The sequence below is a fragment of the Planococcus salinarum genome (assembly GCF_007004625.1).
Classification (GTDB): domain Bacteria; phylum Bacillota; class Bacilli; order Bacillales_A; family Planococcaceae; genus Planococcus; species Planococcus salinarum.
This window is the reverse complement of the sequence record NZ_VIFV01000012.1, coordinates 1-57,377: the sequence shown is the minus strand read 5'-3', so window position 1 is coordinate 57,377 and position 57,377 is coordinate 1. Positions and strand designations below refer to the sequence as shown.

Below are 57,377 nucleotides of genomic sequence, written 5' to 3'. Positions count from 1 at the left end.
AGCGCTTCCGTGTCGTGCTTTTGTGCTGCGATGGCCAAACCGTAAGCGGCGGTAATGCCGATGGCGGGTGCGCCGCGGACTTTCAGCGTAATGATGGCGTCATAGACATCTTCGATCGTATTGAGTGCAATGTACTCCGTTTCATATGGCAGTTTCTGCTGGTTCAGGATGATCAACTGGCCGTTGATCCATTGAATCGATAAGGGTATCGCCATTTCTTACAACTCCTCCAACAGCGCTGTGACATCGTTGATCGATGCCAGTTCGCCGCGTTTTATGATTAAAGTCTCTCCGATGTGGAGCGCCTGCTTTTTCGAATGGATGCGCCGTTCCGCGTCTTCGATGCCGTCGAGGTCTTTGACATGCGCCAGGCCGATTGTACGGCGGATCAATTCACAGCCGGCAAAACCGAGTGCATCCCGGAAGATTTTTTCGAGCACCGACTCCCGGTAGCCCTGAACCCCTCTGAAATCTTCAATGCCTTCACTTTTCCATAGTTCGGAAAAACGTGTTTCAAATACGTTCCAGGTATTCTCGACATGCTTCACGATTGTGTCACGGCCTTCTCCATCCCTCGTAATGCCTTGCACCAGCAAGTTCGCAAGGAACAAGCCGACGTCAAAGCCGATCGGTCCGTAAAAAGCGAATTCCGGATCGATGACCTTGGTTTCATTGTCATCGGCGAAAATGCTGCCGGTGTGGAGGTCGCCGTGCAGCAACGCTTCCGCTTCTGTCAGAAAGCTGCGCTTCAATTTTGCCACTTCGAGCTTCAAGGCATCGTTGCGCCAAACCGCTTCGACCGCCTGCCGCAGCTCCGGTTCGAAATCGTTCGTGTCATAATCGAAAAATGGATCCGTGAATACCAGGTCCTCCGTGATCTTGCACAATTCCGGATTGGAAAATTCCGCAGCCAACTTCTTCTTTTCAAATGGATGCAAGGCGAAATCTGATGTATGGAATAAAGTCTGTGCCAGGTATTCACCGATATGCGTTGATAATTTGGGGTAGCTCTTCCCCTGGATCAGGCCTTCCCGGGCAATCGTCAGATGGGACAGGTCCTCCATCACCGTGTAGGCTAATTTCTCATCTGTACCGTACACTTCCGGCACCAGGCCGGTTGCGAATTCACCATGCTTCCGGAGTGCCGCTGCTTCAATCGCCGCACGCTTTAACGTCAGAGGCCAACTCTCGCCAACCACTTTCGCATAAGGCAGCGCCTGCTTGATGATGACGCCTTTGCCGCTTTCCTGGTCGCTCACCCGAAAGACATAATTCAAATTTCCGTCACCGATTTCCCGGCATTCCAGTCTTGCTCCTTCCGGGAAAAGTTCGGCTGCCAATGCGATTGCCTCCGCTTCTGTCAATGCGTGATATGTAGTAATTGCTGTAGTTGCCATAGTTATCTTCCTCTCTAATCCAATATAAAAACGCCTCTTTCCCGAAAGAAAGAGGCGCAGAATTAAGAGGTTCCATGCCTCTTATCTTCCAGAAATAAAATATCTGGTGGAATTAGCACCGTGCCTTGCGGGATGTTCATCCCGGCGCATAAAGCGCCCCTTCTCACGAAGGTATTACGGTCGGTTGCTGGGCGTCATAGGGCCAATTTCCCTCTGCCTGCTCTTGATAAGAGTACTGTATTTCATATGCGGTTGTTGTTATGAGATGAATCCTATCACGATTCAGAATTGACTGTCAACAGGAATTTTTGAATTTTTTGGGTGCCGCAGCCGGCGCTTTCTTCGAAATGTGGGGAACTCTTATGGAAGAAACTTGGCCGCATTTGCTCCCCCTGTTGACTCGAATAAAAATTATGCCCTTAGCGGAAGGTTTTCGCACAGCGAAAATCTTCCAATGTCTGCAAGGAGCCTTCGCTGGCGGCGAAGGCTTTTCATTTCTGGGGTTGGGGTTGGTTTTAGAGGTGGGGTTGGCGGGAGCTGTGGAAGCGGTATCAGGTTTCGGTCGCGATATCGTCTGTTTTTGCGCGAAATCGGTCGTCGATCGATGAGATTGGCAATTTGGGATGGCGAAATCGGGCAAGATTCGCGATTTCTAATGAGATTTGGCTCGTCGGGCTGCTGATTTTTCATTTTCAAGCAAGCTGAATTTCCAAATTAAGGATTTACTGTCCGGAACCACTCAAATACTGTCCGCATTCGCAAAATACTGTCCGCAAAACGAAAATACTGTCCGGAACGCCCTGTTTACTGTCCGGAGCCGATTCCGCCACCCAGACCCAACCCCCGAATGCCTACAGTTTGCTGCGCAAACTGCTGGGTTCGTGAGCGGCCCGCCACTCACGAACCTCCCTTTGCTTCTGACCCAGCTTCACTTTATTAATGGGATGCTCTCCCTCACCAGGTTTCCATCTCCCCAAAACTTTCTCGCAATTCCTAGTTGACAGAATTCTCCGCACGTGGAATAATCAGAATTACTTTGTTGCAACAACCAACCGAATATCCAATTCTTATTTAGAGCAGGTGGAGGGACAAGCCCTTTGAAGCCCGGCAACCGGTCCAGCAATGGACACGGTGCTAATTCTTGCAGCCAGAAACAATGGCTGAGAAATGAGAAGTCGTTAACGCCCTTAACCTCTTCTTATTTGAAGAGGTTTTTTTATTTTCAATAAAGGAGTGTCACATATGAGCAGACTGACAGCAAGCTACCAGGTATACGGCAAAGCCGGGTCATTTGAAAAAAAAGCGGAAGGTATCGCGCTCGGACTCACGATCGGATCATGGACCGACTTGCCGCTTCTTGAGCAGGAGCAATTGAAAAAGCATAGGGGCGAAGTCGTGTCCGTCGAGGAATTTCCACAAAGCCCTCACCCCCTCAAGCCCGGACTAATCAAAGCGCACATCAACGTTTCCTATCCAAGCGCGAATTTCTCGGCGGACCTGCCGGCGATTCTGACCACCGTGTTCGGCAAGCTGTCGCTCGACGGTGAAGTGAGATTATTGGATCTCGATTTTGAAGAAGGACTGCTCCAACAATTTCCCGGACCGCGCTTCGGCATCAACGGCATCCGCGGATTGCTCGATGTCCACGGCCGCCCGCTCGTCATGAGCATCTTCAAAGGCGTCATTGGCCGCGACATCGATTATCTGACGGCGCAACTCAGACAGCAGGCGCTCGGCGGCGTCGACCTCGTGAAAGACGACGAAATTCTGTTCGACAATCCGCTGACGCCGTTCGAACAGCGCATCACCGCGGCGAAGCAGGTATTGCACGAAGTCTACACCGAAACCGGCCACCGCACACTTTACGCGGTGAACCTGTCGGGCCGCACGTCGCAACTGCGCGACAAAGCACGAAAAGCCCGCGAACTCGGCGCCGATGCTTTGCTGTTCAATGTGCATGCCTACGGACTCGATGTGCTGCAGGAACTGGCGGAAGACGAGGACATCGCTCTGCCGCTGATGGCGCATCCGGCGTTCAGCGGCGCGTTCACATCTTCTCCGTTCTACGGCGTCGCTGCACCGCTCGCACTCGGCAAACTGATCCGCTATGCCGGCGCTGATTTCTCGCTGTTCCCCTCCCCTTATGGCAGTGTGGCCATGGAGAAGACAGCGGCACTGGCACTCGGTGAACAATTAACGAATGACAGCCTGTTGAAACCGGCGTTCCCGGTTCCTTCCGCCGGCATCCATCCGGGACTCGTGCCACTTCTTATAAACGATTTCGGAACCGACAGCATCATCAACGCTGGCGGCGGTGTCCACGGACATCCGGACGGCGCAGCTGGCGGCGGAAAAGCGTTCCGCCAGGCAGTCGATGCCGTTCTGCAGAATCAAACCCTGGAAAACGCCAGCGAACAGCAGCCCGAATTAAAAACAGCTTTGGAATTATGGGGGTAACTATGAAACAGCCAATCATCTTTTGTGATTTTGATGGCACAATCACAACCAACGACAATTTAATCGCCATCATGAAGCATTTCGATCCACCGGGCTGGGAACCGATCAAAGAAGACATTCTCGCTCAAACCATCTCCATACGTGAAGGTGTCAAAAAGATGTTTTCTTTATTGCCATCATCGAAACGGGATGAAGTCATCGCTTACGTGCTCGAGCAGGCGGAGATCCGGGAAGGCTTTGCGGACTTCGTCGCCTATACGAGACAGCACAACATCCCGCTCTACATCGTCAGCGGCGGCATCGACTTTTTCGTCTACCCGCTGCTCGAACCGTTCGGACCGTTCGCCGGCATTTATTGCAATGAAGCGGATTTTTCCGGCGACACGATCCGCATCGATTTCCCGCACGGCTGCGACGAACAGTGTGCGAGCCAGGGCTGCGGCTGCTGCAAGCCGTCGATCATCCGGAAGCTGCTGGCGGACGGCGGCACGAGCATCGTCATCGGCGATTCGATCACCGATCTGCAGGCAGCAAAATACGCCGACCTGGTCATCGCCCGCGACTTCCTCATTGAAAAATGCGAAGAACTGGACATCCCTTACGAGTCCTTTGAGAACTTCGGAGACGTTACGGACATCATCGATGCGAAATTGGGTGTGCGCTCATGACGACAGAACAGACGTTGACGAAGCTGCAGGAAAAATGGAACGAGCTGGCGGACGTTAAAGACGTGCTGGCCGGGCGCGACTGGTTCATGGGCACAAGCGGCAATCTCGCCATCAAAGTAAACGATGCACCGCTCCAGTTTCTGGTCACAGCCAGCGGCAAGGATAAATACAAACGGACCGATGAGGATTTCCTCCTCATCGATGCAACAGGTGAGCCGGTCGAAGCCAATCATCTCAAGCCATCCGCCGAAACTTTGCTGCACAGCGCCATCTACACCAAAACCGGGGCCGGCTGCAGTTTGCACGTCCACACCGTAGCCAATAACGTCCTGTCCGAACACTACGGACGTGATGGCAAAATTGATTTCAAAGGGCAGGAACTCATCAAAGCATTCGGCCTGTGGAACGAAGATGCCGTGCTGTCCATCCCGATCATCGCCAACCACGCCGACATTCCGCGGCTTGCAGAAGATTTCGAAGAACACCTGACAGCCGACAAAGGTGCCGTGCTGATCCGCAACCACGGCATCACCGTGTGGGGAAAAGATGCATTTGAGGCAAAGAAATTATTGGAGGCCAGCGAGTTTTTATTCCAATATCAACTGGCCCTTCTTCAACTAAAATAAAACTCAATTCAGAGAGGAAGATTTACAATGGCAATCATCAAAATTCAAGGTACAGACGAAACGATCGAAGCGCAAAACGAAGTCGCAGTATTTTTGGAACAACAGGAAGTCGTTTATGAACATTGGGACATCAACAAGCTGCCGGAAGCGCTCCGCGAAAAATTCGATTTGAGCGATGACGAGAAAGAACAGATTCTGCAGGCGTTCAAAGCGGAAATCGATGATATCTCCGAGCGTCGCGGCTACAAAGCGGCCGACGTCATTTCCCTTTCCGACTCGAACCCGAAGCTGGATGAATTATTGAAAAACTTCCAGCGCAAGCACATCCACACGGACGACGAAGTGCGCTACATTGTCAGCGGCCACGGCGTGTTCATCATCCAGGGCAAGGACGAGCGCTTTTTCGAAGTCCACCTGACGCCGGGCGACCTCATCTCTGTGCCTGAAAACATCACCCATTACTTCACCCTCGCCGACGACCGCAAAGTGGTTGCCGTCCGCATCTTCGTCACGACCGAAGGCTGGGTGCCGGTGTACCAGGAAGAAAGCGTGCAAAGCTGAATAGAATCCCAGACCGCAGCCCCCGCTGCGGTTTTTATTTTTGCATCCACTTTTCAAAACCGCCATTTCCGGGAATGGAGTGAGATAATGGACACGCCGCTTTCCACTTCGGAAGCGGCCGAAGTTTTTATTGACCCAAGGAGAGATTTATATGGCATTGTTAATGACGGAAAACGAAATTACGCTGGCGATTGTCCAGTCCCTGAAAGAGGGGCGCATCCTGGAGTTCCAGGAAGTCATGGATGAATTGCAGCCGTATGATATGGCGCAGCAATATTTGCGCATCCCGGACAAGCACCGGACGAAATTCCTGCTCTATTTAACCGTTGAACAGCTGCCCGAATTGATGGATGAGCTCGACAGCGACGAACAGCTGGAAATTCTACAGAAACTCGGCGTGGAGAAATCGAAGAAGGTCCTTGACCGAATGGACAACGATGACCTCGCCGCCCTGCTCGCTGACGTGGAACCGCATCGCGCCGAGGAGTTGCTGGCGAACATGACGAGCGACGAGTCGTCGATTGTCCAGAATCTGATGAACTATCCGCCGGAAACCGCCGGCCGCATCATGAACGACCGCTACGTCTGGATTCCAAGCCATTACACCATCCGCGAAGCGATTGACAAGATCAAGCATTTTGTTCATTTTGCTGAATTCCTTAACTACCTGTATGTCGTCGATGACAATAAACGCCTCGTCGGGGTTGTGTCCTATAAGGATCTGCTGCTGGGTGAACTGGATGAAGAAATCCAGAATGTCATGTACAGCCGTGTCGTCAAAGCGAATGTGCTGACGGATCAGGAAGAAGTCGCCAATCTCATCAGCCGCTACGATTTCGTCTCCCTGCCGATTGTCGAAGACGACAACCGCCTCGTCGGCGTTGTGACAGTCGATGACGTGATCGATGTCGTCATGCAGGAAGCCAATGAAGACATTGAGAAATTATCCGCTTCCGGTAAATCGATCGATTTCAAAACGAAACCAATCGTTGCCGCATATCGGCGGCTGCCCTGGTTGGTGCTGCTCCTGTTCATCGGACTGGTATCCGGCGGCATCATCAGCCGTTTTGAAGCCACGCTTGAAACGGTGGTCGCCCTGACGTTCTTCATGCCGATGATTGCGGGCATGACCGGCAACACCGGCACACAGTCGCTGGCAGTTGTCGTGCGCGGACTCGTTTCGCAAAAACCCAATTTCCGGCAAAGCATCAATTTGATCATCCGGGAAATGTGGGTCGGCATCATCATTGGCATAACATGCGCCGTGCTGATTCTGGGCATCGCCTATATTTGGCAGGGCAGCCTCGTGCTCGGCTTCGTGGTCGGCAGCTCGCTGCTCCTCACGCTGATCATCGGAACTTTGGCAGGAACCATCATTCCATTGATCTTATTCAAATTAAATATTGATCCTGCCATCGCTTCCGGTCCCCTGATTACGACAATCAACGACATTCTGTCGCTGCTGATTTACTTCGGCATCGCCACTGTGTTCATCTCGCAATTGATGTAAGAAATGCATCGTCAGTTCTATTCCCTTTATTCCTATTAAATTACTTGGTATAATGAGTAAAAGAATAAAGGAGAGCTGTATTTATGACGATTCCAAAACCGCTCGTTCAAATCAATCAAAGCTTTATTGTCTTGTCTGTTATCGCCGGATTGCTGATTTCGCCAGCTATTTTGCTGCTGCCTTTCGCAGTCGGTGTCTATACATTGATCACCAGGAAAAACCCGGTCATCCTGGCCGCGAAGCCGCTGTTGAAAAAACCGGCAAACCAATACACCCAGGAAGACCGCGACCAGCAATTGTTTAACCAGTGGATTGCGACGGTGTGTCTTGGTTTGGCGCTCGTTTTCTTTACAGTCGGATTCAACGGCATCGCATTGTTCTTCAGCATCATGGTGATGGCGGCGGCCGCGCTCGCACTGATGGGCTATTGCATCGGCTGTACAATCCGCTACCGTTTAATGATGATGAAGCATAACCGTGCACGGACGAATTAAAGATGGACACCCCACTTGAGGCAGCTGCTTCAGGTGGGGTGTTTTCAATTTTCCGTTTCACAATTCCGAAATTTCGCTATAATGGGAATAATAGGAGGAGTTGCTGGTGAAACTCGAAAAAGGATTTATCGAAGGATATAAAGGCTATGCGGTTCACTATCTGCTCATTCGGCATCAGGAAGCTTCCGGCAGTCTCGCTGTAATGCTGCCGGGTGCCGGGTATACGACCCAGGCACCGCTGTTCCATTACGCGACGGATATCTATCTGCAAAAAGGCTGCGACGTTTTGAATGTGAACTACCGTTACAACGATGAATTTTACGATGACTTCACAATGGAGGAATTGAGCGAAGCCATCCGCTTTGACGTGGCGAAGATCATCGACCATGTACTTGCCGAATCCTCTTATGAAAATTTTTTCCTGATCGGCAAATCGCTCGGCACCATTGCGCTAGCGTCCGAACTGCAGCGTCCGTTATTCCGGGATGCAACCGCCATCTGGCTGACGCCGCTAATCAAACGGCCGGACGTCTTTGACGCGATGCGCACGCTGCCGAACCGCGCACTCGGGTTTATTGGCAACGCGGATCCGAATTACGACGTGGAGCGCTGGAATCAACTAAAAGCGAATTCACAGATGGATTTGCAGTTGGTGCCTGGCACCGAACACAGTCTGGAGATTCCCGGAAAGACCCTCGCCTCCATCGACATCATGAAAGACATCATGGACAAAATCGAGAAATTCTAAAAGGAGGACAATACCGATGAATATAACCGCTGTCCAGAAAATCAATCAAATCGGTATGCCTGTGAAAGAACTTGCGCGGGCGATCGAATTTTACAAGGAGCAATTGGGCCTGTCCCTTCTCTTCAACACGGATACGATGGCATTCTTCGACTGCGGCGGCTTGCGCCTGATGTTGAGCTTGCCGGAGAAAGAGCAATTTGCCCATGCCAGTTCGGTGCTCTATTTTGAAGTGGCAGATATTGACCGCAGCTATACAAACTTTCAAGCGCGCGGCGTCGAGTTCAGCGGCTCTCCCCATCGCGTCGTCAAAAATGGTGCCGTTGAAACATGGATGGCGTTCTTTGAAGACACCGAAGGAAATACGCATGCTCTGACGAGTGACAGGGTTGTTTCCTAGCATACAAAAAAAGTCCGGACGAGCACTTCCGTCCGGACTTTCTTATGGAATGGAAAAACATTCGCCTCGGCGAATGTTCCGGGGATGGTTTCCGGCGCGCGGAAACCATCCGATGAGTATTTATAGGCAGCAATTTCTCTTGAAAGAGAGGTTGCTTTGCGCGAATTCCCATTTAATTGGATATACTGTCCGTTGGGACGCGAATACTGTCCGTTGCGGGTCAAATACTGTCTGGTAGAGATGGAATACTGTCCGTTGGGCGGAAAATACTGTCCGTTGCATTTTCAGGGATGAAATATGCAGCTTCAAAATGGGAATGGAACCGCCAGTTAAGGCGAATCCCCAATTTTATTTCCCATTATTTGGACTTACTTGCCAAACAGAATGAAATACTTTCTGTTTGAGGCCAAATACTTTCCAAAACGACCAAAATACTTTCCAAATAGCCCCGAATACTTTCCGTTTCCTCATTTCAGGGGAAGAGATTTTTTATTGCATAATATTTCCAACTCAAACCTCCCCCCCACCTCCTATTACGCCTCGGTTTTGACACTTCGAGGTCGATTACGGTTCCTCATAAAAAAACAATCCGATCAGCTTACCCTCTTCACATTATCCAACCGCTTCACAAGAAACAGATAGGCAAGCAGCGCGAGAAGACACATGGTGAAAATGATCAAGCCCAGCGGAACAGCGGTTTCTTCGCCGGCAATGCCGACCAAAGGCGCTGCCACTGCGCCGAGGATGAATGGCAGAAGTCCGAGCAAGGCGGATGCGCTGCCCGCGACGCGACTTTGCTCTTCCATCGCCAGCGTGAAGGATGCGGTGCCGACGACTCCGATTGCCGTGACAAAGAAGAAGATTGGAATGACGACAGCCCACAGCGGTCCATCAACCAACACGACAGCAAGCAGGACGGCGCCTGCAGCCGTTGCCGTATACAGCGCGACTTCAAGGAATTTCTTCTCCGACCACACATGGCTGAAACGGCCGACGGCATAACTGCCGAAAATCAGTCCGATGCCGTTCATCCCGAACAGGATACTGAAGACCTGCGGTGAAACGCCGTAGATGTTCTGGTAGATGAAGGGAGTGCCCGCCACATAGGCAAACACGCCGCCGATCAACAGCCCCTGTGCCAGCGCGTAGCCGGTAAATTTCCGGTTCTTGATGATGATGCGGAAGTTGCTGAAGGTTTCGCCCAGGTTGCCCGGCACCCTCTTTTCAGGTGGCAGGGTTTCTTCCAGGCGGAAAGCGGTGACCAGCAACAGGAACAGTCCCAGCAAGGACAGCGTCAGGAAGATTCCTCTCCAATCGGCAAACAGGAGAACCCCGCTGCCGAACGAAGGTGCGAGCAGCGGCACCAAATTATTGACGACCATGAGCAAAGCAAAGAGCCGGGTCAATTCTGCTCCGCTGCTGACATCCCGCACTATTGCCCGGGAAATAACGAGTCCCGCAGAAGCTGCAAAGCCCTGCACAAAGCGCAATCCGACGAAGACGTAGATGTTCGGCGCAAAGATACAGGCTACAGAGGCAATGGCATAGACAATCAGAAAAATAATCAGCGGCTTTCGGCGGCCAAGTGTATCGCTGAGCGGTCCTGTAACCAATTGGCCGAACGCGAGCCCCAGCAAACAGGCGGTGAGGCTGAGCTGCACAGCCGAAGCGTTTGTCTGATAAACTTCTGCCAGAGTCGGAAATGCCGGCAGGTACATATCGATGGTGAAAGGGATCAAAGCTGTAAGTGCACCTAAAAGTATAACGAAACGTGAACGTTTCATTCCGGCTAAATTTTGCATTCGAGTGGAACCTTCTTTCTGTTGTTCATTTATGTATTTCTTCTCCAACTCCATTTTCAAAAATGAAATGACCGTTTTTTAGCCTACCATAGAATAAGTATGATTTTCTTTATTTAGTCTCGACAATCTGTTTTACGATCCTTCGTTTATTTATAAAAGCAGGTATTTCCATCTAAAATCTTGTTTTATTGCCCAGCGCCAAGCACCTTCACCTAATAATTGAAAAAGCCTTTGCATCCGCAAAGGCTTTCTTAAAAACTTCGCTCCAATTCTCAAAAGACCCGTGTAAAGATGATTTGCGCAAGCAGCAGCACGGTCACAACGCGCAACAGCGGCTTCACGAAAACCGGGTTCAGCTTCTCGGCAATTCTTACCCCGGCCTGGGCACCGGTGACCGAGCCGAGCATAAGTGCCAACGTCAATGGCCAGATGATGTGGCCCGCCAGCGTGTAGGTGATGGCGGCTCCAAGACAGCTGGAAAACGTGGCGAGCCGCACAAATCCCACTGCCCGGATATACGCGATATCCAGCGCGCTGAACAGGAACAGCATCAATGTCCCCTGCCCGGGACCGAAGAAGCCGTCATACATGCCGATGCCGAACAGGCCGCCCGCGCTTTTCGGTTTGAACTTCAGCAGGCTTGCTCCCGTAAAGCCTTTCTTTCCAATAAATGAAGTGAAAAAAGCCAGGACCAATAAAACACTCACTAAAACATACAGCTGTTCTGCCGGAATTGAGGATGCGATCCAACCACCTGCCACACCGCCGAGCAGACTGACAGGAACAATCCAATAGGACTCTTTCAATGATATTTTCTTTTTGCGGATCAGGTAATAAAAACTGGAAAACGAACTGACCGTGTTCGAGACTTTATTGGCACCGATAGCCGAGTGAACCGGTATACCCAGCAACAGCATCGCCGGCAGGCTGATCAGTCCACCGCCTCCGGCAAGAGTGCCCAGGGTGGTAGCAATTATGCCAATAAAAAACATAAGAATGAAATCCATCGCCTTCACCTCTTTTCATCCTTACTATAATCCTTTCCTATACTTAAATAAATTCAATAGTTCTTATGAAAATCAATAAGTAAAACTTATACATTCTGACAAAAAAGCCCCCGAATTGAATAACAATTCGAGGACTAACTGGATCATTAATTTTTCAGCACTTTAAAAGACGTGGCTAATTTTGTTGCAAAATCTTCCGGCTTTTCGACCGACTGAACGTGAAGGTACATGATCGCCGGTTCTGCATAAAGCCAATGGTTATGGAGGGCGCTGATAGTGAGATTATTTTCTCCGAGTGCACGGGTAAAGTCAGGAACTTCTTCCGGCAACAGGACAATTTCCGCATGATTCAGAGCAGTGCCGTCGTCTTCAAGTGCTTCAAAATGGATTTCCATGGATAATTCGCTTTTAAATGGCCGTCCTTGGACAGTTACGTCCAGATCGCGCGGTTTTGGTGCTTCCACCATCCCTTTGTCGGCATCCGCCTCCGCTTCCACACCAAGAATGTCTCCGAAACGCTTTGCTGTTTCTTCAAGTTTACTCATGAACGATCGACTCCCTTTCGTTTTTTTGCTTTTTCGGCAGTTCAGAATATTTACGATTTCAGACGAAACTGCCGTTATGCCGCTGTTTAGACAATCACCAGTTTTTATCTAGATGAATAAGCTTCTACTCCTGTATAAATAGCCTCCCTAATGATTCTTAAACATGCCAATAGCCGGGATGATGCTGAATAGTTGCCTCAAGTTATGCCCCTGGTGCTGGATTCATTTTTCCTGAAGATCAGAAAGTGATCCATCAAACTTTAAAACAGGAATAGAACGCAAAAAAGACTACCCTCGAAAGTCGCTTGCGCAACTTCCAAAGGTAGCCCTCATTCATTATTTTGTTTGTCCAGTGCCCCGGACAATGTATTTCGTTGACGTCAATGCCGGCAAGCCCATCGGACCGCGGGCATGTAGTTTTTGGGTGCTGATGCCGATTTCGGCGCCGAAGCCGAATTCGAAGCCATCCGTGAAACGGGTGGAAGCATTGTGATAAACCGCAGCTGCATCGATTTCATTGAAGAATTGTTCGACGCTTGCGGCATCAGAAGAAATGATGGCTTCCGAATGCTTCGTGCCGTATTGATTGATGTGCTGAACGGCCTGGTCGACTGTTCCAACCACTTTTATGGCCACTTCAAAGCCCAGATATTCCGTAGCCCAGTCTTCTGCCGTCGCAGGAGCAACCGCTGAAGATGTTTGCTGAACGGTTTCATCTCCGTGAATTTTCACGTTCTCTCCTTGCAAAGCCGCCACAAGTTCCGGCAGATGTTCTGCGGCCCAGTCCTGTTGCACAAGAATCGTTTCGCAGGAATTGCAGACGGACGGACGCTGTGTTTTTGCATTGATCGCAATATCCACTGCCATCTTCACTTCCGCTGTTTTATCGATATAGATGTGGCAATTTCCCGCGCCTGTTTCCAGAACCGGTACTGTGGCATTTTGAACGACGGTTTGGATGAGTTTCGCTCCACCGCGCGGAATCAAAACGTCCAGATACTCGTTCAGTTTGAACATTTGAGCCGCTGTTTCCCGGCTGGTATCTTCCAGCAATTGGACCGCTTCAACCGGTAAATGAGTTTTTTCCAGCGCGCGGCGAATCACCTGGACGATCGCTTTATTGGAATTGATTGCTGTTGAACTGCCCCGCAGAACAATGGCGTTTCCTGTTTTCAGGCACAGGCTTGAGGCATCAACTGTTACGTTAGGGCGCGCTTCATAGATCATGCCGACGACTCCGATAGGTACACGGATTTTTGTCATCGCCAGTCCATTGGGCTGCTCCCACTTTTCGAGGGTCTCTCCGATGGGGTCATTTAACTGGGTGAGTTGGATGAGTGCATCTGCCATATCTTTCAATCTGGCGGCATCCAGTTTCAGGCGATCCACCAGCGAATCGTTCATCCCTGCCTGTTGTCCGGCCGTTATGTCTTTTGCGTTCTCACTTAAGATGAAAGTTTGTTCTTCCAGCAATTGGGCTGAGATGATTTGCAAAGCCTCATTTTTTTCTGCTGTCGTTGCTTTCGCCAATTGGAAAGCCGCCTCTTTTGCTTCCTGTGCTTTTAAAACTAATTCGGTTTCTGTAACTCGTTCTTCTTGTAGAAGTTCAGTCATCCTTTGTCTCCTTTCGATTTATGCGTTCACTAATACTTTTGGTTCTTCCAATGTACCGATATAAGTTCCGTCGCCTTTTCCTTCAAAAATCTCAACCAGTTTTTCGCTGCCGTCTCCAGATCCGATAAACACCTGGACTTCCGAAGCCAACGCGGTTTTAGCAGCTTCAACTTTTGATTTCATTCCGCCGGTGCCGACGGTTGAAGAGCCTTCTGAAGTAGCGGCATTTTCCATTTCCTGATGGATTTCAGTGAGGAATGTATATTTTTCTGCATTTGGATCGGTATGCGGGTTGCCGCTGTAGATTCCATTGATATCCGTCATAATCATCAGGAAATCTGCGTCTACCAGTCTGCTGACTAAGGCGGACAACATGTCATTGTCTCCAAATGTCAATGCTTCGACCGATACAGAATCATTTTCATTGATGATCGGCAGAACATCCCGCTCCAGTAAATTGGATATGGTGTCGTTTGCGCTTTTATATTTATCCTTGGTCAACAGCAATTGCGCTGCGACAATCCCGTGTTTTTTGCATTCATCCGCATATGCCTGCAGCAGGAGCCCCTGCCCTACAGCTGCAGCCGATTGTTTATCGACAACTGTATCGGGACGCGATGAATAGCCAATGCTCTTAAAGCCGGCGGCTACTGCTCCCGATGAAACCAAAATGACTTCGTGCCCTTGGTTTTTTAAGCTGGCCAATGCTTCCACATGGCCGCGCAGTTTGCTGATTGATAATTTCCCATTTGCATCTGTCAATGAACTACTGCCTATTTTTACTACTATTCTTTTCTTCTCCACTTACTGTCAACTCCCATTTTAAATAAAAAAGTTCTTCCTTCTTTTCTTAAGACGGAAAAACGTCGTCTCCGTGGCATGGTTTCCAATTAAAGATTGTCTTCAATCCAATGGTCAGACTATACGCTGTTACGAGTTTTTATTTAATTTCATAGACCGAATTAACGCTGTGAAAAAGAGTTTTATAATTTTAAAATAAAATGATGAGCGTATAATCCTGCAAAGATTCCAAAACCGTTATAAAGGTTTTCTCTTTGAATCCAAGCATTTTCCCACCAGCGCTTTGCAACGTTCGGTATTGTTTAAATATTGGTATTGCTGAAATTTAAACAAAACAATTAAGTAGCAATGTTAACATACATTAATTCTATTTCCAAATTCCCTCCAGTTTTCAGCGTATTTTCATGGCTCTGAAAGCCTTGCTGATGTATGCGTCGGGCCTTTTTAAAATAAATATTAAAAAATTTTCGGACCCCTGCCAAATCTATGCCGATGCGTTAGTTTCACTTATGGATTTGAAACATGAAAAAAAAGACCATTCAGCGAATGATCTCCATAAAATGCGTCAATATTTTGGCGGTCAGGCCCCATATCACTTTGTCTTCATACAAATAGAAAAACTCATCGACCTGCCGGGTGCGCCAATTGTAGTTTTCGCCGCCCGCTATGAGGTCATAGGGAAAACTTTCTTCCGGCTGGATGTCGAAATTGACCCGGTAGACTTTCGGATCTTTTTCAAGGAAAAACGACAACGGCACCGTGAACAAACTGTCCACTTCCGGCGGATTCGGGCGAAATTCCACGTCCGCGTCAATGATGCCGGCAAAGCTGTAGACGATCATGCCGAATGGTGACACGATGTAATCGAGCGGAAAAATATCGGAAATCTGTTCGTTCGCAATTCCGAGCTCTTCCACCGTTTCACGGACGGCGGCATCTTCTTCCGATTCATCTTCTTTATCGATTCTTCCGCCCGGGAAGCAGATCTCACCGGGCTGGCTTCTCAGTTGATGGGAACGGACTTCGAAGAGGATATGGATTTCCCCGTCCTTTTCGATCATCGGCAGGAGAATGGCAAACTTCGAAAAGCTCCTGTTGTCCATCACTTCCGGAATGCGGTCTTTCACTTTCTCCACCAGACTTTTCGGATCCATATCATCACCTCCGTTTCCTTTCCTTCTATTTTAGCAAACCATTCTCTTAAAAGCTTTCTTGGCAATTAACTGGAGTTGTGAGTCTGCTTCCCCAGCTTCTTCGCAAAGACTTGCAAGCTGTTTTGCGGAATACCGGCTGGTTAACTCATCAAATCATCAACAATTCCCGAATATCATCCTCCGTCATTGCGGCGAGCGGTTCCTGGCCGGACTGGATGACTTCGTCGATGAGGTCCTTCTTTTTCTCCTGCAGTGCCGTGATTTTTTCTTCGATGGTCCCTTTGGCGACCATGCGGATGACCTGCACGGTATGCTGCTGGCCCATTCGGTGTGCGCGGCTGGCTGCCTGCTGTTCGACCGCCGGATTCCACCACAGATCGTAGAGGATGACGGTATCGGCTCCGGTCAGGTTAAGCCCGGTGCCGCCCGCTTTCAATGAAATGAGGAACAGGTCGCCTTCGCCTTCGTTAAAGCGGCTGCACATTTCGACGCGGTCCTGCGGCGGGGTCTGGCCGTCGAGGTAAAAATACGGACGCCGTTCACGCGTCAGCCGGTTGCCGATCAATTGCAGCATTTGCGTAAACTGGGAAAAGACGAGCACGCGGCGTCCTGCCATCCGGCTGCTTTCGACGATTTCCATCAATTGATCGAATTTCGCCGAGCCGCCTTCGTAATTTTCCACGAACAGGGACGGGTGGCAGCATAGTTGGCGCAACCGTGTTAAGCCCGCCAATATTTTGATGCGGTTTTTCTGCAGGCTGTCCTTATTGAGATGCTTGAGCGCTTCCTGTTTGAGTTCTGCAAGATATGCCGCATAGTACTTTTTCTGTTCCGGATACAGTTCGGAAAACTGAAGGGTTTCGACTTTGTCCGGCAATTCCTTCAGCACGTCCTGTTTGACGCGCCGCAGGATGAACGGGCGGACCCGTTTGGCGATGTTTGTGCGCCGCATTTCGGCAAAACGCATGCGGTTCGGCAACAATTCCGGAAACACGACGTGGAAGATCGACCAAAGTTCATCCAGCGAATTCTCAATCGGCGTGCCGGTCAGGGCGAAGCGGTAATCCGCTTGGATGGCTTTCACCGCTTTTGCGGTTTGGGTGACTGGATTCTTGAAGGCCTGCGCTTCGTCCAGAAACAGTGTATGGAACGTTTTCCCCTTGTATAAAGCGCCGTCCATGCGCAGGGACGGATAGGAAGTGATGATGACATCCGCCGAAGCCCCTTCGGCCAGCCGCTTCTTCCGTTTAATTTTATTGCCGTCCACGATGACCGCTTTGATGTCGGGCGTAAATTTCTCAAATTCACTGAGCCAATTGTAAGTCAGCGACGACGGCGCGACGATCAGCACCGGTGCTTGTCGCCGGCGAATTTCCGTCAGTTCTGACCCTATGAACGCAATGCTCTGCAAAGTCTTGCCGAGGCCCATGTCGTCCGCGAGTATGCCGCCAAAACGGTACTTCGCGAGCGCCTTCAGCCAATTGAATCCGGCTTTCTGGTAACCGCGCAGCACGCCAGTCAGCGGTTCCGGCACTTCGAAGCCGTCTTCCTCCGGGTTGCTGAGGTTCTGCAGCAGCTTCGCAAAATCGGCGCCGGGATCCAGCAGTTCCCCGTCCTCCAGCGTCGCCACCAGCTGCAGCCCCTGAATCAGCGGCAGCCGGATTTCGTCGCCAAACCATTCCTCCTGGTTGCCAAGGTCCAGCATCAGATCGTTCAGCGCAATAAATTCGGGGGTCTCCAGCGACAATAACGTACCGTTAGGGATCCGGTAATATTTGCGTTTTTCCTTCAGCGCCGCGAGTACCAGCCGGATTTCCGCTTCCGGAATTTCACCGGGCTCCAGTTTGAACGCCAGCCAGTCGGTCCGTTCCTTCAGTTCCACTTTCACTTTCGGACCGGTGTAGTTTTTCTGCACGCGCATTTTCACCGCGGTCGTGGCGTAGACCTGCATCAATTCTTCGAGCTGCGGAACGGTGTGGAACAGGAAATCGTATTCCGCTTCTTCGTCCTGCATATAAAAGCCGCCGTCCGTCTGCGTGAATAAGCTGTTCTTCATGAGTTCCATGATTTGCTCTTCTTTGCCTCGCTGGCGGCGGACTCCCGGCAAATGGCGGATTTCGTTTTCCTCCTCTTCACACGGATTGATGACCAGTTGACCGTAATGGAATTCCACACCGGCAAGCAACCGGTTGCGGATGCGGTCGAGAAACAGCTTCGCCGTTAACGGTGTTTCTTCCTGGCGTCCAGTGACAGCGGCCGCCATATAGACTTCTCCCAGCCGCTCGAGGCCGGGAATGACACTGTCCATGAAATGGTCGCTCTGCGCTGCCGTTACTTCGAGCACCGCCGTACCTTCCATCAAGCCCTTCACTTCCTCCAGCCGCCTGCAATCATCCGGCGGCAATTGGACCAAAGCCCCGCCGCTCAACGCAAGCCCGTAGGACGTCATTACCGTGATGTGTTCGAGCCCTTCCGCCTTCAATATGTATCCTGCATTTTCAGCCGCTTCAAAACGGAATACCAAAGGCAATTCCGGTTCAAAACGCAATCCTTTATAGATTCTTCCTTTATGCCCGATATTGACTGACGGAATTTCCGTCAATAATTTCACGAGCGGGTCCCATGCGGAAGCGGGAATGAGGATACGGCCACGGCCCGAAACATTGCCGTTGATCTTCATCATTTCGCGCAACACTCCATCTGTCTCCGGCGTAAAGCTGAAATTTTCCCGTGAATACTGCAAATCGGATGAAATCGGGTAGCTTGCGCCCCGTTCGACCGCCTGCAGGAATGCGCCAGTATCGCGAATCGGCACCGCGCCTTCCATTCCTGCACTCAATTTGGCCGAAAAAATGCGCTCTCCGTCATCCGCTTCTGTCGAATGCAGCAAGAAACTGATTTCCAGCACCGGACGGTCATCAAAGTGAAGTTGCTTGGCACTGGGGCGAATGTTTCGGTCGCCAAATAAATTCATCAGCCTCTGCGCTTTTTGCAGTTCCTGCTGCTGGAGATCGTTGATGGCGAGCAGGGTGGCGGCGATATGCTGGCAGTAGGTACTGACAAAGCCGACAGGCGGACAGCTGCAGGATGCCTGAATGCTGCCGTCCCTTTCTTCCCGGACCGACACTTCGAAGATTCCATTCGTTCGAACCTCCGCTCTGATAACGGACGCATTTTCACTGACCGGCTGCAATTCCACTTTGCCCGCGTCAAAATAAGCCTTCCCTTTTCGATAGGCGGCCATGCCGCATAGTTTTTTGATCCGGAAATCGTTCACTGCTATTTTCATGGAAAATACCCTTCCCCGTGCACGTCTGCTTTTATTCTCCATTATCGCTAATTAAGTTGCTGGGTACAATCAAACCGACGAACTATTTAAGAAAAGCGACAGTGCCCGTTAAGCTCTTGCTTGTTGAGAAAGTAAAAATGAAAACCGATATTCCGCAAAACAGCTTGCTTGTCAAAACCCGTGCTCCTGCATCGCTGCGCTAGCTTCGTCGCAAAGACTCGGCCGAACTCCCTTCGGCCAACTCTTGGCTCGCGCTGAGCTAACTCGGTCTCGTTACACTTCGCCCGAGTGGATCTCAGCCCTTCGCTTGGTCCCCTGGGCGTCTGCGCTGTTTTGCTCCATATCTCAGATTGCTTTCTCTAAAAGCATATACTTTTAAGTCAATTTCAAGAAACAAGCATTCCGATTTTACCTTGAACCCGAGTGAAGCGTCCGTCTAAAACTAAATGATTTGAGAAATGGACAGTTTCTCGAAAGCCTCGAGGTGGACCAAATGTAATTTGGTCCACCTCTTTGCGACGAAGCTAGCGCAGCGGTACAGAGACAGGAGCAATAAGGTTTTTGACAGACCAGCAGAGTGGTGTTCTTAACACGTCAGCTGAGCTGGCTTATGACCCGAAGAGCTGGGCCACTGGAGTCTGGACAATAGAAATGCGACAGAATCGAAGCGATTCGACCGGCTGGACAATAAAAACACCGTTTCGCCAATCGGCCAAACGGTGAGCTTGTTGCTAAACAGAATAATTATAACTGCGGTTGTGCTGGATCTGATTTTTACCATTGCTTTTCGCGTCATATAAATAGGTATCCGCCTTTTTGAAAAACTCACTTTTCGACAGGCCGCCATAATAATTCTGCAACCCTGCACTGATGGTGACAGTTCCACCACCGATTTCGGGATGTCTCAATTCCGCAATCGCCCGGCGCATTTCTTCCAGACACGCTAATGCCTGGTCGAAGTTTTTTTCCGTAAAGACGATTGCAAATTCCTCTCCGCCATACCGCGCCACCACGTCATTGGATGAGGATTTTTCCAAAATGACTTGTGCTACATGCTTCAGCACGGAATCACCAGCGCTGTGTCCGAAATTGTCATTGATGCTTTTGAAATTGTCGATATCCAGCACTGCAAGTTGAAGTTGCATCGCTGATTGGTCCGCCTGCTGAACGAACGTATCCAGGGAATTTTGGAAAGTCTTATGGTTGTAAAGCCCGGTCAGTGCATCCGTCTTCGACAACCGTTCCATGACCCGGTTCTGTATGAGCAGATCTTCTTCCTTTTCTGCTGCTCGCCGCAGAGTTGAAAGCACTTCTGCACCTCTTTCGATGACCGCCAGATAAACGATATAACCGGCAACAATGATAAACAGGTAGGCAAAATATTCATACGGCGTCATGTCAGCCCGGCTGGCTTCGCTCATAATATAAATAATGATAAGACATGTGAAATTAATCAGGAAACTGATGGTCAGCTTCAATTTGCTGAGATAGATCAGTGAAATCGCCATCGGCAAAAGCAGGGTCATCTGCAACCCTGGCAAGCCTGGATTTGCAAGAATCATGGCCACCGCCAGGAGGGAACCCGCGAAAAAAAGGATATAAGGATTGTAAATCTTCATACCTTTGACCATAATCCAGGAAATGAGCATAATCGCTAATATCAGGCTTGTCGGCCAAATCATCCGTAATAATATGTATTCCTCAACATAATAGTAATAATAATAAAATGTAACAATCAGCCCAACCAATTGTCCCCCAATGGCAACAATCGAAAGCAGCCCATAAAAATACAGGATTTTTTTGGCCCAGTATTCGTAATCCAACCCGATCGGATATGACTTTTCCACGAATTCCCCCCTTTCGTTAAAGGTTTATGTTCTTTATTCTCATTTTATCAGGTATCACCAGGAATAATATACTAATATTAAGCGATTATTTTTAATGAATTTCAGATGTATCCATCCCCTGGTACAGAGAAATTTATCATATTTATCTCGATACCGATGCATCCTCGCATTTTTGTGTTATTCACCCTATACTTAAAACAACCAGAAAAATCGACAAAGGTATTTCGTCTCCCATTTCGGCCAGGGATACTTCAGAGCAAAAGGGGGAACATATATGTCCAAAGAGAAGACCATCCAGTCCGAAATCAGTGGATATATCTCAGCATTGCTGAGGAGCCATTTCGGAAAAGGGCCCACGTCCGTTTATGTCACGATAAAAAAACCGTATATCCTCATCCATCTCCGCGGCTTCTTAGCACCGATGGAAACGGTCCTGCTGAAAAAGAAGGAATCGAAGCGAGTGCTGGAAACCAGAGATTTATTGATTGATGAGTTAAAAGGTGAAATCAAGGAAAACCTGCGCAACATCGCGAATCTGGATGTCCAGGAATTTTATGCAGACTGGAATCTTGATTCGGAAACCGGCATGCTTATTGGCATCATGACAGATGATGTTCAACTTGAGGCTTTTGAATGGCCGGAAACTATCGATAAAGAAGCATTCGAATCGAAAGTGGCAAATGCCAGTGAAAAAGCTGAGAAAAAACCGGGATCGATAGAAAGCTATTGGCTGAACGACAGAGCGTTGCTGGTCAAACGCAACCAGATCCTGGTTGGCATAGAGATGGAATTGATAGCTGAAGGCTATGCTGAAATTCTGAAGCTGGCAAAAAGACCACTGGAACGCAGACTGCTTTACGAGGCACACCCGGAAAAAGTATTAGGCTGCCCTATTACCGAAATATTCCTGGACTGGAATTTTTCCAATGACATCGGCTATGTTGTCTTCATGTTGGAACCCGTCAGGAAAATACACAATTAATCTCCTCCCGCCTGCTTTGCAGGTGGTTTTTTATTGCTGTAAAGCTTAATTACTTGATAGAAGGTGGGAAATATTACAAGCACATTACAAAGAGAAGAAAAGTGTTTGAATGATTGAAAACCGGGAAAGACACTTAATGTAATACCCAATAAACTTTAAGGAGGAGTTAGAAATGGCAGACAAAAACAACGATAACAAAATGAGTCGCGAAGAGGCAGGTCGTCTTGGAGGAGAAGCCACATCCAGCAGCCATGGAAAAGAATTCTACGAAGATATTGGGGAAAAAGGTGGAGAGGCCACTTCTCAGAACCACGATAAAGAGTTCTATGAAGATATTGGCCAAAAAGGCGGAGAAAACAGCAATAGTGGCGGCAACAACTCCGGAGGCAATAATTCCGGAGGCAGCAAAATGAGCCGCGAAGAAGCTGGTCGCAAAGGCGGAAAAAACAGCCACAGCGGCGGAAACAATTCGTAAGTGCTTATTATGCAACAGGAAAAGGGAGGGCAGACTGCCCTCCCTTTTCCTATGTTTTTCTATACATTGAAATCCAGCTCTTATATAGTAGAAGCAGGTGATGATATGAAAACAAAATTATATGTCAATTCGGCGAAGCTGACTGCCGGTATTACGATGAAGGACTCGGATGAATTCGAATTCAATAACATGGCGCTGCATGCGTGTGATGAGCCTTCGCTTATCCTGGAAAATCGGCGGAAAATGGCGGATTTACTCAGAATGAGACTGACCGATTTCGTGTGCGCCAATCAGACCCACAGTGCACACTTATATCGTGTCGGCGCGGAAGACAAAGGCCGGGGATCCACCGCAACCGAAAATGCGGTTGATGACACCGACGCCCTCTATACCTATGAACCGAATATTCTGCTGTGCACATTTGCGGCAGATTGTGTGCCGGTCCTGTTTTCTAACGAAAAGAAAGGGCTCATCGGCGTCATCCATTCCGGATGGCAGGGCACCGTCAAGGAGGTCTCTTTGAAACTGTTTGAGCATCTAAAAAATGAGGAAGCCTGCAATCCGGAAGACTTTAATGTGCAGATCGGGGCCGCGCTGAGCCAGGAAAAATTCGAGGTTGATGAAGACGTCTATTTGAAATTCAAAGCGCTCGGCTATGCCGATGAGTTTATGTATCAAAATCCGGATACTGGCAAATACCACATCGATAACCAGCTTGTGGTGAAAAAGCAATGCGAATTGGCAGGCATTCCCACAGGAAACATTTCCATCGACCGCACCTGTACGTATATGAATCCCGAGGGGTTTTCCTATCGTGCGGACAAGAAGAGCGGAAGGCATATGGGCTTTATCGTAAGAAGAGCTTGAGCGTTTAACGCTCAGGCTTTTCTTTTGGTCCAGTTTTGCGGGAACGCCCGTAACGTTTGAACCCAATGCTAAAAAGACCTGTGAACCAACAGTTCACAGGCCTTTCCATACTCTAATCTAAAAATCACTCTTTCGGCGGCTCATCCGGTCCCGCCGCTTCTCCCGGACGGGGTGAATCAGCTGCTCCATACGTATACCCTGTTTCCGGATCGATCAAAATAGCCTGCACATCGCCCAGACGGGTATCGGCCGTCACTTCTTTAAAGCTTCTGTCCAGCTCATAACCGAGTTCCGCCAATTTTTCCATCGCTTCGTCATTAATGCCATCTTCCCATTGGATTTTCAAATCCGGCGTAATGTAAATTCTCGGTTCCTGGATTGCTTCCTTCAAATCCATTTTGTAGTCAACGACATTCAAAAACACCTGAAGAACGGATGCCACAATCGTTGTCGCACCAGGCGAACCGAGCGTAAAGAACGGCTTGCCATCATGGAAAACAATGGTCGGCGCTTTGGAACTGATGGCGTATTTTTTCGCATTCGGTTCATTTTTCGTTCCAGGTTCCGGATTAAAATCGGTCAAATCATTGTTCAATAGAAATCCGTAGCCCGGCACCATAATGCCTGAACCGAAAATCCGTTCAATCGACGAGGTGCAGGCCGCTATATTCCCCCAGCGGTCAACTGCTGTAAAATGCGTCGTTTCCATGCCTTCCTCCGAGTGCACGCCGTGCAACTTATTGGTGGAATCTTTCTCTTCATAACCCCACGGGTTTCCTTCTTTCACTCTTTTTAAGCGTTCATCAAAACGGATCCGGTTTCTGCGTGCTTCTATATATCTCGGATGGAAAAGCCCTTTCATCGGGATGTCAATAAATTCCGGATCCCCCATAAACGCTTCTTTGTCCGCCAAAGTCAGCCGCATAGCTTCCCCTAAAAGATGATATTTTTGCCAGGAATGGGGAGGGTATTTTTCGATTTCAAACGGCTCCAGTATTTTCAGCATTTGGGCAATGGTGAACCCTCCGACATTCGGAGGCGGCGGAAAGGCAAGATCAAGTTCTTTGTACGTACTCCAAAGCGGCTCTCGCACAGCCACTTTATAATTCTGCATATCTTCTTTTGTCATCAGGCCGCCATGGCTTTTAATCGTTTCAAGAATGACATCCGCAATTGTGCCTTCATAAACGGAATCAAAGCCCTGCTCTTTTATGATTTTCAAGGTTTTCGCCAAATCAGGCTGACGAATTCGGTCTCCTTCTTTCAATGGCTTGCCGTTTGGCACGAAGACTTTCTTCGTCTCTTCACCCATCCTGTCTTTGAACTGCTCAATCGTTCTTTCCCACAACGAATTGACCTCGTATTCATTTTCAGCCAGCTCGATGGCGGGGTCCACCAGCCGTTCCAGCGGCATCGTTCCATACCTTCCATGCGCTTCGCCCATCATCTTCATAATACCCGGCACGCCAGCCGCCATGGCACTAGTGGAACGTTCATCGAAAGGAACCGCTTCACCCTCTTCATTGACAAAAAGTTCCGGCGTCACCTCAGCAGGCGCCTGGCTGTGGCCGTCGATGACGACTGTTTTCCTGCTATCATTGTCATAATAAATCAGGAAACCGCCCGCTGCGATACCCGTGTTCATCCCTTCGACTACGGACAGCGCAAATTGGATAGCGATAATGGCATCGATCGCATTGCCGCCATCTTCAAGTACCTGCTCCCCGATTTCCGTCGCTTCTTTTATGGCACTCGCCGCCATGCCGTATTTTGCGGCGGCCGTTTCATCCTGCGAAACCTGCTTATGCGCTTTTTGATTGTGAATGATTTTCTGCAAATCCATCGTTCTCTTCACCTCTTTCGTGATGGTTGGTCTCTCAAATTGGTTTAGCTATAGCACCGAAGCGGTCTATATAAGAGAATTCTTTTATTTACCTTAAAATGTATCCCTTTGCCCTCTATTTACCCGATTCTATCCGTTTTAAATTCACCTTTTCATTACAATAAAAAACCGGCGGGACCTGGGAAGGTCCCGCCGGCTAATCAGTTTATCCATCTCTATCAATACAACAAATCCTTGGCTTTGGTTTTCTCCAATCTGTAAACCAGTACCACACCCAGAATTGCGCCGCTGATACTCGATACAAGAAACGGCGGCATGAAGAATAGCGCTGCGGTTTCGGTGCCCATCAACAGTTTGGCATACGGCACCGCAATGAGTGATGCGAGAATTCCGGTGCCGATGATTTCGCCCACGGCCGCAAAACCGATGCGGCCGGACATTTTATAGAGTACGCCAGCAAGCAATGCGCCGATCATCCCTCCCGGAAATGCCAACAGCGAGCCGGTGCCTGTCAATACCCGCACCACGCCTGTCACAAAGGCGATCGTCACGGCAGGGACCGGCCCGAAAAGCACAGCTGCTATAACATTAATGGCGTGCTGAATTGGATAGGCTCTTGCTACTCCTGCCGGAAACGACACAAATGCCGAACCCGCGACTGCCAGTGCCACAAACATTGACATTACAACAAGCTTTTTTGTTTTCATATCAATACTCCTTTATATGAATTTTTGAAATGAGCGATTTGCATACCGATATCTCCAGCATCCGAAAGTGCTGAGATGACTGCAACACCACAAGCTCCCGCCTCCCAGACAGCTGGGGCATTTTGCGGCGAGATGCCGCCGATGCCGTAGACGGGTATATCCGGAAAATGGCTGGTGACCTCTTTTATGCCAATCGTACCTGCCGGCTGTTTGGCATCCGCTTTCGACCGCGTGCCGTAAACAGGACCCATTCCGAGATAATCTGCTCCCGCATCGATGGCAATCTTTGCTTCTTCGAGTGAATGTACGGAGACGCCCAGCATTTTTTCCTTGCCCATCAACTCCCGCGCCTGCCCGCAATCCATATCTTCCTGGCCGATATGAATACCGTCAGCATCGACTGCTAACGCCAGTTCGACGTCATCATTGATCAGGAATAGAACTTTGTAAATGGCGCATAAATCCCGGCAGCTTTCGGCGAACTCCAACAACTCTTGCCCCCGCAAAGCTCCCGTTCCTTTTTCACGCAGCTGGAAATGGCTTATGCCTCCTTTTAACGCTTCTTCCAATACCGATAAAGGGTCTTTTCCTGAAGCATTCTGCGTTCCCATGATGAAATAAACAGAAGGTTTATTGAACAAATTGCACATCCCCTTCCGCTGCAAATTGGCGGAAAGCGGCGTGGTTTGTCGGGCCGTGCCCTGCACCGATATGCAATTGATGCGTAAGGGCCGCCTGGATAAACCGTTTTGCCGTCACCAACGCTTCCTGGAATGTTTGCCCTTTAGCCAACTCGGCAGTTAAAGCGGCGGAAAATGTACAGCCTGTGCCGTGGGTCTGTGGCGTGTGGATGCGCGCAGAGCGCAGCACGAATGATTCGCCGTTCTGCTGGAGACAATAATCTTCTGCGGTGTGCGGATCATTTGCATGTCCCCCTTTGATGACGACGGCTTTCGCACCAAAAGCGAGAATCTGTTCCGCCGCTCCTTTCCTGTCTGCTGCATCATGGATTTTCATGCCGCTCAGCATTTCCGCTTCCGGTATATTCGGCGTGATGACTGCCGCCAACGGCAATAACAATGCCCGCATTGCCTCGAGTGCATCTTCCTGCAGCAACGTTGCGCCGCCTTTTGCGATCATCACCGGATCCACGACGAGATTACGCCAGCCGTGCCGTTCGATTCCCGCTGCCGTTTCAGCGATGATGTCAGCGTCGAAGAGCATCCCCGTTTTCACAGCGGCAATTTTAAAATCCGCTCCGATTGCATCGATCTGTGCTCTCACCGCGCCGGCAGGCATGGGATAGACCCCGTGCACGCCGCATGTATTCTGCGCGGTTATTGCTGTGATGGCCGATGTCCCGAAAACGCCGAGCTCCTGGAAAGTTTTGATATCCGCCTGTATGCCCGCTCCGCCGCCGGAATCCGAACCTGCAATCGTCAATACCTGCTTGATCGCTGCCACAGTACATCCACTCCTTCCTCTTTTTCAAAACCGAAGCTGTTTTCTTCAATCTTCCGGCCGTATAGCATATCCAAAAACTTCTCACGGAAACTGCCAGGTCCATTCGAACTTGCAGCAGCCTTTTCACCGGCCGCACCGTAAAATTTTAGAGCTTCAATTGCCGCAGCTGTTGGATCGGCAGGACTTACTGCTGTAAAAGCGGCAGTCACAGCACTGAGCAGGCAGCCCATGCCGGTTACCGAGCCCATCATCCGGTCGCCGCCTGTAATCTTCTCCACCCGCGAGCCGTCGGCCACGATATCGGTCTCGCCTGTCACGGCCACCACCAGGTTGTATTCTTTTGCCACCCGGGTTGCCAGTGTCTCCAGGTCGATATTGCCTTCACCGGCATCGACTCCTTTGGACGCCCATTCCACACCGCCGATTGCAGCCAGTTCACCGGCGTTGCAGCGCAGCACACTGATATCGATTTCCGTTAAAATTCTCTGGATGGCTTCTTTCCGAAAAGCGGTCGCTCCTGCTCCCACCGGATCCAGAATCACCGGGATCCTTTGTTTATTCGCGCTTTTCCCGGCGAGCATCATGCTGTCGAGCGTGTCTTTATTCAAGGTTCCAATATTCAATGACAGGGCGCGCGAAATAGCGGCCAGTTCTTCCACTTCCTCTTTCGCCTCGCCCATGATTGGTGAAGCCCCGATTGCCAAGAGGCCGTTCGCCTGAAAATTCGATACGACGTGATTGGTGATGCAATGGATGATTGGATTTTCGTTTCTGATTTTATTGATCACATCAGACACCTGCCTTTACTTGCGCCGGCAATTCCCACGTTTCCATCGTCCAGGCCTGCTGCCAGAAATTCCATTCGTAATAACTGCTGCGGCGGAAACGGTCCTTCAATTCCTGCCGCCGCTCCGCCGACAGCCCTTCCGCCAACCGGTCCATCCGCCCGATCTGCTCCTGCACCAATTCGCCAAACCATTCCGAACCGTAAGTCTCAATCCACCGGTCATAAATCGGATGTCCCGGCTCGGCATCTTTCAAGTTCTCTCCAATTTCATAATAAAGCCAGTAGCAAGGCAGAATTGTCGCCAGCACATCCGCCAGATCCCCTTCCATCGCGCGGTACATATGCGACACGTAGGCATAGGCACTCGGCGACGGTTCGAATTGCTTCCAATCTTCATCCGTCACCCCGAGCATGCCCATAAATGATTCATGAAGCGCCATCTCCGCTGCGCACGTCTGTTCCGAGTGATGGGCAAAGCTTTTCGTCGTGGCAAGATCCGGCGCTTTGAGTGCACCGATCGCCTGCATCTTCGCAAAATTCGTCAGATAATAAGCATCCTGCATAACGTAATAGCGGAATACCTCCACCGGCAAACTGCCGTCCGCAATCCCTTTCACAAACGGATGATCAAAACTCGCCTGCCACAATCCATCGCATTCCAACCGCACTTCCTGTGTAAATTTCATCTTCTCCAGCCCCTTTCAGGCAAAATAAAAAGCCGCTTTCCAGTAAAGGAAAGCGGCAATAATATGCAAAAAGATGGAGAAATCCGGCATACGCTCGCCCACTTCCCTCCGCTGGTATGATCCAGATCAGGTTCTAAGGGTCCGAGCAATGCTCGTCTCAGCCGGTAACCGGCTCCCCCAGTGGTGCATGTATTCAGTTGTACCCCCAAAGATTATCACAGTGTCTGAAAAATCACAAATTTTCTTTTGAATGCTGCGCACACCACCTTCAAAGAAGGCTGTTGATAAAAATCAACTCGCTCTTGTTTATCAGCCCAAAGTAAATTTAAAAACCACTCAAATAGCCGGCATGGAATCGCTGTTAAGATGGAACCGCAGTTCCTGGAATTATAAATTACAGAAAGTATTATGCAGAATATTAGAGAGAGCACAGACATTTTAATGCAGATAAAAGAATTGGGCGTGAAGACTTCCCTTGACAATTTTGGGACCGGTTATTCTTCCTTGCATATTCTTTCGAAATTGCCGATTGACACGATTAAAATAGATAAGTCGTTTGTCGATGAATTGGGACAGGTGAACCAATCACCGATGATCAAGACCATCTTAGAGCTGGGTTTGAACTTAAACCTCAGTATAGTTGCAGAAAGCATAGAGACGGAGAGCCAACTAAGATTCCTGCGTGAAAACGGCTGTGTGATTGGCCAAGGGTATCTTTTTTCAAAGCCGGTCAAAGCAGAGGAATTCGAGCAGTTAATCAAAACAAATGATGTCCGTGGCTTCAAAACGCATCCACTCTCTTTGAGCTGAAAGATGTTCGCATCAGGGATTTCACAAAATAGAAATTCAATAAAGGCGGACAAAGTGTAAAACTTTGTCCGCCTTTTAATTATTCTTTTTATCCCTCCTGCATGTTTGGAGGTTACACAAAAAACAAAAAAGAACTATTTACGAAATTCCTTTTTCCAACAAAAAATGGAAAAGAAAAATAATTACAAACTGCTCACCGAAGAAGCTGGACATCCGGACGGAGAAAGACGCAACGATGGTAATTCATAACCCTGGTTTATATTTGCAAAAATTAGTAAGACACTTTTCAATTTACCAACATATAAAGAAAAGCAATTACAACTGCGCCGCCTAGAAATGCCAGATAGGTTTTCAAGTTGCCTTCCTTCAATTCATCTTTGAAGACATTCAAGAGAATCCCCCCTGCCAAAACAGAGACAGCGATGCCAACAATCACTTCATGAACTTTGAAGATAACACCAATCAGCCAGCCGGTAAATATAGCAGCCACTAAAAACCATCTGCCATATTTGTCATAATCTTTTTTATGGATTTCTTTCAATGTATGGTCGGTTGCAGCAAAATGGGCTGCCAATGCCAAAAAGTAAAGAGCCATGCTCCACTGGCTGGAGAAATCCTCCCTAATTAACAAGTAGCCAATAATCAGATTGTATAAAAAGAAAGAAGAAATGTGGACAAGAAACACAGAAGTCGAACGTGACCCTGACCCTTTGCCTTCCGACTTTTTCTTTTCCTTTGCCCAGGAATCCAAACCGAAGTAAGCAAGCAATCCGACTAATGCCAGTAAATACGTATATTCGCCGAAGAAACTTAACCAGCTGTCACCCACCGCATTCTTTATCACTTCAAGATACTTATGCAGTTCAGGCATGAGGTACAGGAAGACATAAGCAATGGTCGCACCACCAAAAGCTGATAACCAAGGGCTTCTGGGATTTTCTGTAGAGAGTTTCCAATATTTAGCACTGAAATGTACCACAATAAATCCGATTATGAATAACAAACTCAACCAGTTGACGCCAGACATAAAATCACTCCTTTTCTTATTACTTACCATTGTCATTTTGAGTTGATTAAATTTTATAAAACTTTAAATTACAGCACGAAATTTAAGTTACTGCATCAGGGATTACTATAGTTGCATTCGTTCTTTTAGAAGACCTATGCACTTTACTACCGTGGTATCATCCTACTCCAATTCTTTTTTTGGAATAGGCGCAATGAGACATCCCCTCCGTTGCTTCGCCCGTTCATACAGCGAGTGATTTTCAAAGTATTCTGCTGTCAGTTCATTTGAAAGCTCCAGATGACGGTAGAAAATGCCGGTTATTTCTACTTTTGGACCTTGCTTTGCCTTCTTCACTAGTAATCCTAATAAGCGATTAGCATCAGATTACCGAGAGTACTCACCATTCAAAAGAAATACCAATTACTTCCTCCAAAGCAGATTTATCTTATCTTTACCCATCTGAATTCAAAATATTCTTTTTTCAATTCGATCCTGTCAATTTAATACGATAAGATTTATGAGTGCTGGGAAATGTACGAGAGTATCAAGAATTATGTTTAGAAAAAACAGGAACGTTCCAAGTAGATAATCAGCTCTAAAAACTGTTTGCTAAAGCATACTTTTACAGATTAAAAGCAGGAGGAGATACAAATCTTTTCTAAGCAGACAGTTGCCTTCAATTTTATTTATACCGGCCGTAAGGCTACATACATTTTTGAGGATTTGTTCAGTCTTTTTGTTATACTCGAAGCAGACCGCTTTTGGTAAATGAAAGTATATGATCATATTTTCAAATTCTCTTAGTTGCGCTAAAACTAGATTGACAACCAAGGAGACAGGACATTTTTTCACAAAAGAAGTGAAGTGTGTTCATAGTTAAATTGGATAACTAAGTGATATGAACTCAAGTGTACGAAACAGCACAGATATCTATACTGTGTATATGATTTAGAAGTTCGAAAATGATTTTCATAGAGGAGGGAGAACTTTGCTGGATACTTTGCTGTTCGATGGGTGGACAAGCCCTGTTCGGATTGTTGTAATGTCGATACTTATATACGGATATCTTATTTTTATAATGAGGCTTGCCGGCAAGCGGAACTTGTTACAGTATAATATGTTTGATGTAATCATTTCAGTAGCTTACGGGTCGACAATTGCAACAATTCTACTTACCGAGAAGATTTCGTTTATCGAGGGAGCATTCTCACTTGGTATGCTGACACTTCTGCAGTTATTCATTGCGGTAATGGAAATGAAGTCAAGAAAATTTAGCGCAATCATCAATCCAACTCCAACTTTCCTTTACTATGAAGAAGAGTTTTGTGAAGAAGTTCTAGAAAAAGAACGGGTTCTGAAGAGTGAAATAAGAAATGCTCTGAGACAACAGGGCATTGGTTCCATGGAGAAAGTGGAAGCGATTGTATTAGAGGGGAATGGGAAGATATCCATTATTACTAAAAGCGAAGCAGGATCCATGGACACGCTTGTAGATGTTAAGGATTTTAAGCAGTAAGAACTGAAAACAGGGGACTGGCAGAGAGAAGGTAGTTGCTTTTTTAATGGCAAAGCAAGTTGCGAATAAGCAGCAACCTGTTTCTTACAGTAAAAAATGTGAGGAGTAAGAAAATTTTTTCTTGATTACCTTTATCAACTTCTGCTTTCTTTATTCACTTTTTACAATCAGCAGATTTCTAATGTAATTTTCGTTTTGTAATATATAGAAGCCATAAATAAAAAAAACACCCCGCCAAAAGGCAGGGTGCATCGATATTTGCGGCGTCCAAGCCACGCTCCACAACGTGTTCCCCGAAAGGAATGCTTGTGCGTCTTACGCAAATGAGCTCATCGCGTCTCTAACAATAAGCCCTGAGCGGCAATAAGTCAATGCATTTCGCTCATTGCGGCGCATACTCGGCCGCAGTAATCTTATAAAGCACATGCCTTCTCAGCGGACTATCTTCTTCCAGTTTCGGGTGGTCGAATTCGACTGCTTTTTTCATGCCGATCCGCTGCATGACCGTTTCCGAGGGGTGATTGATTGTGGCAGTAAATGAACAGATTTCGACCAGTCCCAAGACCCCGAAGGCGTAATCTAAACAGGCTTTCGCGCCTTCTGTGGCATAACCCCGTTTCCAGAATTTATTGTCCAGCCGCCAGCCGATTTCGACAGCGCCCTGGAAACCGGCATCAAAGTCGACTTTCAATAGACCGATGTAGCCGATGAACGCGCTGTCTTCCTTGCGCTCCACCGCCCAAATTCCATAGCCTTTTTCCGCGGCATGCTGTTCGAACCGCCCAATCAGCTCATCCGATTCAGTTTGAGTCAGCGTGCTTGGAAAATACTCCATCACCTGCGGGTCCGCATTCATCCGGGCAAACACTTCCCTATCGTAAGCCTTCCATCTCCGGAAACCGAGTCGATCTGATTCGAATATATATCGCCCTTCCATCATGTTGCCGCTGCCGCCGCTTCGTCCGCCTTCACACAATCGATCGCCACCACGAGCGCAATGATGAGGTGCTCCATGCTTTCGTCCAGAATCTGCATTTCGTAGCTGTCGCCCCAGGTAAACCATTGCTTGCTCACGGAACCGACGACATTGCCGTGCTGCAATACTTCAAAATTCATGTCCCACCAATTGCCTCGCACCTCCACTCCTGCAGAGTCAATCGTGTAGCGAGCTTTGAAAAAGGAAAACTTCTTCTTGATTGTCAGCTCTTCACGGCCATCCACTTCCACGAAGAATTTCGGCAAAAAGCTGAACGTTTTTTTCGTAATCAGTGCGATTTCCCTGCGTGCCGGATCCATGATCGTAAATGTCTTCGGGATTTGCAGAAAACTGCCTTCAATATAATAGGCATCTGTCTGCTCTTCATCCATCACTGTAAACTTACCGCTCAGGCTGAAGACCTTCTGCTTCATGTAAAGCTTCTTCATCTTTGCTCCTCCTCTGTTCCGCATCTGCCTTTTCACTCCGGCCCCTCAACTGGAAATTTGGTAAAAAAGATCGTGCCTTTCGCTCCGGTTTCAATTTCGATTCTGGCGTTGTGACGGGCGGCCACTGCGTAGCAGATGCCCAGACCCAGGCCGGTTCCTTCGTCTTTTGTGGTATAGAAAGGGGTGCCGATTTTCTCGATGATTGCAGCATCGATGCCGCCGCCCTCGTCCTGGATTGCCAGCACGACATGGCTGCCGTTTTCCAGGTATGTGCCGATGGTCAGCGTATGACCTTCTTCCATCGCCTCAAGCCCGTTGCGGTACAAATTGATGATCAATTGCCGAATTTCATTATGATTCAACAGAAGATCGGGAACTTCCTGCGTATAAATCCGAATCTGTTTATTTTGGTTGAAGGTATCAATTTTGATGATGGGCGAAATGTCATTGATGATCGTGTTCAAATTCATCATTTTCATATCCGAAGTCCTCGTATTGCCCACCGACAGAAATTCGGTGATGATGCCATTGGCCCGATCCAATTCATCAATCATCAGGTTGAAATGTCCGGCATGCCGCACCAGTTGTTCATCCGTCTTCAATAATTGAAGAAAGCCCCTCACCGTCGTCATCGGATTGCGGATTTCATGGCTGATCCCCGCTGCCATCTGTCCGATCAGATCCAGATTGGCCAGCCTTTTCAGCTCTTTTTCGTATTTCTTCTTTTCTTTGATATTCTTCAGCATGCAGCAGATGCCGTCGTCAAACGGGTATGCGGTAATTTCATACCAGTAATCTTCTTCCTCAGATTGTGCCTCAAAACGAACGGTGACCCGCTCTTTCATCGCCCGGTGGAATTCTGTATAAATAATCGTACCGACAGTTTCCGGAAACACATCCCAAATGTTCTTGCCCAGTACCTCGTTAGCCTTTTTTTTCTGTGGAAGAAATTGATGCTTATTCAAAAAGACATATTCCCATTCTTTGTTCAGCGCAAAAAATCCGTCCGTAATGCTTTCGATGACACTGCTGGCCCGCTTGTTTGCAGCGTAGAGCTCACTCGTCCGCTCTTCAACCATCACTTCCAATTGTTCCATGTACAATAAATTCGAAAACACCGGAGCGATCGCATCGACAATCGATTGCGCCAAAGGGATCTGCGACTCTTCAAACGCTGTTGCGGGTTCTCCACTGCAGATTGCTGAAATGACGCCCTGCACTTTCCCCATAGCCACCAATGGAAACAGCAATAATTCCTGCCGGCCTTCCATTTTCAGACGTATGAGATGGCGCTGTGCCACCGCCTCCACCAGCCCTGTCGAATAACTTTCCCCCAAACCGCTTCCTGCGAGATGGCTCTTCCATTCCGTTTCCGTCGTCTCATCATTTGCATGAAATTTCATGGGATTGTCCTGCTGCGCATTCGATGGTTTCACGATATGCGCCGCAAAATCGGCAGCGCCAAACGCCCGTTTCAAATAACCAAAACAGGTGTCCAGACTTTCGCGGATAGTTGTACACGAAGACAATTCACAGGTCAGGTCCAATAACAATTGTTTCTCAGTCAGCAACTTTTCTTTCTGGGCGCCGGCTTGGGCATTTTGAATCGCCACGGCCGCCATGTTCACATAAGCTTCGACACTTTCGATTTCTGAGGGTTCCAGGTTCATCGGCCGGCCGTAATCGGACAGGAACACCATGCCGAACAATTCTGCTTCATACGAAATCGGCAACGCCAATAAGGACTTGATTTGAAACACTTCCACTGCGCGCCGATCCCCCCGGCTGTCTTTTGAAGTATCCGCTATGTAAACGGTTTTTCGGGTTTCCACTATCTCCGCTGCAAGAGGATCCGTTTCCGGATCGATAATTTGCGACTGCAGTGTCAGTCCACTCATACTCTCCGGTTTTCCCACATAGCCGCGGAAAGTCCCATCGCCCTGTGGCAAATAAATCCCGACAGTATCGCATTGGACGATTTCCTCGGATATCGCAGTCGTCACCTGCTGCAGAACTTCACGCAAGTCCTGCTTCGCATTGATGATCTGCGTTATATGTGCAAGTCTTGAATATCGCGATTGTTCTTTCGTCATACATCCATTCTCCAATCTCTCTGCAGTCAGTTAAAACGAATCCCTCTTTTATGATGGACGTTCATTACTGATTCCACTGGCTGTCATATCCTCCATTCTATCAAAAAGACCGCTTTGATACGCGCGCCAAAGGGTCCACTTAAACTGACCTCTAAGAATTAACACGAATTGGCACTTTTCACTGGGTCAATGATTTGCTATTGTTAGCGGGAATGCAATAGTACCAAAGGGCGGACAATCCCCGTTTTATTCGATTATCCGTTCTCCCAAAATTGAATTGAAAAAGGAAGGTAAACCATAATGCAAAAAGCCAGCACTGCCAGCACTTCCAGCTCTGTTAACAGCAGAAGCACATTCAACCTGGTCCTCACTTCCATGGCCATCGCCCTGGTTTTTGTCGCCACCCTCTTATTGAATATCAGATTGCCGATCGCGGCAAACGGCGGACTTGTCCACCTCGGCACAGCGATGCTGTTCATCATCGCCATGCTGTTCGGACCGAAAAAAGCAGCCATTGCCGGCGCTGTCGGAATGGGCCTGTTCGACCTGGTTTCCGGCTGGACGCTATGGGCGCCGATTACGATCGTTGCCCGCGGCCTGCAAGGATATATCGTCGGCCAAATCGCCTGGTCCGCCGGCCGCATGGGGAACAGCAAATCGTTCAATATCCTTGCAGCCATCGCCTCGGTACCAGTAATGCTGGTCGTCTATTATATCGGTGAAGCCATCATCTTCGGCAGCTTTATCATTCCGGCCGCCTCGATTCCCGGCAACCTTGTCCAGAACGCAGTCGGCCTGATCGTCGCCATTCCGGTAGTGATTGCGCTGAAGAAAGTTCCGTTCTTTAAGAGAGATTTTAGAAATTAAGATGAATAAAGGAGAAAGCTTCTGATAGTGAAGCTTTCTCCTTTTTATGTATAAAAAAATTCCAACTAATACTATCCAGTGTAATGACGAATTATTTGATAAAATGCAATGCCGAGCCCTAAGACAGCGGCTTTCATTTTAGCGCGATGATACCTTTCACTGCGGAATAAATAAAAGAAAACGACGACAAACCCTATAGGGATCATGAGCTGAAACTCACCATCTTTTTCTGAATAGCGGGAGAAAATCGGCATGATATAAGCGCTGATCAAAAAATAAAAGTAAACCGTGAACTGGCGCATCTCTAATTCCTTGCTCCACTTCATCAATAGATAAATAATAATTGCGGCCATAATGATGACATGCAGAGAAGGCAGCGTAAGCGTCCCGCTTCCCAGTTTGAATTCCATCCAGTCTCGCCCTTCTTTTCTATTAAGCATTCTGGTTTTAAAAAAATTTTAATATACCAATTTATCCTATTTCTACGTATTTTACGTAAATTCCTTTATTGCTGAATTAAGATCTTTAAGATGAAAAGCTTTCGCGAACGCGAAAGCTCCCTTTTCCGACTGCGTAAGTTTACTAAATTCAACACATAATTGGTATTGCGCACACAAATCTCGTTTTCCGCACATAAATTCCGCTCACCGCTCACAAATCACCCTCACCGCACATAAATCCTTCTCACCGCACACAAATCACCCTCACCGCACATAAAACGCAAAAAAGAAGAAAGCCTCATCACCCGAGGCTTTCTCCTTTAGCTGTTTACGCTTTTTCTTTTACTGATTTCGCTTCCGCTCCAACTGTCGCAGTCGTAGCGAGTTCAGTTTCGTTCAAACCAAGTGCTTTGTCGGTCATATCGTGGATTTCCTTGAACAATTCAGGGTTGTCCACGAGGGAAACGCCGTATGACGGTACCATTTCTCGGATTTTCGGTTCCCACGCTTCTTTGTGTTCCGGGAAGCATTTGTTGAAAATCTCGAGCATGGCATGCACTGCTGTGGAAGCACCCGGCGATGCGCCAAGAAGCGCGGCAATCGAACCGTCTTCCGCTGTGACAATTTCGGTACCGAATTGCAGTGTACCTTTGCCTTTTGCCTCTGTGTCTTTGATGACCTGGACGCGCTGGCCGGCTACGACGACATCCCAGTCCTCCAATTTTGCTGTCGGAATAAAATCACGCAATTCTTCCACACGCTTTTCATCGGACAGCATGACCTGCTGGATAAGGTACTTCGTCAAGCCCATTTCTTTTGCGCCCGCTGCGAGCATCGTGAACACGTTGTTCGGTTTCACGGAGCCGATCAGGTCCATATTCGAACCGGTTTTCAGGAACTTCGGCGAGAAGCCTGCGAACGGTCCGAACAGCAACGATTTTTTATTGTCGATATAGCGCGTGTCCAAATGCGGCACGGACATCGGCGGTGCGCCGACTTTCGCTTTGCCGTAGACTTTGCCGTGGTGCTGGTTGACAAGCTCGGGCTTGTTGCAGACCAGGAACATGCCGCTTACCGGGAATCCACCGATTTGTTTGGATTCCGGAATCCCTGTTTTTTGCAGTAACGGCAAGCTTCCGCCGCCGCCGCCGATAAAGAGGAATTTTGCGGTATGGTACTCGATTTTATCGTTTTTCATATCGTGGACTTTGACTTCCCACGAGCCGTCGTCCAAACGTTTGATGTTTTTGACGGTATGCTCGTAGTTCACTTCGACCTTTTCCTGTTGAAGATGCTCAAAAAGCATTTCCGTCAATGCGCCGAAATTGACGTCCGTTCCTGAGTCGATTTTCGTTGCCGCCATCGGTTCAGTCGAGGTGCGGCCTTCCATCATCAAGGGCATCCATTCCTTCAGCTTTTCAGCAGAATCCGTATATTCCATTCCCTGGAACAACGGCACTTGCGTCAATGCTTCAAAACGGTTTTTCAGAAACTTTACATTGTCTTCGCCCTGCACCATGCTCAAGTGAGGAATCGGCATGATGAAATCCTGTGGATTGCTGATGCGTTTTTTATTCACCAGGAACGACCAGAATTGTCGTGACAGGTGGAATTGTTCGTTGATCTTGATCGCTTTGTCAATTTCAACCGAACCGTCCGCTTTCTCCGGCGTGTAGTTCAACTCACATAATGCCGCGTGTCCCGTCCCTGCATTATTCCACTCGTTGGAGCTTTCCGATCCCGCTTTTTCGAGTTTCTCAAATACTTTGATTTCCCAGTCCGGTGCCACTTCTTTCAACATGGAACCCAATGTCGCGCTCATCACGCCGGCGCCGATTAAGATAACGTCTGTTTTCTTTGGTACGCTGCTCATTATACCCGTCCTTATCCCATATATTTGCAAAAAAATGCCGTCCGTCCTGCCCGTTCAAAATTAAGCAGGACTTCCGGAACTCATCTCTTTGCCTCAGTTTTTCGTAAAATCTATTGGCACTTGCTGTAAAGTAAATAGTTCTACTTCTAAATGATAATTATATACCATTTCCATGCTGCAATAAAGAAAACCTGCCTATTTTATAGGGTTTAAGAGTTATGCTGGTTCACCGGGTCAATTAATTACTCCGTTTCTGATAAAGATCATGCCGAAAACCTGCTTACGAAAAAGCAGTCGGGGAAAATCATTTGGTTTCGGCTTTAATTTTCAGGGTCTCATCCAGACGCAGACGGGCAATCAGGCCGGCGATAAACGGCAGCAACGCCACCAACCCTATCGCCCATGTAACGCTGATCAAGTCCGCGATTATTCCTGCAAACAGGGCGCCGAACGCATAGCCGCTGTCCCGCCAGAAACGGTAGACACCCATGGAAGACGCGCGCCAGGTCGGCGACACCACATCGCCGATTGCCGCCTGCAATGTCGGGTAAACCATCGCGGTGCCAAGGCCCAAAATAATCGCCCCTGTAATCCACATGGAAAAACTGTCGACCATCAAAATAAACCACAATGCCGCAGCCTGGGTCCACATTCCGTAAACAATCAGCTTTTTCCTGCCGATTTTGTCACTGAGCACACCCGTGAACAGCTGAAAAAAGCCCCATGCTGCCGGATACAGCGCCACAACGATTCCTGTCTGGCCGACACTCAAGCCGACCGTCATGAAGTAAATCGGAAATAGTCCCCACGCCATGCCGTCTTTCAGGTTGGTGGACAATCCCGCGATACTGATGGCGGAAAGGTTCTTGTCTTTCCACGTCGTCAGTTTGAAGATTTCTTTTGCCGAGATTGTTTCTTTGGGCTTGGCGGCATCGGCGACGTTACTGATCTGGACCTTCAAATGCTGATCCGTATCTTTTACCAGCAGCGTCAAAACGATGCCGACAATGACAATGCCGATGCCGATATAAAACGGTTCGGGCCGAAGTGAATAAGAGGTCGCCACATAGCCGGAAACCGCAGCGAGTATCGCCACCCCGGAATACCCGGCAAATTCATTCAAGCCGACGGCCGTGCCCCGCTGGTTGGCGCGGGACAGATCGATTTTCATGTTGACGGTCATGGACCACGTCAAGCCCTGGTTGATCCCGAGCAGAATGTTGGCCACAACGATCACCCACCATTCGTGGGCGAAAATGATCAATATGGGCACAAACAAACCGATGATCCAACCGCTCAACAGGACCCGCTTCCGGCCAAATTTATCAGCCACCTGCCCGGCGAAATAATTCACGATCGCTTTGGAAAAACCAAAACTGATGATGAAGGACAGCGCCGCACTTGTGGAAGCCAATCCGAATTGCTCTTCCCCCAGGATCGGCAGAACCGTCCGCTCTATCCCGACCATCGCCCCGACAAACAAGTTGGTCACGACCAGCAAAATGAATTGAAGCCGGTTTTCCCTGATGCCTATCTCGGTCTGCTTCATCCTTTCACCTCCGTTTAAAATTTATGGGAATAAAACCGGTACCCGCCGTTATCCCTCCATCTGTTTCCATTCATTTACACCAGCTTCCAGCAGCGAAGCCCTGTAGCCTCTGGCGCGCAAAAGTTCCACCGCTTCCGTGGCATAGACACAATACGGGCCACGGCAATAGGCCACGACTTCTTTGTCCTTCGGCAATGAATCCAACCGTGTTTCGATTTCTGAAAGCGGCATGGATACAGCGCTCGGAAGATGATCGGCCGCATACTCATCAATGGGCCGCACATCAAGTAACGTGAGGGAGCCCTCTTTTATCTTTTCTGCCAGATCCTTCAGCCGGATACTGTCAAAATCATTATTTTTTAAGATGAAATCATTCCTGACAATATTAATATCGGCAATCCGTTCTTCTGCAGTCCTGCGCAACGCCAGCACCAGCTGCATCACTTCGTCACCGGCCAGTTCATAAATCACATAATTCTTCTCTTTGGAGAATGACACCAATTCCGCATCCAGCAATGCCTGCAGGTGTTTTGAAGTGTTCGCTGTCCCCATCTTTGTTTCCAACGCAAGCAACTCCACCGATTTCGGCCCCTGCGTCAGCAGATCCAACAATTCAATCCGTTTCGGACTGGATAAAGTTTTGCCGATGCGGGCAAACTCTCCGTAAACAAAGTCTTTGAATTCCCGTGAGTCCATTTCCACACACCCCTTCTATTCAACTATATAGTTGAATACTACCATAATCCTATTGAAATGCACACAAAAAAAACCGCAAGCACTGAGAGTGCTTGCGGCAAATGGATCCTGGTCAGGATCTCTTATTTATTTTTTCAAATCAAAACGGTCGGCGTTCATCACTTTGTTCCATGCTTTGATGAAGTCGCGAGCGAATTTTTCTTTGCTGTCGTCCTGTGCATATACTTCAGCGATTGCACGAAGAATGGAGTTAGAGCCGAATACAAGGTCAAAGCGTGTTGCCGTGCGGACTGTTTCGCCAGTCGTACGGTTTTTGCCCTCGTATTTGTTGAACTCAACCGGTGTCCATTCGATGTTCATATCCAACAAGTTAACGAAGAAGTCATTTGTCATCACGCCGACTGTGTCGGTGAAGACGCCTTCTGTCGCGCCTGCATAGTTTGCGCCAAGTGCGCGCATACCGCCGACCAGCGCTGTCATTTCAGGTGCTGTCAGGCCAAGCAATGACGCTTTATCAAGCAGCATTTCTTCCGGGCTTGTTGCATATTCTTTTTTCTGGAAGTTTCTGAAGCCGTCTGAAAGAGGCTCCAACACTTCAAAGCTGGCTGCATCCGTTTGTTCTTCGAGTGCATCTCCGCGGCCTTGAGTGAATGGAACTTCAAGATCCAAACCAGCGGCTTTGACTGCTTGTTCGATTGCTGCATTCCCGCCAAGAACGATCAAGTCAGCGATGCTGATTTTATCGCCCGAATCGGCTTTCAGATGCTCATAGAAATAAAGCACTTTTTCCAATTCTTCCGGTTCGTTTGCTTCCCATCCGCGTTGTGGAGCGAATCGGATGCGCGCACCGTTTGCACCGCCGCGCTTGTCTGAATCACGGTATGTGCTGGCTGCAGCCCAGGCTGTTTTCACTAATTGCTGCGGGTTTAATCCGCTTTCAAGGATTTTCACTTTCAGCTCATCCAATTCTTTGTCTTTCAAAGTACCTGGTGCTGCTGGTACCGGATCTTGCCAGATCAATTCTTCTTCCGGAACTTCTGGTCCCCAATAACGCTCGATTGGTCCCATGTCACGGTGAAGAAGTTTGAACCATGCACGCGCAAACGCATCCTGGAACTCTTCCATATCTTCGTAATAACGGCGTGAAATTTTTTCGTACGCCGGATCTGTGCGAAGCGCCATGTCTGCAGTTGTCATCATCGTTTTCACTTTAATGGAAGAATCTTCTGCATCAGGTGCCATCTGCTCTTCCGACAAATCTTTTGCCGTCCATTGGTATGCGCCGGCAGGAGATTTCGTCAATTCCCACTCGTAGCCAAGCAATTGCTCGAAGAAGCCGTTATCCCATTGTGTCGGGTTGGCAGTCCATGCACCTTCAATACCACTTGAAATCGTATCGCGGCCTTTTCCTGAACCGTGCGAGCTCTTCCAGCCAAGTCCCTGGTTTTCCACAACGGCTGCTTCCGGATCGTCCCCTACGTTGGAAGGATCTCCAGCGCCGTGAGCTTTACCGAATGTGTGGCCGCCTGCGATCAACGCAACGGTTTCTTCATCATTCATCCCCATGCGGGAGAATGTCTCACGGATATCAAATGCACTTGCAAGCGGATCCGGTTTACCGTTTGGTCCTTCCGGATTCACATAGATCAAGCCCATTTCCACGGCAGCAAGCGGGTTTTCCAATTCGCGGTCCCCTGAATAACGGTTATCCGACAACCACTCTTTTTCGTTGCCCCAGTAGACATCTTCTTCCGGTGCCCAAATGTCTTCACGGCCTGCGCCGAATCCGAAGGTTTTGAAGCCCATTGATTCAAGTGCCACGTTGCCTGTCAGGACGAGCAAATCAGCCCACGAAATTTTGTTGCCGTATTTCTTCTTGATTGGCCACAGCAAACGGCGGGCCTTATCCAAGTTGACGTTATCCGGCCAGCTGTTCAATGGAGCGAAACGCTGGTTGCCGGTAGCCCCGCCTCCGCGGCCGTCCGTCGTGCGGTACGTACCTGCGGCATGCCATGACATACGGATGAACAATCCGCCGTAATGCCCGTAATCCGCCGGCCACCATTCCTGGCTGTTCGTCATCAAGTCGCGCAGATCCTGTTTCAAAGCCTCATAATCCAGCTTCTCGAATTCTGCTTTATAATCAAACTCTTCACCAAGAGGATTCGATTTTTTGTCATGCTGATGCAGAATGCCCACATTCAGCATATTCGGCCACCAGTCTTTATTTTGTGTTTTCCCCGGTTTGTTTGATGTTGTGATCGCGCTATCTGTATGCCCGCCTGTTTGGCTGCTTGTCTGACCGCCTCCGCCCGTTACCGGACATTGCGCATCTGATGCAGCTGTATGACGTTTTTGATCGTTGTTCTCATGTTCATTGTTTCCCATTCTTTAAAACCTCCTATTTGATAATGAAAATAGTAAACTATTATCTGAAACTATTGTTGCCATTCATAGCTGATGGCATATAATAATTCTTACATTAGAATTATACTAAACTAGAGATGCACTGAACAGTAATAAGGTTGGGATTGAAGACAAATCTTTTTAATTGGCGCCCGAATACAGAACGGGATTGTAAAGGAGCGCATTCCAGCAGCCAACTGCGGGAACACGCTCCTTCAGAGGTTCGGCACACAGGCTGGCTTCCTAATTGAACTGGCCAAAGAACGAGGCGAACAGGACAAAGATGATAATAACAACAAAGATCGTGATAATGACGCCGGGTATAAGAACGATGAAAAATCCTTTCCAGGACGAGACTCCGTGCGCTTCGCCCACCGCTTTGCAGACGATGACGAATGTCCAAATGGAAACGACCGCCATCACAAGAGACATGATGACTACAATCGGATTACCCGCCACATCCATGCGGTCTGCAAAAAAAGTGGCCGGTGAGGCAAACGCCCAGATGATAAGCAGCGGCAGGAGCCAAATTTGCGGAATCTGTGCAGTGACAAGCGCCTTGAACATTTCAGGATAGGTCGCCGTGCCCTTGAAAAGCCGACCGACCAGCACCAATATGGCTGCGCCAATGAAATAACCGAAAGCACTGCCGATCGGGCCCGTAATCAGTGCCTGCAGAACAGCTGCCCACGGTTCCCTGTCGGCGCTTCGGGTGTTCATGAGACCGACAAGGCCGGATGCAAAGCCCGTCAAGACAATAAGCAAAATGATGTATTTGGTGGATTTGCGCTCAATGACGAAGCGGACGGTTTCACGCGTGCGCAGCCAAATATCCGTAAACGGATTCACCTCACGCTCTTTGCGTAATCGTTCTTCTCTTACCATGGTTTCTTCCTCCTTTCTTTCGGTATCGCGTTATCCGTCAGCGGCATCTTCCATTTATTCTAATATTTCTCATTCCCTTTCTCTCTTGTAAGTTATCAGAATTATCAAATAAATTAAAGTATATTCTCTCTCGGTTAACAGCCGCCGATTCACAATTGAAAAGATTTATGAAAGGATTACAATCCGGAAATTTTCACTAAAAGCCTGGATAAGTTCATCAGCAACACGCATGAGAATAAGATGTACGGCAAGTGGGATGATGATGGGCGGGTGAGTGGTTCAATTTAAAAAAGCATGAAAAAAGCCGGAATGCGCAAGTTTGCGATTCCGGCTTGTTCTTATTCTTAAAACTACTCCAGCTCTTCTTCCGCAATCAGCTTGAACCCTTCAATCATCGTGTCTTCTTCCACTTCGATCAGCAGGCAGCGTTTGCCGTTGTAATTGACCTCTTTGACGTAACGTAAGTCTTGCGGGCTGATCTTGATGTCCGCCACTTTCGTGCTGATTTTGATCGATTTGGACGCATAACTCGGAATGATGTGGCTGGCTTTCATCTCATAATTGGTGTCTTCCACCACTTGCTGAAATGCCCGCTCCACTTTGTCCGCCGTCACATCTTTGACGCCGCTCGCTTTCAGCACGCGTTCGACTTCCTTCTTATCCAAAACGGGCGTACCTTCTTCTTCTTCGTCGTATTCTTCATCCACCACGAGCATGCTGTTGATCTCGTCGTACATGCCGGCGAGCGTTTTCGAATTGACTTCTTCCCCGATCAGCACTTTGACAATTTCCTCAAACACTGCCTTGTCTTCTTCGGCGGTGACGATTTCATCACCGTTCAGCACATTCTCGATAAACTGGAAATCCGGTTTATTCGCTTTGCTTGCCGAATACAGGAGGTGATGGATGTCCGCCGCGTTGTCCGTGAAGCTCGGGAACAGGAAGCCGCCGATCGGCGACGTCAGTTTAATGACGGGGTCGGTCACCAGGTTCGACTTATACTCTTTCTCCACAAAATCAAACACCAGCGAACTTTTCGGCAATTCGGTCGTGTTCATGCTGCACAGGATGAACGGCGTCGTGTACACTTCATCGCGCATATCGATTTCCGTTTCACCCGGCTCACGCTTCGTCGTTTTAAAATAAGTCCCGCGAATAAAAGTGACGACCATGTCTTTCTCGTACTGTTTTTCCTGCACCATTTTCAAGGCGATGCCTTGCATGTGTTCATTCCATTCGGCTTTATCTTCTGTCTGAAGTCCTTCGTACAGGAGATGCTGCGTATGGTCCGCCTGCCCCTCTTCCTGCGGCTGGAACTTCACTTCAAACAATTTTTGGTCGAGCTTTCCGCCCAACACCTTTTTGAAATTGGCGAGAAACAGCTCCTGCTGTTCCCGGTCCAAAAGTGAAAACGCGCGGCTCTCTTCATGGAAGATCTCACTGCTTTCCTTTTGGATGTATACGTTATAAATGTCTGCGATTTTGAGTAAATCCGTTTCCATCTTAAATTGTTTGCGAATCTCTGCTATATCTTTTTTGTTCATTTCTGATTCCAACTCCCTGGCTGTTTAAATCCGTGCTGTCTGCAAAAAAAGAGCATCCAAAGCCAAATCAGCTTTCGGTGCTCTTTTAGTATAACAACTATTTGGGGTGGATGACTGAAGTGATATGAGTTGAATTAATAATTTATAATAATCGATATTTCGCAAAACAGCTGCGCTTTCCTGAAACCTCTGCTCCTGCATCGCTGCGCTAGCTTCGTCGCAAAGCGCCGGCCGAAAGATCTTCGGCCACGCTTGGCTCGCGCCGAGCTAACTGCGGACTTCGTCCGAGTGGATCTCGGCACTTCGCTTGGTCCCCATGGAGTCTTCGCTGTTTTGCTCCATATCTTTAGAAATATCTCTCAACGTGAGCGCATTCTAGTACCGTGCGAAGCAGTAAGAAAAGTGCTCATATCGTGGTACAGTGCACTCCAAGTTCATTATTTATTATTTCGTTGCATGCAACCGCCGGTGGAGCTGATGGACCCGCTCCGCGAGTTCCGGAACAGGGCCATCCACTTGGGCATCCACGATGACATCTCCAATGGCCAAATTGCGGACTCGCGCGGGCGGCGCACCCAATTCACTCATCCACCCGGACAATTGCTCCGATGAACTGGCGTAGACGATCCGCCCCAAGCCGACCCAGCCGTGAGCCGCCGCACACATCGGACAATGTTCGCCAGATGTATAAACCGTCGCCTTGCTTCTTTCTTCCGGTGTCAGGTTGTTTGCCGCCCAGCGTGCTATCGCAAACTCGGGATGCTGCGTATGGTCGCCGCCCGCCACGTGGTTATGGTCTTCAAACAGCATATCTCCGGCGGCTGACACAAGGATAGATCCAAACGGCTCATCGCCCTTCTCCAAAGCCGTTTCCGCCAATTCCACACATCGCCGTAAATACTGCAGGTCCGTTTCGCTGATCATTTTTGGTCCTCCTCTACCGTTTCATAGGAAATCGATCAGTCTCCTGTTGTTCAATATAGTCCTTTAATTTCACCAAATGATCTTTGTCTTCTTTTTTCAGGATCCGTTCGAACAACGGTTTAATAAGAGCGTTTTTCAACCCTTTGGACTGGATGGAGCCGGTAAAATCGATGGTCGTGCCGCCTTCTTTTGCGGCGAACTCGTACCGGTATACAACGGTCATGCCGGCACTGTCACTCTTCACCGTATAGGTTTGATGCGGAACGTATTCAGCGACAACCAGCACGGTTTCGATTTCTCTTCCTCTGACGTTTCGCACTTCCTTAACCTCGGTCCCCGCCTGCATCGGCCCTTCCGTTAACTTTTCCGTTTTAACGACAGTCTCCATGATCAATGGAGACTGTTCAAAATCCGTGGTGATATCGAATACGGTTTCAACGGGTGCATCAATATAAACGCTTTCTTTAAAAGCCATGTTCACTCACTCCCTCGCCTGTATGGTACCTTATGAACTGTGATGCAATAAAAAAATCAATTCGCCGTTCTCTTCATCCACCTGTGCAAACCCCAATTTCTCCAGCAACCGAACCGATGCAACATTTTCCGGTACAGCGCCGGCCATAATTTTAAATTCGCCTTGCTGCTGTATCCACTGGATCATTGCCCGCGTTATTTCATAGGCATAACCCTGTCTTTTAAAGGACGGGCTGACGGTATAGCCGATCCAGAAAGTATCATGTTCTTTTTTAATGAAGACATCACCAAGGAGGCTCTGGTCCGCCTTCCTGATAATCGCAAATTGCGCTCCGCTTTCCACGGTCGCTTCCTTCAATAGGATCTCTTCATATTCTTCCCGCGATAGCTCTTTAAAAAATTGGTATTTCATCCATTCCTCATTGTTGCGGTATTCGACAAAAGCATTCAGATCGCTTTCGGCAAAACGTCTTGTGTAGCATCTTTCGGAGTCGAAGATTACTTGGATGTCATTGTTCATTTTGGACTCTTCCGCCATCATTGATCTCTCCTTGCGAAGTTTGGAATGCCAGGACTATACTTATGGAATTTCGGATTTAGACTCAATTAAATGGTAAGAATAACTTTCTTCTGATATAAAAGGTTGGGAAGTAACCGTTAAACGAACTAAACATGAACGGCTCACACCTAATGATGGGAGAAGCGGGGGTCGAATCCTCCATATAAGATAACGTCCATGTCCCCTTAAGTGGTGAGTACCCAGATTTCCTACAGTGATACGAATGTTATATACTAATTATACATACTTTATGACTTTACTATTATGTTCGGAGGGGATCTCATGATATTCGAAAACAAAGTAGTGATTGTTAATGGTGGAACGGATGGAATTGGTAAGGAAGTGGTTCGTTTCTTTTGTAAAGAAGGGGCTACCGTTCATTTTACTGGAAGAGACCGTAAAAAAGGCTCTCAGGTAGAGAGTGAATGCAATGGGAAGGCAAATTTTTACCAGGTCCATAACGAAAATGCGGAAGAAATCGAAAGCTTTTTTAAAGCACTTGAAAATGATGGGCATAATGTTGATATTCTATTCAACAATGCTGGTATTCTGTCTACAGGAATGGGGCCATTGTCTCGAGTAAAGCTGGATGACTGGAATCAGTTAATTGCCGTCAATCAAACAGCGATCTTTCTCTACATGAAATATTCTTTAGCCGTGATGAGTAAGCAAAAAAATGGAGTCATCATTAATAATGCAGCCATTCTTGGAAACGATAAAGTCAATCCGATGCTGCCAGCTTATAGCGGGACCAAAGCAGCAGTTGTCGCGATGACTCAAAGCACGGCACTTCGCTTTGCTAACCAAGGAATCCGAGTAAATTGCATATCCCCTGGCCCTACAGAAACCGACCTGGCCATTAACGCATATGGCGGAAAAGAGAATTATGAAAAACAATCACAGGGACATCCTAGAGGAAGTTACGGAAAACCAAGTGAGATTGCAGAAGTCGTTCTATTCTTAGCTTCAGACAAAGCATCCTATATAAACGGTGCAGAAATAGTCGTAGATGGCGGCTACTCATTAAAATAAGTGGATTTAGGGGCCAGGGGCGTTGTCTTAAGACGAAGCCCCTGTCCCCTTTTTATGTTTTTATGATTGGTTTTGACTTTAGGGTAGCGCTCGGACAGCAGCTATTTGTGATACGGCTCACCGTATAAGCTCTAAATGAGGTTTTATTCTACTTTAAGACAAAAGAGCTCAGTCAGATGACTAAGCTCTTTTGCGAGATTGCGTTACTAAATAAGTCTACTAGCTCTTCACAGAACTAATCTGTCCTTGCTTAATTCGATTTTAAGCCGAACAAGGACACCGCAAGTTCACAATAATCATAACTTACTATTAGATAACTCGCAATTCTTTAATTTAAACATTATTGGTATATCGCTTTACTCCTAGTCCTCTTTAAATTGCAACCTCTTCGTCAGTTGATAGAGTTTCTTGCTCATTTACAATCCATTTTAATTCTGACAAGTTTCCTTTTATTTTATTTAGTTCTGCTAATTTATCAATGAAAAACTGTTCAATAGCTTCGATATGATCTTTTTCGGCAAGGAAATGAATGAGTGATTTACTTGTATAAAGCATGAACCAGTCATTTTGATCTTCTGGACGTTGGAAAACCCAACCGTCATTTATTTTTTCAAATTCTTCAAAAGCACTCATCAGAACAGCTGTATGTTTACTATTTGCATGAATTTCGATAAAAACCGCTACTTCCGGATAATCACTATCTTCAAACGTGAAACCACAGCCGACAAATTTCCAATCACTTTGATCATTTTTCATTACATATCGGTTGTTATCGCGAAGTTCAATTGTCCGGTTTCCCCATTGTTTTGGTTTGCCGAAAAAGTTTATAAAAGTATAACTTGTTTTTCCATTCAAGCATTGGTCTAACATTGATATTGTCTTTCCTAGGTTCTGAACAGAGTAAACGTCTTGCGGTAAAAATGTTCTTGATTTATTCAATTCTATCTCCTCCATATACTTTAAAATTTGTTTGCAGTATAGATCAGCTTTATAGTTTTCTTGAAGCCAAGTAAATACTTGAAACCACTCCAGTTGACAGAACGGAGTAGAGGATTTTTCTATCTGCTTAGGGTCGAAATATTTTGTAATGTAAAAAAGGTGTGTAGAGAAGCCCGCTTTTTCGCTTTGCTGAAGGTGTTCTTGGTAACGTTGCAATTGTAAATGTCCTTCTCCACTACTAAGCTTGTTTTCAACAAAAACAAGCTTACGGATTTCACCTTGCCTAAAGGTGATGACTAAATCAGGTCTGCTGTCTGTAGAATGTGTGATTAACTTCGTGTATGTTTTTTGAGTGTGTGCTTTAATGTCATGGATATCAATCAGATCGATACTTGCAAATTCTTTGAAGAAACTAATCAATATATTTTTCTGCTCAAAAAGCGGTGCAATAATTTCAGTTAGGTAGTCCTCATATGGATTAGCTTCTGAACTTCGCAATAAATTATAAATTTTTGTATATGAAGAAGACATTTTAATCCCCATTCTTGTATAATTTTATGGTCACGAATGTTATGGCCTAATTTATACTTTTAAAAATATTTTTATACAATCGTAGTGAGTTGAAGAAAGGTTATTTAAAATGCTCATTGCTTATCTTTATTCTTTACTGCAACGTATTTTGAAAGATTGACACCTTTATTCACTTCAGCAGCATAAGAAATATTAAGCCCTGAAGCCTGAACAATGTCCTTAGGTTTATAGCCATGATTAAGAATATATTCTCCATACATGATTCCGAACAAGTGAATATTTACTGCCTTCTCCCCTTCCTTAGCATTTGTATACATTTCCTTTAAACGTCTAGCTAATTCATCTCTGGTCATTTTCAATACCTCCACTAGTTATTTTAATAAATTTTTTATTGCCTTATATCAAAAAAGGTAGGACAGAATACCCTACCTTTTTAAATTTATACAATGAAATTTTAGAAATTCAAGTTTTCTCTAATTAAGCTGGGTCAGCGCTCTTGCTTTTAACATAGGTAAAGACTACAAAGCCAATAATACCAATTGCAATAAACCACCAAATATACGTAAAAAAGATTGCTACTAAAACTGCAGCAAGTAGTAAACAACCCCCAATAACTGAAGCTATGCCTGCGAATCCAAAGTAATATACTCTGAAGATTGTATGGTAAAGCATAAATAACCCAATGGCCACAATCACTATCAAAATCAGTTGAATGGTTTCCATTTCAATTCCTCCTCTTAATTTTGCGTTTCTTTATTGTCATTTATCCAATCCAAAAGCATTAATGCTGTTTCATTAGTAGAGTTGAGGTCTAGCGCTTTCTGAGCACTAGTGCCTGCCTTTTCAAATTCATTGAGTAGATACCATAGAATTCCTTGCTTCGCTATAGACCGATCATTTGAAGGATTATTAACAATAGAGTGATTGAGATCGATGAAAGCACTCTCTCTGTCGTCGTATTCTTTAAAATTGAGGTCTGCTCGAAATTCATAAAAATTTGAGACATCCTTAGCGCTGTAACAGTTGATTTCAATTAGCTTTGAATAGGCACGGATTGCTTTAGCAATATCCCCTTTATCTTGCGCCACATCTGCTTCTTTGAGCCATTTCATTTTCATGAATTCGTTAAATAAATCTTGGAAGTACCCCATGTCTCATCCCCCTGATTTCATTGCCGTAAATCTCTTCATTCCCCCTTAATTAAAGGACTATATTACTAGGCACATATTACTAAATAAATATTATCACAAAAATCTAAAAACAAATATACTTTTTTGTAAATTTTTAGCAGGAACTTATTACCCTTCCTCATCGATTACTCCTTCACAATTCAATAAGAACAGAAAAGGGCCGGGAGAACTCTGTAATAGTAGAGTTCTCCCGGCCCTTAGTAGTGAAGTGTTTGACGACTTCTCTATTAAGTATTATTTGGATGGTATCGATCTTTCGCGTTTCTGAAATGGTGATTTTGTCAATCAACAGATGTAGCAGCTGCTTTCGTTGCTCATAGGTAAGTGATTTTTTATAAGATGTCACAAATTGGCTCATCACCCCCTTTACCATTTGGAAGCTTAGTCCACTTGTAAACGTTAAACTAGATTATAGAGATTTCAACAAATAAGTTTGATGATTTTTACTCAAAAAAATTGCTCTCCTGTAAACTGAAATAGCACCTACAGGAGAGCGAGGAAGATGGAGTGAAAAGACGAATGACTTATTATCAAATTCATCATTTGAAAGAACAAGGTTTTAAAAAGGCGGCGATTGTGAGAAAGCTATCACTGTCCTGGAACACGGTAAAAACAATGTACGATAAAACACCAGAAGAATTGGAAGAGTTCTTAAGGTCACTTGAATCGCGCCAAAAGAAACTGGCTCCCTACCGCGATCATATTCTTAGTTGGCTGAAAGAACATCCGGATCTCTCAGGGGCACAAATCCTGGATTGGTTGGAGGAGCGTTGCAATTACAAAGAGGCGAGTGAAGGTACAGTCAGGAATTACGTCAATGATCTGCGGGAAGTTCACCATATTCCAAAAGAAGTGAATCAGCGGATTTATGAAACGGTACCAGAGTTGCCGATGGGCGTACAAGGACAGGTCGACTTTGGTCAAGATACACCGATGACGCCTACCGGAGAAAGAAAACGGCTGTACTGCATCGCCTTCGTTCTGTCCCATTCGCGTTTCAAATACGTGGAGTGGTTGGATCGTCCGTTCCGTACAGAAGATGTGGTTCGTTGTCATGAAAATGCTTTTCAATTTTTCGGTGGGATGCCACAGGAGATGGTCTACGACCAGGACGCGCTTATTTCCGTCAGTGAAAATGCAGGCGATCTTCTCTTCACTGCAGAATTCGAAAAGTACCGGAAGCTTCGGAAGTTCCAAATTTACCTTTGCCGGAAAAGCGATCCTGAATCCAAAGGGAAAATAGAACAAGTCGTCAAATATGTCAAAGGGAATTTCAGTAAGAACCGTACATACGATAATCTGGTACTGTGGAATGAACTGACCATAAAATGGCTGGCACGCACTGGAAATTACAAAGTGCATCACAATACAAAAAAGAGACCCGTTGAAGTGCACGCCCTCGAAAAGCAACACTTAAAACCAGTCTCTTCCTTATTCTCTTTCGAGAATTCACTTACTAAAAGTATAACAAGAACCATTCATAAGGACAATGTAATTCGCTACGGGGGAAATCGATATACGGTACCAGCCGGTACCTATCATCCGAACTCAGCGAACAAAGCGCACGTAAGCCAAAACGAAAAAGGGCAGCTTCTGATTCGCTTGAAACCGGATGGCATCATTTTAGCGAAACACCTGATTTCCGAGGAAAAAGGGAAAGTGATTCGAGATCCTGCTCATAAGAAAGAGCAGGGATCGAAGTCAACTCTTCTGATGCATCAAATCAAAGAATTCTTTCAAGACCAAGAGCTCATCACTTGGTATATTGATGAATTGAAACAGAAGTATCCTCGCCACTTAGTCGATCAACTCAAAGTGATGAAAAGGACAATCGAAACCCATCCAGAACAGGTAGAACGCGGCCTGAAGCAAGCAAAGCTGTTGAATTTAATCAGTGCGAATGATTTCTGGGACATGGTTTATTCTCTTGTGGAACAGGCAGCGAAAACGAGTGTTGTAACAGTACAAGAAAATACGAAGTTCGGTCATTTGAAAGCAGTGGAAAGACCCATTGATTTTTATGTTCACATGATGGGAGGACAGCAACCATGACAGCACCCGTTATAGCACTGCAAGAGAAATTCCGCGCCCTTCGGCTGGCTGAAACTGCAAAAGAGCTCCCAGCTCTTCTGCGGAAGGCGGAAAATGAAAGTTGGACCTACCACGAATTCGTCCATGAACTGGTCAGTTACGAATTGACATGTCGGGAAGAGAAAACGAAGGAACGATTCATGAAGTGGGCCGACTTCCCGTTCTTAAAGACATTGGATGAATATAATTTAGACGAACAGGACGCATTGGGTGAACGCAGTTTCAAGCAGCTCAGGGAACTGAATTGGATCGAAGAGTGTTATACGCTTATTTTGATGGGACCTCCTGGTGTTGGAAAAACCCACCTATCGGTGGGTCTCGGGATTGAAGCCGTTCAGCGTGGTTATCAGGTAGCGTTCATTTCCATGGCCGAACTGGTTTATGTATTAAAAACACGCGAATATACAAATAAGTCGAAAACCCGCTATAAACGCATGATGTCATCAGACCTGATAATCATTGATGATGTGATGTATTTGACGATTGATTCGGCGGAGGCGAACTTGTTTTTCCAGTTCATCTATCAGCTTTATGATCATGCGGCATTCATCTTAACTTCCAACAAAGGCCCAAATGAATGGGGCAAATTCTTGGGCGATGACACGCTTACTACAGCTATTTTGGACCGGCTATTGCACCGCAGCCAGATCATCTCTTATACCGATACGGACAGTCTCCGTATGAAACATCGAAAGACGTTATTTCCAGAAATAAATCATCAAACTTAATTGTCGGAAATTCATCATTTCTACTTGACGGTTACAAGAGGACGATCTCGAAGAAAACGATGATCTGGACCTTGAGGAAGACGATCTTGAAGAAAGCGATGATCTGGACCTTGAGGAAGACGATCTTGAAGAAAGCGATGATCTGGATCTCGAGGAGGACGAGCTCGAAGAAAAGGATGATCTGGATCTCGAGGAAGACGAGCTCGAAGAAAACGATGATCTGGACCTCGAGGAGGATGAGCTCGAAGAAAGCGATGATCTGGACCTCGAGGAGGACGAGCTCGAAGAAAGCGAAGAGCTGGAGCTTGAGGACGATGAGCTTGAAGAAAGTGAAGACTTGGAGCTCGAGGATGATGAACTTGAAGAAAACGACGAACCTGGCCCAGAAGAAGATGATGAGATAAGCAAAGGAAAATGGAAGCCACAAACTAGAAAAAAAAGAGCTAAGAAAACTCCTGAAATTCAGTCGGCATCCCCAAGCGTCGGATTGTCCATTAGCTTACAATCAGAAAAAGAGTTGGATAAGCAACTTCAAGAATTTCTTGAGACCGATGTGAAAGCATTCAATGTTAAGGGCAGTGGGGGTGCTTACCTAAGTATGGTCAAAGCAGGTTCAGGTACGTCTATTCGATTATCTAAAGAAGCTACGAAAAAATTAAAAAATCCGACGCAGCTTTCAATCGGATTTAAAGATGCTTATCTTGTCATTTGTAATGCGTCAGGACTGGACGTCGATGCTTACAAAGGAAATTTTAAAGATGGTCAGACCAAGATTTACAATACAAATTTAGTCGATGCGGTGATAAAGGAATTTAACTTAGACTTTTCCGGTAAGACCAGCATCTCATTTGGTACCGGCTATTATAAGCAGCAAGGTCGCACGGTACTTTACGTCAAGTTGGCGTAAGGTATATACCTATGACAGTCATTGTAGAAACAAAAAACTTTCAATGCAGAGCCTCTGGATTGTATCAATTGGTATTTGATGAGAAATCGAAAAAAGCTATATGGCGATGGGTAAGTAGCGCAATCTACTTATCCAAGTCTTACCGGAAAATTGATACGGGTGAAATTCAGTGGGAACTCCGATTTTACTGTAGTGACGGATGGCAGACAGACATTATTAGCAGGGAAGATGTCACCGAAAAAAATTTCACATCCCTAATGCGAAAAGGGGCCGATGTAACAACCTGGAGAACCAAGGTGGTTATCGAGTTTTTAATTGAACAAGAGAAACAAATAGTCATAGAAAAAATGCATGAACAGGTGGGGTGGTCACTTCAAGGTCAAGAAATGGTTTATATACACCATCAATTGCTATCCCAGCAAAATAGTATCTCAGAATACATCGGAGAATTTAATATAGCCAAAAGAGGCTCATTTTCTAAATGGCTAGAAACAGTTAAAGAACACATTGTCGGTAACCCTTCATTGGAGTTAGCACTATGCATAGGTTTCTCAGCCGTGTTAGTTGGTTATATCAATAAGTTTTTAAATATCCATGCCGATTCATTAATCATTCATATATGCGGCAACAGTACCACAGGAAAAACTACTGCAGCAATGGTAGCAGTTTCAGGATTTGGTGATCCTAAGGAAGGTCCTCGCTCATTAATACAGAGTTTCAATGGAACAGATAATGCCCTGACTAAGATCATTGCTAACAATAATGGAATGCCGATAGTGTGCGATGAAACCTCATTAACGACAATGGGAACACAAAAATTAGTCAATGTCTTATACACATGGGCGAAAAATTTAGAAAAGGCTCGCTTAAATAAAAATAGTGAGAAACGGAATCGGGCTTCTTGGGGAACAACCATCATAACTACGGGAGAAGGTTCTTTAATTGATCAAGCTAATCAAAACGAGGGAATCCGCGTCAGGGTATTTGAATTTCAAAACCTTCAATGGACAAATGATGCATTCCATGCAAAGTCCATTAATCATAGCTTGTCTAATAACTATGGCCATGCTGTAGAAGTATTCGTGAAAACAATTCTGGGATATTCAAAAGAATTTGTCCAGAAATCCTGGGAAGATGAGACACAAAAAGTGGCACTAAAGTTGCCTAAATCCAAGTTTAACGATCGAATAAGTAAGAAGTTTGCCTTGATTATTATGGCTGCCAAATTACTAAATCAATCCTTCAACTTACATCTAAACCTAGAAGCTATCGAAAAACTTTTAATTGAACAAGAAAAAGAGTCGCTGGACGAACGGTTAATTGGTCCGAAAGCGTATGACACTATAAGGGAATGGCTCTTGAAGAATCAAAAGCATTTTTACATTAATAAAGTTGGTAACCCCGAGCAACAAACCATCTGGGGCAGAATTGATATTGATAAGAACAAAAATAAAACACAGGCATTTATATTGGCTGAAGAGTTTAAAACGATGATACAGTATGCTGGTTTCACTGATATGAAAGTAGTTTTAAGGGAACTAGATGCCATGGGACTGTTAATTAAAGAAAAGGATTCTAAACAGAATAAGTACCATACTCGAAGAGTAATTAGCGGTCAAGAAAATAGTAAAAATGGTATGCAAGTATACGGTATCTATCTTGATGGACAGTTTATTAATCAAGTCTATTCAGCAACCGAACTAGCCGAACGAAAGCGTTCGAAAAAGAAAATTACAGGCGTAAACCAATAAAGAAATGAATTAGCTGTAGAAGCAATCAGCAAAGGAGGAATCATCAATGGATGAGTATTTTACTGACCAAAATCACCACTATGAAACACTTATAGATATTTTAGCGGAAATGGTTGTATTTCGCAACTGAAAATTGAGCCACAACGCAATTTAATTTTGAGCCACTTCTGAATGGCTACTTTCGAGCCATTTTTTCGTTTCTCTCATCCGGTAAGAGGGTCCGATCATATTCACCACGTGCGATTTATGCGTCAGGCGATCCGTCAATGCTGCAGTCAAAATAGGATCATGAAATACTTCTTCCCATTTCGCAAACGACAGGTTGCTGGTGATAATGGTCGAGGATCGACCAGCGCGCAATGATAAATGAGTAAACAGTAACTCAGCTCCTTCTTTATCGAAAGAAATGT

57 protein-coding genes, 2 pseudogenes and 3 riboswitches (1 of these 62 running past the window's edge) are annotated in these 57,377 nt (G+C 47.0%); of the genes and pseudogenes, 23 read left to right on the top strand and 36 right to left on the bottom strand.

Translation table 11 applies throughout. The features are described from left to right. Together mtnA and mtnK are read right to left on the bottom strand one after the other, a co-directional pair. Window positions 1-215, bottom strand: partial view of an S-methyl-5-thioribose-1-phosphate isomerase gene (gene mtnA / locus DIJ65_RS08855; protein ID WP_071151997.1) — the beginning only. 847 nt of this gene lie to the left of the window's left edge; the window shows 215 of its 1,062 coding nt (coding positions 1-215); the start codon lies at window positions 213-215; its stop codon lies off the left edge, out of view. Between the two features lie 3 nt (window positions 216-218). Beyond that, entirely contained in the window at window positions 219-1,397 is a 1,179-nt protein-coding gene (mtnK, locus tag DIJ65_RS08850) for an S-methyl-5-thioribose kinase (RefSeq protein ID WP_071151996.1), read from the bottom strand. 78 nt (window positions 1,398-1,475) lie between these two features. Then, window positions 1,476-1,630: riboswitch (SAM riboswitch) on the bottom strand. 129 nt (window positions 1,631-1,759) lie between these two features. Between mtnK and DIJ65_RS08845 the strand changes: the two genes are divergently transcribed. The 9 genes from DIJ65_RS08845 (at window position 1,760) to DIJ65_RS08805 (ending at window position 8,858) form a co-directional block, all read left to right on the top strand. Then, the gene (locus tag DIJ65_RS08845; protein ID WP_142836493.1) at window positions 1,760-2,005 is read left to right on the top strand and encodes a hypothetical protein; all 246 of its coding nucleotides are present in this window, start codon (window positions 1,760-1,762) and stop codon (window positions 2,003-2,005) included. Between the two features lie 456 nt (window positions 2,006-2,461). After that, window positions 2,462-2,571: riboswitch (SAM riboswitch) on the top strand. Between the two features lie 68 nt (window positions 2,572-2,639). Then, complete coding sequence (gene mtnW / locus DIJ65_RS08840) at window positions 2,640-3,854, top strand: 2,3-diketo-5-methylthiopentyl-1-phosphate enolase (RefSeq protein WP_117301042.1); 1,215 nt, start codon at window positions 2,640-2,642, stop codon at window positions 3,852-3,854. Between the two features lie 2 nt (window positions 3,855-3,856). Next, window positions 3,857-4,522 (top strand): 2-hydroxy-3-keto-5-methylthiopentenyl-1-phosphate phosphatase, encoded by a 666-nt coding sequence (locus tag DIJ65_RS08835; protein WP_117301043.1) that lies wholly within the window; start codon window positions 3,857-3,859, stop codon window positions 4,520-4,522. Then, window positions 4,519-5,148: a methylthioribulose 1-phosphate dehydratase gene (locus DIJ65_RS08830; RefSeq protein ID WP_391527600.1), complete on the top strand. Its 630-nt coding sequence runs from the start codon at window positions 4,519-4,521 to the stop codon at window positions 5,146-5,148. The genes DIJ65_RS08835 and DIJ65_RS08830 overlap by 4 nt, the downstream gene beginning before the upstream one ends. A gap of 27 nt (window positions 5,149-5,175) precedes the next feature. After that, window positions 5,176-5,709: a 1,2-dihydroxy-3-keto-5-methylthiopentene dioxygenase gene (locus DIJ65_RS08825; protein ID WP_117301045.1), complete on the top strand. Its 534-nt coding sequence runs from the start codon at window positions 5,176-5,178 to the stop codon at window positions 5,707-5,709. Window positions 5,710-5,860: 151 nt separating this feature from the next. After that, window positions 5,861-7,219, top strand: coding sequence for a magnesium transporter (gene mgtE / locus DIJ65_RS08820; protein WP_117301047.1), 1,359 nt, complete (start codon window positions 5,861-5,863; stop codon window positions 7,217-7,219). Window positions 7,220-7,302: 83 nt separating this feature from the next. Beyond that, window positions 7,303-7,713, top strand: a complete 411-nt coding sequence (locus tag DIJ65_RS08815) for a DUF4395 domain-containing protein (protein ID WP_117301049.1) — start codon at window positions 7,303-7,305, stop codon at window positions 7,711-7,713. Between the two features lie 106 nt (window positions 7,714-7,819). After that, window positions 7,820-8,461, top strand: coding sequence for an alpha/beta hydrolase (locus tag DIJ65_RS08810; protein WP_117301051.1), 642 nt, complete (start codon window positions 7,820-7,822; stop codon window positions 8,459-8,461). Window positions 8,462-8,477: 16 nt separating this feature from the next. Next, window positions 8,478-8,858: a VOC family protein gene (locus DIJ65_RS08805; RefSeq protein ID WP_117301053.1), complete on the top strand. Its 381-nt coding sequence runs from the start codon at window positions 8,478-8,480 to the stop codon at window positions 8,856-8,858. A gap of 593 nt (window positions 8,859-9,451) precedes the next feature. Here DIJ65_RS08805 and DIJ65_RS08800 read toward each other — a convergent pair. The 7 genes from DIJ65_RS08800 to DIJ65_RS08770 all read right to left on the bottom strand — a co-directional run bounded on the left by DIJ65_RS08800 (window position 9,452) and on the right by DIJ65_RS08770 (window position 19,070). Then, the gene (locus DIJ65_RS08800; RefSeq protein WP_117301057.1) at window positions 9,452-10,660 is read right to left on the bottom strand and encodes a multidrug effflux MFS transporter; all 1,209 of its coding nucleotides are present in this window, start codon (window positions 10,658-10,660) and stop codon (window positions 9,452-9,454) included. Window positions 10,661-10,932: 272 nt separating this feature from the next. Continuing rightward, on the bottom strand, window positions 10,933-11,667 hold the full coding sequence (locus tag DIJ65_RS08795; RefSeq protein WP_117301059.1) for a sulfite exporter TauE/SafE family protein: 735 nt from the start codon (window positions 11,665-11,667) through the stop codon (window positions 10,933-10,935). Between the two features lie 146 nt (window positions 11,668-11,813). Further along, a complete protein-coding gene (locus DIJ65_RS08790; RefSeq protein WP_117301061.1) occupies window positions 11,814-12,212 on the bottom strand; it encodes a DUF1259 domain-containing protein in 399 nt (132 codons plus the stop codon). 336 nt (window positions 12,213-12,548) lie between these two features. Then, complete coding sequence (locus tag DIJ65_RS08785; RefSeq protein WP_117301063.1) at window positions 12,549-13,826, bottom strand: glutamate-5-semialdehyde dehydrogenase; 1,278 nt, start codon at window positions 13,824-13,826, stop codon at window positions 12,549-12,551. A gap of 18 nt (window positions 13,827-13,844) precedes the next feature. Next, complete coding sequence (gene proB, locus DIJ65_RS08780; protein WP_117301065.1) at window positions 13,845-14,630, bottom strand: glutamate 5-kinase; 786 nt, start codon at window positions 14,628-14,630, stop codon at window positions 13,845-13,847. A 536-nt stretch (window positions 14,631-15,166) separates the two neighbouring features. Then, window positions 15,167-15,781: an NUDIX hydrolase gene (locus DIJ65_RS08775; protein WP_117301067.1), complete on the bottom strand. Its 615-nt coding sequence runs from the start codon at window positions 15,779-15,781 to the stop codon at window positions 15,167-15,169. Between the two features lie 148 nt (window positions 15,782-15,929). Next, window positions 15,930-19,070: a DEAD/DEAH box helicase gene (locus DIJ65_RS08770; protein WP_117301069.1), complete on the bottom strand. Its 3,141-nt coding sequence runs from the start codon at window positions 19,068-19,070 to the stop codon at window positions 15,930-15,932. Between the two features lie 561 nt (window positions 19,071-19,631). On the opposite strand from DIJ65_RS08770, the gene DIJ65_RS16315 reads away from it, so the two are divergent. Continuing rightward, window positions 19,632-19,793 (top strand): hypothetical protein, encoded by a 162-nt coding sequence (locus DIJ65_RS16315; RefSeq protein WP_154718719.1) that lies wholly within the window; start codon window positions 19,632-19,634, stop codon window positions 19,791-19,793. A gap of 8 nt (window positions 19,794-19,801) precedes the next feature. Here the strand turns inward: DIJ65_RS16315 and DIJ65_RS08765 are convergent, their stop codons facing one another. Further along, window positions 19,802-20,917 carry a GGDEF domain-containing protein gene (locus DIJ65_RS08765; protein ID WP_117301071.1) on the bottom strand — a complete coding sequence of 372 codons (1,116 nt, stop codon included), beginning with the start codon at window positions 20,915-20,917 and terminating at the stop codon, window positions 19,802-19,804. Between the two features lie 274 nt (window positions 20,918-21,191). Here DIJ65_RS08765 and DIJ65_RS08760 point away from each other — a divergent pair, with 274 nt between their 5' ends. The 3 genes from DIJ65_RS08760 (at window position 21,192) to pgeF (ending at window position 23,241) form a co-directional block, all read left to right on the top strand. Then, window positions 21,192-21,899: a Na-translocating system protein MpsC family protein gene (locus tag DIJ65_RS08760; protein ID WP_117301073.1), complete on the top strand. Its 708-nt coding sequence runs from the start codon at window positions 21,192-21,194 to the stop codon at window positions 21,897-21,899. Between the two features lie 172 nt (window positions 21,900-22,071). Continuing rightward, a complete protein-coding gene (locus tag DIJ65_RS08755; RefSeq protein ID WP_117301075.1) occupies window positions 22,072-22,374 on the top strand; it encodes a KGG domain-containing protein in 303 nt (100 codons plus the stop codon). Window positions 22,375-22,479: 105 nt separating this feature from the next. After that, window positions 22,480-23,241: a peptidoglycan editing factor PgeF gene (gene pgeF, locus DIJ65_RS08750; protein ID WP_117301136.1), complete on the top strand. Its 762-nt coding sequence runs from the start codon at window positions 22,480-22,482 to the stop codon at window positions 23,239-23,241. A 124-nt stretch (window positions 23,242-23,365) separates the two neighbouring features. On the opposite strand, the gene ggt is transcribed toward pgeF, so the two are convergent. The 6 genes from ggt to tenA form a co-directional block, all read right to left on the bottom strand. Continuing rightward, window positions 23,366-25,084, bottom strand: a complete 1,719-nt coding sequence (ggt, locus tag DIJ65_RS08745; RefSeq protein WP_117301077.1) for a gamma-glutamyltransferase — start codon at window positions 25,082-25,084, stop codon at window positions 23,366-23,368. A 218-nt stretch (window positions 25,085-25,302) separates the two neighbouring features. Then, entirely contained in the window at window positions 25,303-25,791 is a 489-nt protein-coding gene (thiW, locus tag DIJ65_RS08740; protein ID WP_071151826.1) for an energy coupling factor transporter S component ThiW, read from the bottom strand. Then, window positions 25,788-26,432: a thiamine phosphate synthase gene (thiE, locus tag DIJ65_RS08735; protein WP_260678694.1), complete on the bottom strand. Its 645-nt coding sequence runs from the start codon at window positions 26,430-26,432 to the stop codon at window positions 25,788-25,790. Before thiE ends, thiW begins: the two co-directional genes overlap by 4 nt. Beyond that, entirely contained in the window at window positions 26,422-27,255 is an 834-nt protein-coding gene (gene thiD / locus DIJ65_RS08730; RefSeq protein ID WP_117301081.1) for a bifunctional hydroxymethylpyrimidine kinase/phosphomethylpyrimidine kinase, read from the bottom strand. Before thiD ends, thiE begins: the two co-directional genes overlap by 11 nt. Beyond that, entirely contained in the window at window positions 27,231-28,043 is an 813-nt protein-coding gene (thiM, locus tag DIJ65_RS08725) for a hydroxyethylthiazole kinase (protein WP_117301083.1), read from the bottom strand. The genes thiD and thiM overlap by 25 nt, the downstream gene beginning before the upstream one ends. Before the next feature lies 1 nt (window position 28,044). Next, window positions 28,045-28,728, bottom strand: coding sequence for a thiaminase II (gene tenA, locus DIJ65_RS08720; protein ID WP_117301085.1), 684 nt, complete (start codon window positions 28,726-28,728; stop codon window positions 28,045-28,047). Window positions 28,729-28,814: 86 nt separating this feature from the next. After that, a riboswitch (TPP riboswitch) is annotated at window positions 28,815-28,917 on the bottom strand. Between the two features lie 61 nt (window positions 28,918-28,978). On the opposite strand from tenA, the gene DIJ65_RS16555 reads away from it, so the two are divergent. Next, entirely contained in the window at window positions 28,979-29,170 is a 192-nt protein-coding gene (locus tag DIJ65_RS16555) for an EAL domain-containing protein (RefSeq protein ID WP_230321336.1), read from the top strand. Next, complete coding sequence (locus tag DIJ65_RS08715) at window positions 29,137-29,538, top strand: EAL domain-containing protein (protein ID WP_230321338.1); 402 nt, start codon at window positions 29,137-29,139, stop codon at window positions 29,536-29,538. Before DIJ65_RS16555 ends, DIJ65_RS08715 begins: the two co-directional genes overlap by 34 nt. A gap of 286 nt (window positions 29,539-29,824) precedes the next feature. On the opposite strand, the gene DIJ65_RS08710 is transcribed toward DIJ65_RS08715, so the two are convergent. Beyond that, complete coding sequence (locus DIJ65_RS08710; RefSeq protein ID WP_117301087.1) at window positions 29,825-30,565, bottom strand: hypothetical protein; 741 nt, start codon at window positions 30,563-30,565, stop codon at window positions 29,825-29,827. A gap of 970 nt (window positions 30,566-31,535) precedes the next feature. On the opposite strand from DIJ65_RS08710, the gene DIJ65_RS08705 reads away from it, so the two are divergent. Beyond that, entirely contained in the window at window positions 31,536-32,063 is a 528-nt protein-coding gene (locus DIJ65_RS08705; RefSeq protein WP_117301089.1) for a DUF421 domain-containing protein, read from the top strand. A gap of 382 nt (window positions 32,064-32,445) precedes the next feature. On the opposite strand, the gene DIJ65_RS08700 is transcribed toward DIJ65_RS08705, so the two are convergent. Genes DIJ65_RS08700 through DIJ65_RS08690 form a run of 3 tightly spaced genes read right to left on the bottom strand, consistent with a single transcriptional unit; the run spans window position 32,446 to window position 35,581 of the window. Further along, window positions 32,446-33,039 (bottom strand): GNAT family N-acetyltransferase, encoded by a 594-nt coding sequence (locus tag DIJ65_RS08700; protein ID WP_230321340.1) that lies wholly within the window; start codon window positions 33,037-33,039, stop codon window positions 32,446-32,448. After that, window positions 33,000-33,488 (bottom strand): LURP-one-related/scramblase family protein, encoded by a 489-nt coding sequence (locus DIJ65_RS08695; protein ID WP_117301091.1) that lies wholly within the window; start codon window positions 33,486-33,488, stop codon window positions 33,000-33,002. Before DIJ65_RS08695 ends, DIJ65_RS08700 begins: the two co-directional genes overlap by 40 nt. A 32-nt stretch (window positions 33,489-33,520) precedes the next feature. After that, on the bottom strand, window positions 33,521-35,581 hold the full coding sequence (locus DIJ65_RS08690) for a GAF domain-containing sensor histidine kinase (protein ID WP_117301093.1): 2,061 nt from the start codon (window positions 35,579-35,581) through the stop codon (window positions 33,521-33,523). A gap of 300 nt (window positions 35,582-35,881) precedes the next feature. On the opposite strand from DIJ65_RS08690, the gene DIJ65_RS08685 reads away from it, so the two are divergent. Beyond that, window positions 35,882-36,448, top strand: a complete 567-nt coding sequence (locus tag DIJ65_RS08685) for an ECF transporter S component (protein ID WP_117301095.1) — start codon at window positions 35,882-35,884, stop codon at window positions 36,446-36,448. Between the two features lie 71 nt (window positions 36,449-36,519). Here the strand turns inward: DIJ65_RS08685 and DIJ65_RS08680 are convergent, their stop codons facing one another. From DIJ65_RS08680 to DIJ65_RS08655, 6 genes are all read right to left on the bottom strand, one after another. Beyond that, a complete protein-coding gene (locus tag DIJ65_RS08680) occupies window positions 36,520-36,858 on the bottom strand; it encodes a hypothetical protein (protein ID WP_071151804.1) in 339 nt (112 codons plus the stop codon). Between the two features lie 358 nt (window positions 36,859-37,216). Beyond that, window positions 37,217-38,761 carry a malate dehydrogenase (quinone) gene (gene mqo / locus DIJ65_RS08675; RefSeq protein WP_071151805.1) on the bottom strand — a complete coding sequence of 515 codons (1,545 nt, stop codon included), beginning with the start codon at window positions 38,759-38,761 and terminating at the stop codon, window positions 37,217-37,219. 304 nt (window positions 38,762-39,065) lie between these two features. After that, window positions 39,066-40,310 carry an MFS transporter gene (locus DIJ65_RS08670; protein WP_071151806.1) on the bottom strand — a complete coding sequence of 415 codons (1,245 nt, stop codon included), beginning with the start codon at window positions 40,308-40,310 and terminating at the stop codon, window positions 39,066-39,068. A 48-nt stretch (window positions 40,311-40,358) separates the two neighbouring features. Further along, window positions 40,359-41,006 (bottom strand): ArsR/SmtB family transcription factor, encoded by a 648-nt coding sequence (locus tag DIJ65_RS08665; protein ID WP_071151807.1) that lies wholly within the window; start codon window positions 41,004-41,006, stop codon window positions 40,359-40,361. Between the two features lie 126 nt (window positions 41,007-41,132). Beyond that, on the bottom strand, window positions 41,133-43,394 hold the full coding sequence (gene katG, locus DIJ65_RS08660; protein WP_117301097.1) for a catalase/peroxidase HPI: 2,262 nt from the start codon (window positions 43,392-43,394) through the stop codon (window positions 41,133-41,135). A gap of 261 nt (window positions 43,395-43,655) precedes the next feature. Next, window positions 43,656-44,297 (bottom strand): Yip1 family protein, encoded by a 642-nt coding sequence (locus tag DIJ65_RS08655; protein WP_117301099.1) that lies wholly within the window; start codon window positions 44,295-44,297, stop codon window positions 43,656-43,658. A 183-nt stretch (window positions 44,298-44,480) separates the two neighbouring features. Between DIJ65_RS08655 and DIJ65_RS16550 the strand changes: the two are divergent. Next, a pseudogene (locus tag DIJ65_RS16550) lies at window positions 44,481-44,585 on the top strand (YdeI/OmpD-associated family protein); the annotation flags it as partial. A gap of 62 nt (window positions 44,586-44,647) precedes the next feature. On the opposite strand, the gene DIJ65_RS08645 reads toward DIJ65_RS16550, so the two are convergent. The 4 genes from DIJ65_RS08645 to DIJ65_RS08630 form a co-directional block, all read right to left on the bottom strand. Then, window positions 44,648-45,841 carry a DUF4317 domain-containing protein gene (locus DIJ65_RS08645; protein WP_117301101.1) on the bottom strand — a complete coding sequence of 398 codons (1,194 nt, stop codon included), beginning with the start codon at window positions 45,839-45,841 and terminating at the stop codon, window positions 44,648-44,650. A 444-nt stretch (window positions 45,842-46,285) separates the two neighbouring features. Then, window positions 46,286-46,765, bottom strand: a complete 480-nt coding sequence (locus DIJ65_RS08640) for a nucleoside deaminase (protein ID WP_117301102.1) — start codon at window positions 46,763-46,765, stop codon at window positions 46,286-46,288. A 13-nt stretch (window positions 46,766-46,778) separates the two neighbouring features. Continuing rightward, window positions 46,779-47,240, bottom strand: a complete 462-nt coding sequence (locus tag DIJ65_RS08635) for an SRPBCC family protein (protein WP_117301104.1) — start codon at window positions 47,238-47,240, stop codon at window positions 46,779-46,781. Between the two features lie 30 nt (window positions 47,241-47,270). After that, a complete protein-coding gene (locus tag DIJ65_RS08630; protein WP_185959531.1) occupies window positions 47,271-47,777 on the bottom strand; it encodes a GNAT family N-acetyltransferase in 507 nt (168 codons plus the stop codon). 303 nt (window positions 47,778-48,080) lie between these two features. On the opposite strand from DIJ65_RS08630, the gene DIJ65_RS08625 reads away from it, so the two are divergent. Continuing rightward, on the top strand, window positions 48,081-48,830 hold the full coding sequence (locus tag DIJ65_RS08625) for an SDR family NAD(P)-dependent oxidoreductase (protein WP_117301107.1): 750 nt from the start codon (window positions 48,081-48,083) through the stop codon (window positions 48,828-48,830). Between the two features lie 372 nt (window positions 48,831-49,202). Here the strand turns inward: DIJ65_RS08625 and DIJ65_RS08620 are convergent, their stop codons facing one another. From DIJ65_RS08620 to DIJ65_RS08605, 4 genes are all read right to left on the bottom strand, one after another. Beyond that, a complete protein-coding gene (locus DIJ65_RS08620; protein WP_185959530.1) occupies window positions 49,203-50,300 on the bottom strand; it encodes a PD-(D/E)XK nuclease family protein in 1,098 nt (365 codons plus the stop codon). A gap of 113 nt (window positions 50,301-50,413) precedes the next feature. Further along, window positions 50,414-50,653: an HTH-like domain-containing protein gene (locus DIJ65_RS08615; RefSeq protein WP_117301110.1), complete on the bottom strand. Its 240-nt coding sequence runs from the start codon at window positions 50,651-50,653 to the stop codon at window positions 50,414-50,416. Between the two features lie 124 nt (window positions 50,654-50,777). Further along, a complete protein-coding gene (locus DIJ65_RS08610; RefSeq protein ID WP_117301112.1) occupies window positions 50,778-51,023 on the bottom strand; it encodes a hypothetical protein in 246 nt (81 codons plus the stop codon). A 14-nt stretch (window positions 51,024-51,037) separates the two neighbouring features. Further along, a complete protein-coding gene (locus DIJ65_RS08605) occupies window positions 51,038-51,451 on the bottom strand; it encodes a tetratricopeptide repeat protein (RefSeq protein ID WP_117301114.1) in 414 nt (137 codons plus the stop codon). Between the two features lie 558 nt (window positions 51,452-52,009). On the opposite strand from DIJ65_RS08605, the gene istA reads away from it, so the two are divergent. After that, the gene (gene istA, locus DIJ65_RS08600) at window positions 52,010-53,542 is read left to right on the top strand and encodes an IS21 family transposase (protein ID WP_117301118.1); all 1,533 of its coding nucleotides are present in this window, start codon (window positions 52,010-52,012) and stop codon (window positions 53,540-53,542) included. Further along, window positions 53,539-54,309, top strand: coding sequence for an IS21-like element helper ATPase IstB (gene istB / locus DIJ65_RS08595; RefSeq protein ID WP_117301120.1), 771 nt, complete (start codon window positions 53,539-53,541; stop codon window positions 54,307-54,309). Before istA ends, istB (DIJ65_RS08595) begins: the two co-directional genes overlap by 4 nt. A gap of 31 nt (window positions 54,310-54,340) precedes the next feature. Here the strand turns inward: istB (DIJ65_RS08595) and DIJ65_RS08590 are convergent, their stop codons facing one another. Next, complete coding sequence (locus DIJ65_RS08590; protein ID WP_154718720.1) at window positions 54,341-54,736, bottom strand: hypothetical protein; 396 nt, start codon at window positions 54,734-54,736, stop codon at window positions 54,341-54,343. 90 nt (window positions 54,737-54,826) lie between these two features. Here DIJ65_RS08590 and DIJ65_RS08585 point away from each other — a divergent pair, with 90 nt between their 5' ends. Both DIJ65_RS08585 and DIJ65_RS08580 read left to right on the top strand, forming a co-directional pair. Further along, window positions 54,827-55,216 (top strand): hypothetical protein, encoded by a 390-nt coding sequence (locus DIJ65_RS08585; RefSeq protein ID WP_117301122.1) that lies wholly within the window; start codon window positions 54,827-54,829, stop codon window positions 55,214-55,216. A gap of 11 nt (window positions 55,217-55,227) precedes the next feature. Then, window positions 55,228-56,967 carry a DUF927 domain-containing protein gene (locus tag DIJ65_RS08580; RefSeq protein ID WP_117301124.1) on the top strand — a complete coding sequence of 580 codons (1,740 nt, stop codon included), beginning with the start codon at window positions 55,228-55,230 and terminating at the stop codon, window positions 56,965-56,967. A 150-nt stretch (window positions 56,968-57,117) separates the two neighbouring features. Here DIJ65_RS08580 and istB (DIJ65_RS08575) read toward each other — a convergent pair. Further along, window positions 57,118-57,377 (bottom strand): annotated as a pseudogene (istB, locus tag DIJ65_RS08575) (IS21-like element ISSau9 family helper ATPase IstB); the annotation flags it as partial.

Excerpts from the sequence above, each read along its gene's own strand:
- mtnK (WP_071151996.1), bottom strand. The coding sequence starts at position 1,397 with ATGGCAACTACAGCAATTACTACATATCACGCATTGACAGAAGCGGAG.
- DIJ65_RS08845 (WP_142836493.1), top strand. The coding sequence starts at position 1,760 with ATGGAAGAAACTTGGCCGCATTTGCTCCCCCTGTTGACTCGAATAAAA.
- mtnW (WP_117301042.1), top strand. The coding sequence starts at position 2,640 with ATGAGCAGACTGACAGCAAGCTACCAGGTATACGGCAAAGCCGGGTCA.
- DIJ65_RS08835 (WP_117301043.1), top strand. The coding sequence starts at position 3,857 with ATGAAACAGCCAATCATCTTTTGTGATTTTGATGGCACAATCACAACC.
- DIJ65_RS08830 (WP_391527600.1), top strand. The coding sequence starts at position 4,519 with ATGACGACAGAACAGACGTTGACGAAGCTGCAGGAAAAATGGAACGAG.
- DIJ65_RS08825 (WP_117301045.1), top strand. The coding sequence starts at position 5,176 with ATGGCAATCATCAAAATTCAAGGTACAGACGAAACGATCGAAGCGCAA.
- mgtE (WP_117301047.1), top strand. The coding sequence starts at position 5,861 with ATGGCATTGTTAATGACGGAAAACGAAATTACGCTGGCGATTGTCCAG.
- DIJ65_RS08815 (WP_117301049.1), top strand. The coding sequence starts at position 7,303 with ATGACGATTCCAAAACCGCTCGTTCAAATCAATCAAAGCTTTATTGTC.
- DIJ65_RS08805 (WP_117301053.1), top strand. The coding sequence starts at position 8,478 with ATGAATATAACCGCTGTCCAGAAAATCAATCAAATCGGTATGCCTGTG.
- DIJ65_RS08800 (WP_117301057.1), bottom strand. The coding sequence starts at position 10,660 with ATGCAAAATTTAGCCGGAATGAAACGTTCACGTTTCGTTATACTTTTA.
- DIJ65_RS08795 (WP_117301059.1), bottom strand. The coding sequence starts at position 11,667 with ATGGATTTCATTCTTATGTTTTTTATTGGCATAATTGCTACCACCCTG.
- DIJ65_RS08790 (WP_117301061.1), bottom strand. The coding sequence starts at position 12,212 with ATGAGTAAACTTGAAGAAACAGCAAAGCGTTTCGGAGACATTCTTGGT.
- DIJ65_RS08785 (WP_117301063.1), bottom strand. The coding sequence starts at position 13,826 with ATGACTGAACTTCTACAAGAAGAACGAGTTACAGAAACCGAATTAGTT.
- DIJ65_RS08775 (WP_117301067.1), bottom strand. The coding sequence starts at position 15,781 with ATGGATCCGAAAAGTCTGGTGGAGAAAGTGAAAGACCGCATTCCGGAA.
- DIJ65_RS08770 (WP_117301069.1), bottom strand. The coding sequence starts at position 19,070 with ATGAAAATAGCAGTGAACGATTTCCGGATCAAAAAACTATGCGGCATG.
- DIJ65_RS08760 (WP_117301073.1), top strand. The coding sequence starts at position 21,192 with ATGTCCAAAGAGAAGACCATCCAGTCCGAAATCAGTGGATATATCTCA.
- DIJ65_RS08755 (WP_117301075.1), top strand. The coding sequence starts at position 22,072 with ATGGCAGACAAAAACAACGATAACAAAATGAGTCGCGAAGAGGCAGGT.
- pgeF (WP_117301136.1), top strand. The coding sequence starts at position 22,480 with ATGAAAACAAAATTATATGTCAATTCGGCGAAGCTGACTGCCGGTATT.
- ggt (WP_117301077.1), bottom strand. The coding sequence starts at position 25,084 with ATGGATTTGCAGAAAATCATTCACAATCAAAAAGCGCATAAGCAGGTT.
- thiW (WP_071151826.1), bottom strand. The coding sequence starts at position 25,791 with ATGAAAACAAAAAAGCTTGTTGTAATGTCAATGTTTGTGGCACTGGCA.
- tenA (WP_117301085.1), bottom strand. The coding sequence starts at position 28,728 with ATGAAATTTACACAGGAAGTGCGGTTGGAATGCGATGGATTGTGGCAG.
- DIJ65_RS16555 (WP_230321336.1), top strand. The coding sequence starts at position 28,979 with ATGCTGCGCACACCACCTTCAAAGAAGGCTGTTGATAAAAATCAACTC.
- DIJ65_RS08715 (WP_230321338.1), top strand. The coding sequence starts at position 29,137 with ATGCAGAATATTAGAGAGAGCACAGACATTTTAATGCAGATAAAAGAA.
- DIJ65_RS08710 (WP_117301087.1), bottom strand. The coding sequence starts at position 30,565 with ATGTCTGGCGTCAACTGGTTGAGTTTGTTATTCATAATCGGATTTATT.
- DIJ65_RS08695 (WP_117301091.1), bottom strand. The coding sequence starts at position 33,488 with ATGAAGAAGCTTTACATGAAGCAGAAGGTCTTCAGCCTGAGCGGTAAG.
- DIJ65_RS08690 (WP_117301093.1), bottom strand. The coding sequence starts at position 35,581 with ATGACGAAAGAACAATCGCGATATTCAAGACTTGCACATATAACGCAG.
- DIJ65_RS08685 (WP_117301095.1), top strand. The coding sequence starts at position 35,882 with ATGCAAAAAGCCAGCACTGCCAGCACTTCCAGCTCTGTTAACAGCAGA.
- DIJ65_RS08680 (WP_071151804.1), bottom strand. The coding sequence starts at position 36,858 with ATGGAATTCAAACTGGGAAGCGGGACGCTTACGCTGCCTTCTCTGCAT.
- mqo (WP_071151805.1), bottom strand. The coding sequence starts at position 38,761 with ATGAGCAGCGTACCAAAGAAAACAGACGTTATCTTAATCGGCGCCGGC.
- DIJ65_RS08670 (WP_071151806.1), bottom strand. The coding sequence starts at position 40,310 with ATGAAGCAGACCGAGATAGGCATCAGGGAAAACCGGCTTCAATTCATT.
- DIJ65_RS08665 (WP_071151807.1), bottom strand. The coding sequence starts at position 41,006 with ATGGACTCACGGGAATTCAAAGACTTTGTTTACGGAGAGTTTGCCCGC.
- katG (WP_117301097.1), bottom strand. The coding sequence starts at position 43,394 with ATGGGAAACAATGAACATGAGAACAACGATCAAAAACGTCATACAGCT.
- DIJ65_RS08655 (WP_117301099.1), bottom strand. The coding sequence starts at position 44,297 with ATGGTAAGAGAAGAACGATTACGCAAAGAGCGTGAGGTGAATCCGTTT.
- DIJ65_RS08645 (WP_117301101.1), bottom strand. The coding sequence starts at position 45,841 with ATGAACAAAAAAGATATAGCAGAGATTCGCAAACAATTTAAGATGGAA.
- DIJ65_RS08640 (WP_117301102.1), bottom strand. The coding sequence starts at position 46,765 with ATGATCAGCGAAACGGACCTGCAGTATTTACGGCGATGTGTGGAATTG.
- DIJ65_RS08635 (WP_117301104.1), bottom strand. The coding sequence starts at position 47,240 with ATGGCTTTTAAAGAAAGCGTTTATATTGATGCACCCGTTGAAACCGTA.
- DIJ65_RS08630 (WP_185959531.1), bottom strand. The coding sequence starts at position 47,777 with ATGGCGGAAGAGTCCAAAATGAACAATGACATCCAAGTAATCTTCGAC.
- DIJ65_RS08625 (WP_117301107.1), top strand. The coding sequence starts at position 48,081 with ATGATATTCGAAAACAAAGTAGTGATTGTTAATGGTGGAACGGATGGA.
- DIJ65_RS08620 (WP_185959530.1), bottom strand. The coding sequence starts at position 50,300 with ATGTCTTCTTCATATACAAAAATTTATAATTTATTGCGAAGTTCAGAA.
- DIJ65_RS08615 (WP_117301110.1), bottom strand. The coding sequence starts at position 50,653 with ATGACCAGAGATGAATTAGCTAGACGTTTAAAGGAAATGTATACAAAT.
- DIJ65_RS08610 (WP_117301112.1), bottom strand. The coding sequence starts at position 51,023 with ATGGAAACCATTCAACTGATTTTGATAGTGATTGTGGCCATTGGGTTA.
- DIJ65_RS08605 (WP_117301114.1), bottom strand. The coding sequence starts at position 51,451 with ATGGGGTACTTCCAAGATTTATTTAACGAATTCATGAAAATGAAATGG.
- istA (WP_117301118.1), top strand. The coding sequence starts at position 52,010 with ATGACTTATTATCAAATTCATCATTTGAAAGAACAAGGTTTTAAAAAG.
- istB (WP_117301120.1), top strand. The coding sequence starts at position 53,539 with ATGACAGCACCCGTTATAGCACTGCAAGAGAAATTCCGCGCCCTTCGG.
- DIJ65_RS08580 (WP_117301124.1), top strand. The coding sequence starts at position 55,228 with ATGACAGTCATTGTAGAAACAAAAAACTTTCAATGCAGAGCCTCTGGA.